The sequence below is a fragment of the Shewanella subflava genome, from assembly GCF_025971955.1.
GTDB lineage: Bacteria > Pseudomonadota > Gammaproteobacteria > Enterobacterales > Shewanellaceae > Shewanella > Shewanella subflava.
Window position 1 is genome coordinate 115,344 of sequence record NZ_JAPDMX010000012.1, and the last position, 57,671, is coordinate 173,014.

Consider the following 57,671-nt stretch of genomic DNA (forward strand, 5'->3'; position numbering starts at 1 on the left):
CCTGCAGCCTGACGGTCTTTAATACTGTTGTTAAGATACACTTGCATCACCACGCCAAATTCTGCCGCAACACCGGCTAGGGCTATCATCCCCACCGACACGGCAACCGAAAAGTTAAAGTCGAGCAAGTATAACAACCATGCACTGCCGACTAATGAAAACGGTAAACTAAGCATGATCACCGAGGCCTGGATAAATGAGCTAAATGTCATCATCAACAACATGAAGATCACCATTAACATCAATGGCACCACCAGCTGCATTTTCGCTTCAACGCGCTGCATATACTCATATTGTCCTGCAAAGGTGTAGCTGTAACGCGGCGGTAAGTTAATTTGCTCATCTAGCGCAGTGCGTGCCATTTTAATGTATTCACCAATTGAAATGTCCTGTAAATCAATAAATACCCAACTGATTAAACGGCCATTTTCACTGGCCAACATAGGTGCGCCATCACTGATGGTAATGTTAGCTAAATTACCCAAAGGTAAATATTTACCTGTTTTGGTTAATACGGGTAAGTCTTTCAGCTTTTCAATGTTGTCACGAAGCTCGCGTGGATAACGAATATTAATCGGATACCGCTCTTGCCCTTGAATGGACTGACCCACTTGCATACCACCAATGGCCATTTGCACCACATCCTGAATGTCTTTCAAGGTCATGCCGTAACGGGCCGCATTTTTAAGGTCGGGGTCAATATCAATATAACGGCCGCCGCTGGTGCGCTGTGCGAAGGCCGACGATGTGCCCGGTAACTTACTGACTACGGCCTCGATTTCCGTGCCGATGCGCTGCAGCTCATTAATATCTGCCCCTGATATTTTTATGCCTACAGGGGTTCTGACCCCTGTCGATAACATATCAATTCGGGTTTTAATTGGTTGTACCCACGCATTGGTAATACCGGGCACTTTAACGGTTTTTTGCAGCTCACTGATAATACCTTCCAGTGTCATGCCCTCACGCCAGGTATCCCGAGGATTAAGCATAATGGTGGTTTCCAGCATAGTCAGTGGCGCAGGGTCGGTGGCGGTAATCGCACGGCCAACCTTACCAAAAACCCGTTTCACTTCAGGAACCGTTTTGATTAATCTGTCGGTTTGCTGCAATATTTCTGCCGCCTTACCTGAGCTGACACCGGGCAAAGTGGTTGGCATGTAGAGTAAATCGCCCTCTTCGAGTGACGGCATAAACTCACTGCCCATTTTTGTCATCGGATATACCGCGCTGCCAAGTGCCATAATGGCCACTAATATGGTCATTTTGGGGAAGCGCAGTACCACGCGTAACAAAGGTTCATACATAGCAATTAATAGGCGACTGAGCGGGTTTTTCTTTTCCGCAGGAATTTTGCCACGCACAAGATAACCCATTAACACCGGAATTAAGGTGATAGCCAAGATTGCCGATGCGGCCATAGCAAAGGTTTTAGTATAGGCTAACGGATGGAATAATCGCCCTTCTTGGGCTTCCAGTGCGAACACAGGCACAAAGCTTAGCGTAATGATTAACAAGCTAAAAAATAGCGCTGGCCCCACTTCAACGGATGCCTGTCGTACAAGCTCCCAATGGGCTTCCCCCGTGGGTGTTGCACCATCATGCTCATCGCGATAATGCTCAAGATGTTTATGGACGTTTTCTACCATCACAATCGCGGCATCGACCACGGCACCAATCGCAATCGCAATTCCGCCTAGGCTCATAATATTGGCATTAACGCCTATCATGTTCATGACGATAAAGCTGGCCAGAATTGAAATGGGTAATGAAATGATCGCCACTAAGGTTGAGCGGGCATGCAGTAAGAAAATCAAGCAAATAAAGCCGACCACCAGCATTTCTTCTAACACTTTGTGCTTGAGGTTATCCACCGAGTTTAAGATGAGTTCAGAGCGATCATAGGTAATCACTAACTCAACACCTTCAGGTAAACCGTTTTCAATTTCGGCGAGTTTGGCCTTAACGTTGTTAATGGTAGCAAGGGCGTTTTCGCCATAACGCATCACCACAATGCCACCCACAACCTCACCCTGACCATCAAGCTCGGCAATCCCTCTTCGAGCCGCTGGGCCTGTGCGCAGTTGTGCCACATCTTTCATTAATACTGGCGTGCCCGACTCAGCCACAATGCCTAAGGGGATTTCTGCAAAGTCTTCTAAGGTTTGACGATAACCCGACGAGCTGATCATATATTCAGCTTCAGCCATTTCAATTACCGAGCCACCGGTAGAACTATTAGAATTATCTAACGCGCTTCTCACCGTCATCAAATCAATTTGATATAGCGCCAACTTGTGAGGGTCAACTATAATTTGGTAAGACTGCTCCATGCCGCCAATGGTGGCGATTTCTGATACTCCCTCGACACTTTGCAATTCTAATTTTAAAAACCAATCTTGTAATGAGCGCAGCTGAGCTAAATCATGTTTACCTTTACGGTCAACAAGGGCGTATTGGAACACCCAACCCACACCTGAGGCATCTGGCCCTAATGAGGGAGTCACATTGGGGGGTAATTGCCCTTGAGTTTGCGATAAATACTCTAAAACCCGTGATCTAGCCCAATAGATATCTGTGCCATCTTCAAAAATGATATACACATAGGAGTCGCCAAACATCGAAAAGCCGCGCACGGTTTTCGCCCCCGGCACGGCTAACATGGCTGTCGACAAGGGGTAGGTAATTTGGTCTTCAACTAATTGTGGCGTTTGCCCTGGATAAGAGGTTTTTACAATCACCTGCACATCAGATAAATCAGGTAAAGCATCTAACGGCGTCATCCGCATGGCTTGATAGCCAATTAACGCAATCACCACGGTCATTAACAGCACCATGGCGCGCTGTTTAATCGACGCACTAATTATTTTGTCTAACATAGCGGGCTCCGATTAATGATTTGCATGGGGATCAGCAGCAGCGCTATTGCTACCACTTAATCGCTGTAAACTGCCTTGAATACTAGCTTCTGAATCGAGCAAAAATTGCCCTGACACAATCACTTTATCGCCCGCTTTTAAGCCCTCGGTAATTTCAGCTTTTCCCTGGGCAATCATGCCAACCTTAACAGGGACAGATGCAAACTGGTTATCGCTGCGTTGCACCACGACACGGTTTTCACGTCCTGTAAGAATTAATGCCTCGGTTGGAATGGCTAACACCCCACGATTTGGCCCGCCAAACAGTTTTACATCCACTAGGGTGCCAGGTTTTAATTGCTGATTAGGGTTATCTAAGCGAATTCTTACCCGCATTGCCCGTGTCACTGGGTCTAACTCTGGGTAGATGTAATCTATGTTAGATTCAATATCAAATAGCCCTTGCGCCGCTGAAGTGACCTCTACTGGCCGCCCTTGTTGCAACCAGCTTTGCTCATTTTCAAATACATCGGCAATCACCCAAACACTACTTAAATCAACGATTTCAAACAAAGTATCACCGGGTTGTACGTACATACCATGACGAACCGTAAGCTGGCTAATTAAGCCATCTTGCTCGGCATAAAATGGTACTCGATATAAGGTTTCGCCAGTCTGTTCTAATTGTTGTATTGAGGCCGCACTCACCCCCAGCAATTCAAGTCGCTGACGGGCTTTTTTCAATAATACCGCCCCACGATTTTTATCCTGTTTAAGGTAATCTCTGGCTTGCATGTAATCATCTTGAGCATTGATCAGTTCAGGTGAATATAACTCATACAATAATTGGCCTTTTTTAACTTGCTGACCCACTGTATGTACCTTGAGGGTTTCTATCCATCCCGTCACGCGCGTATGCACATGACCTATGGCATTTTCATTGTATTCAACTGTGCCTATGGTTTTGACTAGCTTCCACAGCGTGCCCTCGGTCACGGTTTCACTGCGCATGCCTAAAGCTTGCTGCATGCCTCCAGAAACCCCAACAACCACTTCCTCACCCACATCACCCAAGGTGACTTTTTCTAAATTCATGCCACAAATTGGGCAAGTCCCAGGGGCATCTGAGACCACATGGGGATGCATGGGACATACGTATTTAATATTAGAGGCCGCCTGCGCGCTTTTAGCTGGCAGTATGTTATTTAGGGGCTGGCTGAACACCTTGTCAGCTTGGCTAGCTGAAGATGATTGGGTTGCCGTACTCTTCATCGCCGCATGAGCATGCCCAGAATGATCACCTTCAGTATCCTTACTTGAACCCGCTTCTTCCTCTTCTTCTTTAACCACTAAAAACATATTGCACTTAAGGCAGCGGCCCGCTTTATCGCTGGTCACCTCAGGGTGCATAGGACAAATATAGGTTGCAGACTCCGATAACGTATCAACTGGATGTTCACTGTGATCATGATCTGTAGCTAACACCACTGGTGACACCAATAAACTTGTGGAGACCAAAAAACAAAGCGTTAATGCTACGCACTGAAAAGCATAATTTTTTAAAACAGAATTTTTCATATAAACCTCGAACGGTTTAACACAAAAACGTGCTAAGACTCGTTAAAAACACCATAAAATATTGCCGTTTATTCAACAGCAGCAACATTTATTTATGCGATTGGAGGTCTAAATGCAGGAGGAAAGTCAACAGAGAAACTGTTCACCGTCGCGGTAAGTGGCGCAGGATGAGCTGGGGCGTTGGCAATATCTAACTGAATATCACTTAAGTCAGCGGTAAAGGTAATCGTTAAGCAGTGATTGCAATCGATACTGCAACCGCCTAATCCATTACAACAGCTATTGCTGTTATCTACTTGCTGCAATTGTGGATCAGATACCATATTGCCATGGCAATCTGTCATTGCTGAAGCATGCAGCATTGGGGTCATAGGCACATCTGAGCTGTTACTCAATACTTGCGTCATCATATGGGACGATTGATGATCCATTGGCACCATAGAACTACCATTAGCTAACAAACCTTGTCCGACAAGTGCGAACAAAGTGAGTGTAATTAGCCAGTAGTTTTTCAGTGTTTTTTGCATCGCACTCAAAATCCCATAATGCCAGACTGAATAAATCTTGCTGCCAGTGATAATTGGCGTTTATTCAAAATAGGCTGATAAATGTCAACCAATAGAGTTGACCGTGTAAATCATCAAACGCTTTCAATCTAAAACAACTTCAATTGCTAGTGCTTATAGCAAACAAGCCAATCGAAACAGCAATAGCATAACGCTAAACTCATGCTGATGATAACGTTTTTATTGTGGCTGCAGTGTGATAAATGCCTAATTTAGCAAAACTATGACCATTTTATCGCTGAAGTTTTTAACCGATTACGTCGTTTACGGCTTAATTTACCCTTGCGGAGTAAATCAATACACCAATAACATCCGGTCATGGTTAACCACAAACTGAAAAAAGCCATCAACATCATAGGCACATTATTGAAACTGCCTTGGTTATTGTAATCCATAAAATGCAGCATAAAAAAGATATCGGCTAATTTTTTATGCTCATCACTGTGGCCCACTATGCGCCCAGATTGTGCCTCAACATATACCTCGGTACCGATATCGTCAGCAAAATTAACCTGCCATGTGGGATTTTGCTGTTTGGGAAAAGCACTAATGGGTGGCGTAAGTAAAGTGAGTTTCGCGACCTTCCCGCCACCTGTATATGACGCTTGAGCTAACTTTGAAATCCACTTGGCATCAAGAGTGACCACCTCTCCGCTATAGCCATCGACTAAGGTATATTGATGATAAGAATGTGCATACAAGCCTTGTTGATGGCTAAGTAAATAAAACGGTTTGCCCAATAAAAATACTGTGTCCAGTGCCACACTATCACGATGCTGTTCAAGTACCGCTTTAGGCTCTACCCACATCGTCGCATCAAGTGGGTTAGATACCTTACTCTGACTAAAATAGGTTAACCCTGCCGCTTTGGTGTGATCCATCAAATTGAAATACAAGCCGCTAACTAACCATAAAACAACCTGAATCCCCACAATGACCGACACCCATTTGTGCCATTTTCTAATCCAACGCATTAGGCGACTCCTACCCCTTGGGCGCGGCTTTTTTTACGACGCATAAACAGGCCTTTGAACACCCTAAAATACACTAACACCATGCCCGTCAATGCGCCAAAACTGGCTAATAATGCCACCCAAAACAATAACGCATTATCAATATCTTCACCGCTGCTGTAGTCCATAATATGAAACCTAAACATCCAATCAAACCAACGCCAAAACTCATGGCGCTTGCCCACTAAGATGCCAGTTTGTGCCGATACATAAAGCGAAGGTGCGCCAAAATCATCAAAATTAATGCGCCATGCTGGCAAATGGCGTGGGTTTAACTCAAAAGGCGGATTGTCGGTAATCAGCGTCACCTCGGCAACCTCGCCGTTACCCGTATAAAAGGATTGCGCAATCGACACGGCTGTTAATTCTGATAATGGTGTTAACACTTGGCCACTTTGGGCACTAATAACCACTTTATTAGGAGACTCACTCTCTGCTAGTGTCAGCCTATAAACGGTTTCACCTAGCAAGGTATCAACACTGATATTGTTAATCTTGGGGTAAGCGTGCGTTAACTGTTGCAGGGAATAATGCATTTGGGCGGGCTGCACTTTAGCTTGCGGGTCAGTCACCAAATCATCGCCATGGATAAAATCAATATCCATATACACCATATAAGCGCCGGTGACCGACCAGATTGCAAATTGCAGTCCTAAAAATAACATCAACCATTGATGGAGTTTTCTTGCGGTTTTATGCATAACGCTCTCTGTATTTAAGCTAAAACGCTGTTATAGGGTGACTTGAACCATCTTAGCTAGGTACTCGATTCTAATAATATTATTGCTGTAACAACAGCTTAACACCTTGATAGCCCAGCTGTCCTTTTAGCACTTGCTGGCATCCCGCTAATGAACTCGGGTGAACCACAAGCTTAAAGTCATCGATAAGTTTGTTCGATAATCGTCCGTCACGGCAAGCTTGCCCAATCCATTGCTGATCCCCTGATGAATTGGCAGCCATATTAACTGAAACAGCTTGATTAGCTAATTCAAAATTCATCAATCGCCAATGGCTATCATCAATATCAGCTTGGCTACCTGAGGTTAAATAATGCGATACTCCGCTGAAATTTATTTTGCCACGATTATCTTTACTCGCTTGAGTTTGCTCGATAACCCACACACCATGTTCACCAATAACCGATAGATGTTTATCAGCAAGATTAACTAGCAGTGCGGTATTTTCATCCACCCCAAACCCCATTTCACTCTCGGTTGATGCTGTTAACATTAACAATCTAATTTGGCGTGCGCGCTCAGAAAAATGGGTATCCATAATACCAAAAGGAAAGAACCCCAAGCCACCTTCGGCACGATAGGTCACAGCTGTAGCAGGTGTTTTCCCATCACAGTGATTGATTTCACATCGCTCACTTGGCGGTTTTGCACTAAACACACCATGTTGCATAGCGCCTTCGCTGGTGCCGCCAGTGATCATATTTACCGCTGTCATCACAGCCGTTCCCGCACTGGTGCCGCCAATCACTATCTGCTTATTGGCCAAGCGATTTTTAATCAACACTAACGCTTTAGATGGTTTTTTATCCGGCGTTAACCATGCCGATAAGGTTAAACTTTGATCGCCACCATTTAAAAATAAGCCATCAATATGTTCAAGCTGCTGATAGAAATTATCGGGTGACTCACACAGACGTTGTTGTAATTGTGTGTGTTCAAGATAAAGCCTCGCTTTATCAGTATTTCCTTGCAGTTGCTGACGAAGCAATGGCAATTTGTCGCATTGATTATGATGTATACCAGCTTGCAAAGCCGCATCTAAGGGCAACCAAATAACATCAGCGCCAGCTTGTTCAAACGCACTGCTGTAGAAAGAAATGGACTCAAATGGATCTCGGGCTGAAGCGGTTACAATGCCAATTAATGGGCGTGTCGCATCAGGATTTCTTTGCTGTTTTTTTAGTAAAGCCTGTAAGGTAAATAGTCGATAAATAGCCGGTCCATAAGGCTTGGTTGTGGCATCAAGCATGACCTGTTCTTGCAAGGGGCTACCATCAGTAGAGTGTTGTTCTTGTTCTAACAAATCGAGTAACGCATAGTATTGCTGATCAGTTAACTCATCCAATAAATGCTTATCAACCTGATAAACAGCGTCCTTTAACTGATTTAAATTAACGCTGCTTTTTGCTGCTTTTAGACTGGCTTTGCGAAGATTGTTAGTTTGATTTAAAGATAATGTTTGCAAGCTAAAATGATTAAGTGCTCGCTCAAGCCAATCAAGGCTGAAATGATATTGAATTGATAATTTGGCATTTGGTGAAAAAGTGACACCTTCAGTGCAGGAGTTTGATGACAATGAACTGCAGGTTTTTAAGCCTCCCCCGACCAACATTAAATCAAAACCTGGCGATAATGGGCTTGCCGGTTTTGATAAAACGCCTTGTTCAGCCCTGACATTATCAACAAACAACAATTGCTGTATCGAGATAAAAGCTAAGGCACTAAAAAATATAAATAATTTAATTTTAGAAATAATTTTCATGGTTGCACTCAAAAAAAAGTGTCTGCCATGTATTGACTCAAACATCATATTACGGATAGCCTCTTAACATATCAACAACAAAAGATTGTTTTTTATAACATGATATTTTCTGCAACTCTTTTCCAAAGATACCACTTTCGTAATTGGTATCTGTCTGAATGGTGGGACGAATAACCTACTGAACACGTTAGTGTTTGGTGGAGTTTTGTCTAGCCGTCTTACTCCCCTCTCAATCATTTGATTGACGTTGTACTACCTGCAAACATTTATTAATGCCAAGCGTATTGACTCACGCGCAGTGTAGCGACGTCTAAAAATTACAATTAGAGATTTATCGGGAGCTTACCATGAGAAGTTCAGTACTTTTATGCGCCGTGTTTGGCATGGCGTTATGTCCAGTTGCTTTAGCCGTTGCCAACGAATTAGAAACATCAGCACAACAACAAACCGTAGAAAGGGTTGAAGTAACAGGATCTCGCCTTAAAGGTGTAGATATGGAGGGGGCTAATCCTTTACAAAGTTTTAGCCAGGCTGATATAGCCCAAAAAGGTTATGGTTCTGTTAGTGAGTTTTTACGTGATTTACCCCAAGCCTCAAGCGCGGGAACATTTTCTGAGTCTGGCGGAGTAGCTGGGGCAGATGGTGCCCCTGCAGGCGCTTCTGGGGTCAGTTTACGCGGACTAGGTTCAAGCTCTACCCTTGTATTAGTCAATGGTCGTCGTGTGGCCGTTGATTCATTTTCTAACGGTTCAGACTCTTTTGTAAACGTTAATTCTATTCCACTTTCTGCCATTGAACGGATTGATGTTCTAACCGATGGCGCTTCATCGATTTATGGTTCAGACGCAATTGCAGGGGTGATTAACTTTATTTTGCGCAAAGACTTTGTTGGTCATGAACTTACAGCCCAATATGGTGATGATACTTCAGACCACGATGCCAGTCGCACTAACCTGACCTATGCCGGTGGATTCGAGACCACCAATAGCAACACAACACTTGTGGTTGACTATGCAACGCGTAATCCTATTTTTAATAGTGATAGACCCGTGAATGTGACCTATAAGTCTAATACTCGCATGACAATTGACGGAGATGACTACGCCGAGAATTGGTGTGGTGACGATACTCAAAAAAGTGGTAGCCGCTGTAACTATGACTATGTGATCCAGCGCGCGATTCAACCAGACTATGAAAACATCGGCGCGACACTGAATCATATCTATCGACTTGATAGTGGTTTAGAGTTTTTTGCCGAAGGTATGTTTCAACAAAATAATGGCTCATCCTATGAAGCCCCTGCGGGTTATACCGTTGATATTGCAGGTGATTCAATAAATGTTCCTCAATACGTTCAAGATATCGATATGCTCGATGGCAGCGTAAGTGACTTTATCACAATACGAACACGTTTCCCTGAGCGTCGAATTCAACAATATGACACCCAAAGCTACCGTATGTTAGCCGGTATTAGAGGTGATATTGCCGAATGGAGTTTTGAGTCGGCACTGAGCTACGGTAAATCCACTAATGAGATTAAAAACGTATCGGGCTATATGAATGCGACCAGTCTAGATATGGCAGTAGCAAACAATAGCTTCAACCCCTTTAATTTAGGCCAAGATAGCAGCGCAGCTCAAGTTGCTGCGTTGCGCGATCCGGGTGTTCGCCAAGGTGAGTCAGAAGTTTTATCGCTCGATTTTAACTTTGCTGGAGACTTATTTGAGCTACCTGCAGGCACGGTCAGTTCGGTCTTTGGCGGTGAATTCCGAAGCGAAGATATTTTTGATAAACCGTCTGTTAACGCCGTTAATAATGAAATTATTGGTTTAGGCGCAAGTGATGCTGCCGCCGATCGCACTCAATACGCAGCATATGGTGAATTTAACATCCCATTAGCCGATTCACTCGACCTAATAGCGGCCTTACGTTATGACCATTACAGTGATTTTGGTGGTGATGTAAATCCTAAAGTATCATTACGTTACAACCCCATCGATGATCTAGTCTTACGTGCATCTTGGAGCACAGGATTTAGAGCACCATCGTTATCGCAACTGGGGGCAGGCACTTCATTAGGCAGTCAATATATTAATTGCGGTGCAGATGAAGCTTATAACGCATTATGTGGCACTGCGGGAGCAGATTTAGGCGAGCTAGAGTTTGACCAGGAAACCTTAGGCAATAAAGACCTAGAAGCCGAAAAGTCCCAAGCCGTTAATGTGGGCTTGTCGTGGAATGCAACGGATGAGTTGCAATTCACTGTCGATTATTGGCGTTATGAGCATGACGATATTGTTGATATTGATGCCAATACAACGTTAGATTCCTGTATTAAAGACCCTGCTAATGTGGTCGGCAGCATTGCTGAATTAGGTGATAATTTTGGTTGCGTGGTTGATGGTCAGGGTGATATTAGTTTCCTACGAACAGGTTATTTTAACGTAGGTAATCAAAGTACTGACGGCCTGGATTATAACGTTAACTATCGTCTGGATACTGCCACCGCTGGTACATTTAAATTTTATGTAGCCGGTACAGAAACCTTCTCATTTGAACGCCAGATTACTCCTAGTACGCCTGCTGAGGATTTACTCGGCAAGCTCAGTGGTGCATCAGAAACCGCCCGCCCTGAACGCGTGATTGATTTAGGCACAGAATGGCAAGTTGATAGTTGGAATGCCAGTATTTCAGGCCATTACATAAGCTCATTAGGCGATGGTGACTTTAAGTTTGATAATGAAACCGTTGAAGATTGGTTAACCTTTAGCGCCAGTGTGGGATACGAACTTAACGATAATCACAATGTATTGTTATCGGTGCGTAATCTAACCGATGAAGAGCCACCATACGCCTCTTCACCGACTAATGGTTATGCCAGTTCGGTACATGATTGGCTCGGACGTCGCTGGAATGTACGTTATACTTTTAAGTTTTAAATAACTTAAGCCCTGTAGGTCGTGCATAGCACGGCCTACATTTTCTTTCACCAAAATAAAAAGTATAACCATATGAAGTTACAAACAGCTCGAGAAATGCCAGATGCCTTCATCATCTTGTTTTTTGTAGTGTTATTTGCCGCAATTACCACCCACTTTGTGCCTGCTGGCTTTTTTGAAGTTGCCATCAATCCTGACACCAATAAATCTGCCTTAATTGCGGGTAGTTTTCAGTTTGCCAGCGACTATCAAGGTGTGCCCTTATTTGCCGAAAAGGGTGACATTGGTTTTCTTAACTTTGCCTTTGAAGGCATGGTATCGGGTGACAAATGGGGCTCAGCTATTGGCGTGATGATGTTTATCATTATTACTGGCGGCGCCTTTGGTATCATCATGCAAACCAAAGCGGTTGATAATGGTATTTTGGCGTTAATCGCTAAAACCCAAAAGTTTGAACTGGCTTTTATTCCTATTTTATTTGTGCTCTTTTCCGCTGGCGGGGCAATATTTGGTATGGGTGAAGAAGCCATTGCCTTTTGTATTGTGCTGCTACCTTTAATGCGCGCCATAGGTTACGACGGTATTGTGACCGTTTTAGTCACTTATGTTGCCACTCAAATTGGTTTTGCCGCATCTTGGATGAACCCGTTTAGTGTTGCAATCGCTCAGGGGATTGCTGACCTTCCATTGATGTCAGGGTTAGAGTTTAGAGTGATTATGTGGTGTATATTTACCGCTGTCGGAGTCGCATTTACCCTGCACTATGCCCAAAAAATAAAACGAAATCCTGAATTATCTCCCTGCTTTAGCCAAGAAGTGATTGCAACTGAGCCACAGGTAAAAGTTAAGTTCACTTTAGCCGATGGCCTTATTCTGACCACTTTTATGCTGGGTATTGTATGGGTTATTTGGGGCGTGATTGCCAGAGGATATTACATTCCCGAACTGGCAAGTCAGTTTTTTACCTTAGGTTGTGCGATAGGCTTAATCGCTATACTCAGCAAACGCCTAACAGTTAATGATGTGGCCAATGCCTTTAAAAAAGGCGCACAAGAATTATTGCCCGCAGCGATGATTGTCGGCATGGCCAAAGGTATTGTGATTATATTAGGCGGTGATCAGGCGGATACTCCATCAGTATTAAACACCTTGCTACACTATACGGGTCAATTTTTAGGGCAATTACCTGAAACCGCTTCAGCGATTTTCATGTACTTATTTCAATCCATATTTAATTTTTTCATCGCATCGGGTTCAGGTCAGGCGGCATTAACGATGCCGATTATGGCGCCATTGTCTGATATTTTAGGCTTACCTCGCCAAATTGCTGTATTAGCCTTTCAACTCGGCGACGGCCTGACCAATATTATTATTCCAACCTCTGCGGCGCTAATCGGCTGCCTTGGTGTCACGAAAGTAGACTGGTTTGTTTGGGCTAAATTTATATGGCGATTTATGTTGTTGCTGGTCGCAATTTCTATCACGTTTATGATTGTTGCCGTCAGCATCAACTTTAGCTAAGGGTTTTCATGCAATTATTCAAAAATGCACAAGTTTATGCTCCTAGGTATCTAGGTAAAAAAGATGTTCTATTGGGCGGTGGTAAGATCATTGCCATTGAAGATAGTATTGATCTCAGCGCAAATTCATTTATGACTGTCATTGATGCATCAGGACTGATATTAACCCCAGGTTTTGTTGACTCACTGGTACACATTACTGGCGGCGGAGGTGAAGGAGGCTACACAACTCGCACCCCTGAAATGCACATAAACGATGCAATTAAAGGCGGCGTAACCACAGTGGTAGGCGTACTGGGTACAGATGCTCAAACCCGCAGTTTAGAGAATCTTCTCGCCAAAGCCTACGCGTTAGAAGAGCAAGGCTTATCGGTATTTTGCTATACCGGCTCTTATCATTTGCCTATGGTCACCATTACCCAGTCTGTAAAGCATGACATTATGCTGATTGATAAATTTATTGGTGTTGGTGAAGTGGCGATTGCTGATCATCGTAGTTCGCAAATCACCTCACACGAAATGGCCCGACTCACATCAGAAGCAAGAGTAGCTGGCATGCTGGCAGGGAAAGTCGGAATTGTTAGTATTCATGTGGGGGATGAGCCCAGTAAACTCGATTTACTTGAACAGGTGATTAGTCAGTTTGATATCCCAATTACCCAGTATTACCCAACCCATATCAACCGCAGCAAAGCGCTGTTAGAGTCAGGGATTGATTTTGCCCTTAAGGGTGGGTTTATTGATTTTACCACCAGCACCACAGCGCAAATTATTGCACAAGGGGAAGTTCCCGCGGCTAAAGCATTAGCATCGGCGCTAGACAAAAATGTGCCAATAAGCCAACTAACCATGAGCTCTGATGGCAATGCCAGCCTACCTGTATTTGATACTAAAGGTAATTTAATTGATTTACAGATGGGACTAGTCAGCAGCTTGCATCAGGCTATGGTTGATGCGGTTAAACTCTTTAATGTGCCTATTGAACTTGCTTTAGCCTCAATTACTGAGTCACCCGCTAACATTTTAAGGTTGACTCAAAAGGGTCGAATAGCCGTTGATATGGATGCTGATATCAATTTATTACATCCCAACTCACTGGCAATTGAAGCGGTATACAGTAAAGGAAAGCTGGTGTTTTCGGAAGGAAAGCCCCGTATCAATACACCATTTTAATTATAATCAAAATGGCAAATCAGAGCTAGCTCAAGATTAGATGGTTAGCTTTTTAATGATCCTAATGCTGATCGATTTGCCCAACCTCTAAAACAGGTGACGCATCTAAATCTTCTGCATCCATCATGGTTGAAATCCGCTGCATGGTCGCCAACATCTGCGATTGTTCCCACTCTTGCATCGCTTCAAAACGGGCAATAAAGTGATCTTGCAAAGGCTTAGGCGAATCTTTAATTATTTCTTTACCCTCATCAGTTAAGCTAATTCCTACTTTACGTTTATCCGTTGTCGAGCGCTTACGTGTCACTAAACCACGCTTTTCTAAACGATCGACAATACTGGTAATGGTTGCCGAGCTTAAGTTAATGGTCTTAGCCACTTCTTTTACCATAGCGTCATCATGTTCAGCAATCGACAGTAAAACCAATAATTGTGGGCTTGTTAAACCTGTCTCTTTAGATAATTTCTTTGAATACAAATCAATTGCGCGGATCACTTGGCGCAAAGACACTAATAATTCTTCATACTTTTTCATCAACAAAACCCAATACAACACGAATAATGACAATACTAACAAAGCACAGATTGTTCATAAATAGCTTTTATCAGCTAATTATTGTCACTATAGCGCTATTAATCCGCCTAATTTCGCTGTTCTGGTTGATCTTTACGTTTAACCCCGTATCATAATAGTTTGATCACTAATTATTAGCAATGGATCATATGAACTATCAAAAAGCGTTAAAAAAAGTCCTTCCCACTTCAAAAAATATCCGTAAAGTCACCAAAGTATCCATCGAAAAGCTCTGTTTTTGGTTAGTGTTAAGCACTTATGTTTTTAGCCCTTTGTATACAATATATAAATCGAACTCAAACAATCATAGCAGCAAGTAACACTTTGCTTACCTGCTTCAGGGTTTACATCAGGTGATTAATCAATTGCTATAAATCGATAAGACGAAGCACAAAATTGATTAGCAACCTGCACAGAATTGTCATCATCTGTGGCCAGCAAAACGCAAACGATACACCTGAATATTGCATATGCCATTGATAAAGCGGTTTGCGGCTTTATGCATTTGCAGTTAAACATCACCTTTATGACCAAAGAGTATCAACCTAACGGCGAACATTTTGGTTGCCATTGTTAGCATCTAAAGCTGCATTCCTGACTAAATAAAAAATCATTAAAAATAAAAAAGCACCCTAAAAAATATTGTTTATACTTTTATATGATGATTATCTTAAATGGATTTATAGGTGTAATTGACTCTAATGAAACATGAAAATGACGTCAATTAATCGATACTAATTACCTTGCCTGACAATTTCGGTTTCACGCACTAGCCGATGGAAGTCGCCATAACCTATCACTTATAGGCCACAAAAAGATAACCCATCATTGAATGGAAAGCTTTGATGATCAAGTAATCAGCAACCTTAGCGCAGGAAAGCACCGCTGAGGTGAAGTGCTTAAGGTTTATTATGTTTTCTACTCTCAAATTGAAACAGCAATTAGCGCTATCATTTACTTTGTTAATTGTGCTTTTGCTGGTTATTGCTGCTATCGCTAGTATTGCAATTGATAAAGGCCAAGATAATCTGGCTGAATACCGAGCATTCTCACAAGACAATGACCTAACACTGAGAATGTCAACACAACTATTAGAAACCCGCCTAGCTGTAGTGAATTTTTAAAAGATCCTAGCCAAGAGTTAATCACTACATTTACGGAGTCGATGGCTGTATTAGAAGAGTTAATCAGTAAAGCAAAAATCGAAATCCAAAATCCTGCTCGTAAAATCATCGTAAAATCAATTGACGAAGACATACAAAAGTACAATGCAGGTTTTCAGGACGTCGAAAAGCTGTTTGCTAAACGCAGCCAATTAGTAGAAACAATGGATAGATTAGGCCCAGAAGCACGCACCCTACTATCTAACATTATTGATTCAGCCCATGAAGATGAAGATGCTAACGCGGTATTTTACACATCACTAGCCATTGAAAAACTCATGTTGGTGCGTCTTTATGCGGGTAAGTTTTTATTAGCCAATAAACATGCAGATGCTGATCGTACAAGTTCTGAAATGATCTTATTAAAACAAGCATTAGGTACGCTGGATGCAGAGCTTCAAAACCCACAGCGTCGCCAATGGTTAACTCAAGCCACAGATGAAATAAACCAATACAATAGTACCTATATTGAAGTGGTTAATACGATTAATAATCGTAATAGTATTGTCCAAAACACATTAAATACCCTTGGCCCCATTATTCTTAATGACTTAAGTAAGTTGATTACCTCGGTACATGACGAGCAGGTTGCACTTGGCGATACAGCCGTTGAGCAAAGTAATGAAATGGAATTCACATTAATTACTGTGGTTTTAATTTCTTTGGCCACAGCGATAGCATTTACATTTTATGTCACCAAAACCATCATACGTCCCATTGGTGGCGAGCCAAGAGACATTGAGGCTCTGGTAAAAAGAATTGCGGAGGGTGATTTGACCCTCAAGGCCAGTTCTGCCCAACAAGCCACAGGTATTTATGCCGCAATGCTACTAATGACGGATAAAGTCTCCACCTTGATTAAACAAATCAATATAGCCAGTAATAAATTAACGGATGAAGCGGGAGCATTATTAAATGTTACCGATCACACAGCAAATGCCAGTGATAACCAAATGGACATGCTGTCGCAAACCGCCACAGCAATGGAAGAAATGACATCAACGGTACATGAGATAAATCGAAGCGCCCAAAACGCCGCCGACTCAGCCCGCACTGCGCAGCAGGAGGCACAAAAAGGCCAACAAGTTGTACAAGTCAACACGCATAACATCAACCGCTTGGTCGCTAAAATTAATGATGTCAGTAGTATTATTGGCAACCTTGAAAAAGAAACCAATAACGTAGGTAATATTTTAGGTGTGATTGGCAGTATTGCCGAACAAACCAATTTATTGGCATTAAACGCTGCTATTGAGGCGGCAAGAGCTGGTGAACAAGGGCGAGGCTTCGCTGTAGTTGCCGATGAAGTGAGAACCCTAGCTAGCAGAACCCAAGAATCAACTTCACAAATCCAAACCATGTTAGGTACACTGCAGGCTGAAACAAAGCGCTCTGTTGAATCTATGGCAAGTACCACACTAGAAGCCTCCCAAACGGCTGAAGCGTCAGAACAAACCAATAGTGCTTTAGCGTTAATTATTAACTCTGTTGGGACTATCAATGATATGAACCATCAAATTGCCAGTGCCTCAGAGGAGCAAAATGTGGTTGCTGAAGAAATCAACCGCAGTATTGGGGAGGTGCATTTAATCTCTAAAGATACCGCAGCGGGTGCGCGTAGTAGTGTGGCATCTGCCAAAGCGGTGCAGGAGTTAGCCCGTAAATTAAAAGAAAGTAGCTCGCAATTTAAAGTCGATTAGCTGTATTGAGCTAAATGCAAGGTTGGCCGTTACTCTCGACTAACTTTGCATTTCTAAGCTTGATTGCTAAATAATATCGGCCCAATAATCGACCTCAGCCCGCTCGCATCATCCATCAAGCTCACCATGGATAATCTTTGAAAATGTCACTGCCTTATCTCAGTAGCCATACTTATTTTTCGGTCAATTTTTGCAAGGTTGAATATCGATAAGCCATGGCATCTTCAATTGGCATCGCTTTAGCAAATAACCAACCCTGTACACAATGCACGCCAGCATCTCTTACTATCGCCAGCTCGGCCTCTGTTTCAACACCCTCAGCAACCAGACGGTAACCTAATGCGGAACACAGAGCTGACATGTGCTGAAACAACAACAAGCCATCAGTTGTGTTGGCAGCCAATAGCATGGAGCGATCAAGTTTAATATCGTTAGGTGATAACTTAATTAACCTTGAAAGGTTTGAAAAGCCACGACCAAAGTCATCAATCGCCACACTAAAACCACTTTGTTGCAACCTCGCCAAATTAGCCCAAGCTTGCTCGCTTCCGTCATCAAAACTGACTTCCAACACTTCTATTTGCACTTGCGCAGGATGTTTAGCATTCAGCTCCGCTAATGCTTGCATTATGCTCGGTTCGAGTAAGGACATAGGATGAATGTTGATGGAAAAAAATGGAAATTGTTGCCGTGCAGCCAACAACCTCAAATCATGCTTCACTTTATTAATCACCCAAAAATCAATCATGGGTACGAGGTTATTGCGATCAAGAATATCCATAAACCAAGGACCTGACACTTTGCCATTAGGCTCTTCTAAGCGTAAAAGTGCCTCAAACCCGATGACTGTTTTAAGTTCAATGTCTACTTTAGGCTGGTAATGCAACATCAACTGGCCATTATCAATATGATTTAACACTTCATTGAGCTCTTCAGTTCGATTAATCGACACCCGTTGTTTTGAGGTATAACGGGCTTCTGCATCAAGCTGATGAATTTCAGTAAATTTTAACTTGTGACTGAGTTTTTCAATCAAATTAGAATTATTGGCAAACCGGCTGGAAAACTGCACAAACGGTAAATAAATAAACACGTTCAATGTAATTAACAACGCTTGATAAAGTACCGCTTTAACATCGCCGCTAATTAACCAACTGTTGAGTAAAACTGGGGTCATCCATGAAATTTCTTGCGATGAAAACTCAAATATCCCCGTACCCAATACCCAATACGAAATCACAAAATTAACCGAGGGCGCTAAAATGAATGGGATTAAATACACTGGGTTAAACACAATTGGCAGTGCGTAAACAATTAACTCACAAAAATTAAAAATGTTAAAAGGTAAAGACACTTTCATTAAAGCCAGTTCCTGCAATGATCGCCCTTTCCACATAGTGGCTATAATCAACGACAACAAACATCCGGAACCACCCACAATCACAAATTGGTTATAAAAACTATTAAGTGTCAGCCCGGCAATAAAGGGCTCTGTCATAATGTGATCAGAAAACAAACTAAAATAGGTGTTGTCACCATGAATACCGATAAACCAAAAACAATGGATGATTATCATCCTTAAGAAGCCCTGTACTTCAATAGACAAACTAGTGACGAAAGTCACCAAGCCCTGTGCTATGTCGCCGATTAACAAATCCAATATAGGAAGCAATAAGAATAACGTTAAGTACACCAGCACAAAGGGGACGATTAGGTTAATGTGTTTCATTAAAAATGAACTAACAATGGTAGATTTAACTAGTTTTAGCCATGAAAACTGACCAAAAAATCGTACCAAATATGGCACTAGCAGTGGGATAAGGATTGAATAAAAGTTAGGCCAAACAGAGCTAAGCATATAGCCCGCTTCCATTTTTATGAGGTAATTACTGTGGGTAATAAAGCATAAACACGCCAAAATGCTGCCCACTATGGTATTCACGCGTAAGTTTTTTGAGAGGTGATAACTTAATGAAATCACAATGGCTAATGGTGATATCGCCATAATCAAACGATGACTTTGATTTAGCACAGAAAAAATGGTCGACTTACTGTCAAAATCAGGCCAAAAAGGCTGTAAGCCAATCAGCAAAAAGGCCAGAGAAGAGATAACAAAGAAAGGAATTAATGCAATAAACCCCTCACGCATCGACAAGATAAGAGGCGTTTGATTCAAACTAGCCAAATGGTGAAACCAACGGCGGGGGGCAAAGTAAACTTGCGACAAATAAAGCACCTTTTATACATTAAGGCGGTTATTTGATAATAACTCACAAAGCCAACTTATCAACAACAAATTTATAACATCAGCCATCAAAAATAATTGTAAAAAAAGCTCTCTAGCACCATATTGGGTAACAGAGGTTATGAAGCGAAAGAGCATTATTGCAGCACATGCTATCCATGCTCCCCTTTTTACCTAGCCTAACTTGCCACTCTCCAGGGCGTGTTTATCTTCGTTTATTTTTTATGTTGAGAGATAAAATGACTTTAGGCAAGGCGGATAAGTGCGGGCATAGTTGCCCTACGTCAAGAGTATCCAACGTAGTATAAAGTCATTTTTGCCTCAACCCGAAGGGCTGATGGCATCAAATTTTTTAATTTGGGGCTAAATTGGGGCTTTTTAGGGGGGATTTAGGGCTATATTTGCCGTTTTGTGCATATATAGCCCTAAGTGAGGAAGGTTAATTTTTGCTGCTAGTACAGCTTAAATTTATTCTTGCCAATTTAAGATAACTTTACCAGAAGCCCCGCTACGCATGGCGTCGAAGCCTTTTTGGAAGTCGTCGATACCAAAGTGATGGGTGATAATTGGCGATAGATCTAAGCCTGACTGAATAAGGCTTGCCATCTTATACCAGGTTTCAAACATCTCACGGCCATAAATGCCTTTGATGATTAACCCTTTGAAAATCACTTTGCTCCAATCGATAGCCATATCACCACCCGGAATACCTAGCATGGCAATTTTACCGCCGTGATTCATGGTATCTAGCATAGAGTGGAAAGCCGAAGGCACACCTGACATTTCTAATCCGACATCAAAGCCTTCAGTCATGCCCAATTCTTTCATGACATCTTTTAAATTTTCTTTGGCAACATTAACTGCGCGGGTAACGCCCATTTTGAGGGCTAAGTCCAAGCGGTATTCATTAACGTCGGTAATCACCACATGGCGAGCGCCAACATGCTTACATACTGCCGCAGCCATAATGCCGATTGGACCAGCACCAGTGATTAATACATCTTCACCAACTAAATCAAATGATAATGCGGTATGCACCGCGTTGCCAAAGGGATCAAAAATGGCGGCTAATTCATCAGGAATATCAGCAGGAATCTTAAAAGCATTAAACGCTGGGAGTACTAAGTATTCTGCAAAGGCACCATCACGGTTTACCCCCACGCCCGAAGTATTACGGCATAAATGGGTGCGGCCACCACGACAATTACGACAGTAACCACAGGTGATATGCCCTTCACCAGAGACGCGATCGCCAATGCTAAAGCCACGCACCTCTTGCCCCATACCGACAACTTCACCAACATATTCATGCCCAGCAATCATAGGAACAGGAATGGTTTTTTGTGCCCATTCATCCCAATTGTAGATATGTACGTCAGTACCGCAAATTGCCGTTTTACGAATTTTGATTAATAAATCGTTATGACCCACTTCTGGTTTTGGTGCATCCACCATCCAGATACCTTCTTCAGGCTTTAATTTACTTAATGCTTTCATCTTAATAACCTATTGTTCCCGAGCCTAGGTTTACTTGATCTGAGATCAAATAATACCCATTTCTTTACCAATGCGGGTAAAGGCACTGATAGCATGATCAAGTTGCTCACGGGTATGTGCCGCTGACATTTGCGTACGAATACGCGCTTGCCCTTTAGGGACGACAGGGAATGAGAAACCAATCACGTAAATGTTTTCCGCTAATAATTTGTTGGCAAAATCACTGGCCAGCTTCGCATCACCAAGCATGACAGGAATAATAGCGTGATCTGCACCACCTAATGTAAAACCAGCTTGGGTCATTTTTTCTCGGAAGTATCGGCTATTTTCCCATACAGCTTCACGCAACGCCTGACCCGTTTTCAGCATTTCAAGCACTCGAATAGACGCGCTGACAATAGAAGGCGCTAATGAGTTTGAAAACAAGTAAGGGCGCGAGCGCTGACGCAACCATTCAACCACTTCTTTTTTCGCCGCTGTAAATCCACCAGATGCGCCGCCTAATGCTTTGCCTAAGGTACCAGTGATAATGTCAACTCTATCCATCACGTCGCAATATTCGTGGGTACCACGGCCATTTTGACCAATAAAACCGACGGCATGTGAATCATCAACCATCACTAATGCACCGTATTTATCAGCTAAATCGCATACTCCTTTAAGGTTGGCAATAACACCATCCATAGAGAATACGCCATCTGTTGCAATCAAAATATTGCGTGCACCCGCCTCTTTAGCGGCTTGTAACTGTACTTCTAAATCAGCCATGTCGTTATTTGCATAACGGAAGCGCTTCGCTTTACATAAACGCACCCCATCAATAATAGAGGCATGATTTAGTGCATCAGAAACGATAGCGTCTTCAGCATCTAATAAGGTTTCAAATAGCCCCGCATTGGCGTCAAAACAAGAAGAGTACAAAATAGTATCTTCCATACCTAAAAATTCACTAAGACTGGCTTCAAGTTGTTTATGAATATCTTGGGTACCACAAATAAAACGCACAGAGGCCATGCCAAAACCATGACTATTTAAGCCTTCTTGTGCAGCGTTAATTAATTCAGGGTGGTTAGCTAATCCAAGATAGTTGTTGGCGCAAAAGTTGATAACTTTAGCGTGATTAACTTCAATTGCCGTTTGTTGCGCAGAGGCAATAACACGTTCACTTTTATATAAACCGTCAGCTTTAACATCGACGATTTGTTGATTAATGCGGTCGTAGAAAGAGGTTGAGGCCACCTGTTTTCTCCTAGATATTGGTTATTATGCTAATCCAATCCGCACGGTAAAACCTGTCTACACGGGGACTGGTAGTTGGAGTTGATGGCATTCTAACCTGTATTTTTGTTGTCCCACAGTGTTTTTTAAAGTCACAAATGCAACATGAACAAGATTAGGGCAATCGGGGCTTTCAAGTTAGAAAATCTAATGCATTTTATGACGTAATTGTGAAAATAACGCCTCAACCCGCTTACAAGTGTAGCGGGTTAGCGTAAAAAGGTAAGTGGATATTTAAGCAGCAACAGTCCGCTCTTGAGTCGCCCTATCACGATAGTGCTGTTCTAGGCGATCAAAGGTCGCAATTGACGAAGGTGTTGAATAGGCTTTGAAAATCATCATCACACGAAGTAAGCCATCATACAGGGTAGCTTTAGTAATTGTACTGATACTCGTTTGAGTTAACTGATAACTGATCCAAAAACTGACCATCATTTTAATCGTGTCAGCTAAGTCGACTATGCGTGCATCCTCAACCTGTAAAATACCGTCTTTTTTCAGCTTGCGTAACACATCACTCGATCGATTTAAGACTTGTTGTTGTGCATGAAGGTAGCGTTTTTTTAAGGCTTCATCTCGACTAAGAATATCGGCTAAATTGGCATACATAAAACGGAACTGCCATAAGGTGTAAAACATGGCATCAAAGTAACCTATCAGCAAATCAACGGTTATCGGCACATCATCATAGGGTTTAAAACCCGATTCTAAATGACTTTCATATAAGCTAAATATCGAGTTGATGATGTCTTCTTTATTGCGAAAGTGATAGTACAAATTTCCTGGGCTGATACCTAAATGGGCTGCAATATGATTAGTTGTGGTGGCACGTTCGCCATGTTCATTAAACAGCTCAAGGCTTGCAAAAACAATTTTATCGCGGGTTTTCATGCAGTTTCCAAATTTAACTAAAGTCATTTACACGTTCAGCGACATGATAATCGAGCGCCCATATCCCTATGAATTATGATTATGTTAACATTGTGTTTATCTGACAAGTGAAAATCTCAAAAGTAGTCAATTAATGTCTCGAATTCTGTATTCCATTTTTTTATATCTGCTGTTTCCATTGGTTGTGATTTATTTCGGCGTGCGCGCATACAAGAGTCAGGATTATCGTAGCCGCTGGAATGAGCGCTTTGGATTGTGCAAATGGGCTAAAACCGATGTTGTCGTTCATTGTGTATCAATGGGCGAAACCTTAGCCGCAGTGCCTTTAATTAAAAAGTTGATGGCGGCTTACCCTGATTATCGATTTACCATTACCACCACAAGCCCAACAGGTTCTCATGAGGTAATTAAAGCGTTTGGTGATAGCGTACAGCATTGCTATTTACCATTAGATTTTGCCTACGCGGTGAAACGTTTTTTACGTCAAACCCAGCCCAAAATCCTGATAATAATGGAAACGGAGTTGTGGCCAAACTTATTGTATTTTGCCGACAAACAACAAGTAAAATTGGTGCTAGCCAATGCGCGTCTTTCGGCAAAGTCGGCGAAAAAATATCAAGATAAAGCATGGCTAACTAAACCTATGCTGAAACGATTAACGACTCTTGCAGTGCAAACGCAAGCTGAGGCTGACCGTTTTGCCGCGCTAGGTATCGCATCGGAAAAAATACAGGTTTGTGGCAGTGTAAAGTTTGATTTAAGGGTTGATCCGCTAAAACAGCAACAAGCAAAATCACTAAGACAACAATGGCAGCGTGCAGATGCGCCAGTCTGGATAGCGGGCAGTGTGCATCCTGGTGAGTTTGATGCCATGTTGAGTGTACATAAGCAAATTTTAGCACTGTACCCCAATGCATTATTGATTATGGCTCCGCGCCATCCTGAGCAATTTAACTTGGCGGCGATTACTGTGACTCAATCGGGATTGCAGTTAGCGCGTCGCAGCATGAATGACGAAGTGGAGCAGCAAACCGAGGTTTTATTGGCTGACACCATGGGGGAGTTAGTGATGTTGTATGGCACAGCAGATCAAGCTTTTGTGGGTGGCACTTTAGTTGATAATGGGGGACATAATCCACTCGAACCTGCAGCGATGGGGCTAACGGTGACCGTTGGGCCAAACCATTGGGATTTTGCTGAGATTACCACATTACTCGAACAAGCCGGTGGGCTAAAAGTGGTTGCCAATGCAGATGCGTTAGCGGCGACGTTATTGCATTACTTTGCCGATAATGAGGCTTACCAACAAGCAGCGCAAGCCGCAGCTAATGTGGTAGAACAAAACCGCGGCGCGTTAGATAAGCAGTGCCAACTTATTATGCAGCAGTTAAAGGATTAGCCATATTTACAAGTCAATGGGGTTAAGCGTTTGATACCCTTCCAGTAATTGCTGCCAATTTTGACGGTTAAATTGCAAAGCCGGTAGCTTGGTTTGCTCTTTATTAAATGAGCGCAGCAATCTTTGCAAGTTAGCCTGTTGCCATTTAGCGTGCGGTGATTTGAGTTCCCCACGGTCAAAATCAATTAAATAAAATTGCTCACCGGTTATCAGAATATTTTTTGCATTAAGATCGGCATGATACACACCTCTAAGATGAAATTTAGCGATGGTCTCACCTAACTTATGCCATAAGGTGTTGGCCATTGTTTGGTGCGCTAAATGCGCCACCAGATCTTTGGCACCGTCAACGCGTTCAATAATGATATCGGCTCGATACCATAAACCAAAGCGTTCAATTTTGGCTGCGATAGGATTCGGTACGGCAAATCCCTCCTGATAAAGCAGGGCTAATAACGCCAATTCAGCATACGCGCGCGTTTGGTTTAATCCTGTATATAAATAGGCATCACGGCTAAACTTCTCCATCAATCCACCACGCCAATAATGACGTAAAACCCATTGTTGATGTTGATGCTCAGCACCCGTTTGCACAAACCAAGTGGTGTAACGCCCTTTTGATTGCCCCACTACGGCATTCAGGTTTTGCCAATATTCAACTGTAAAGCTGTCAGCAGTTAATTTTTTGGCGGATGGGGAGCACCAAGCGATGACGCCATTGGGGATAGATTTTACCTGCATGAATACTTGATAACCCTGCTAGATCAAAAAGACATTATACCTTAAGATCACAGACTTGCATTCACTGGCAACTTAGCTTGCTTAACCTAATGTTGGATACCGATGACGTTTGACCCTAAGAACATGAAATCTTTATGCCTTTTAAGGTTGTCTGCCATTGGGGACGTATGCCATGCCGTGGCAATGGTTCAGGCTATTCAACGTGAATATCCTCAATTACCCATAACCTGGGTGATAGGTAAAGTTGAATACCAGTTACTCAAACATTTACCTGGCGTCACTTTTGTTATTTTTGATAAGTCAAAAGGTTGGCGTAGTTATGCCGCTTTACGTAACGCATTAGCAGGGCAAAAGTTTGATGTATTATTGCATATGCAGGTCGCCTTAAGAGCAACAATCGCATCATTAATGATCAAGGCTAAGGTGCGTATTGGTTTTGATAAAAAACGCGCCAAAGAAGGTCAATGGCTAGTAACAAATCATGCTATCTCCGCTCAGCAAGCGCCACATGTTTTAGATGGTTTTATGGGTTTTGCCAAAAGCATTGGTGTGAAAGACCTCACTCCACGTTGGCATATTCCGGTTCCACAAGCTGACCAAGATTATGCCAAATTACTGATTGCTGATGATGAAAATGTGTTAGTTATCTGCCCTGCAGCCAGTAAAGCAGAACGTAATTGGCTACCTGAACGATATGCTGCCGTCGCGGATCATGCCGCACAGAAAGGATACCGGGTGATACTGTGTGGTGGACCGAGTGAGCTAGAGCGTAATCTAGCGGCAAGTATTATTGAACATGCTCAATGTGATATAGATAATATCATAGGTAAAACCGCCTTAACCCAGTTACTTGCGGTATTAAAACGAGCTAAAATTGTTGTTGCCCCAGATACAGGCCCCTTGCATATGGCCGTTACCCAGGGCACGGCGGTGATTGGCTTGTATGCGCACTCTAATCCTGGCAGAACCGGCCCTTATTTGTATCGTGAAAACACGGTAAGTGTTTACCCACAAGCAATTGCTATGCAAGTTAAGGGCGATATCCCTTGGGGAAAACGGGCCAAAGGGGAGAATTTAATGCAAATGATAACCCTAGATAGCGTGATTCAAGTGTTCGATCGCATTTCATCTTAAGCATATAAATGGTATAAATAGCCCCCTTCGTTCGTTGTTTGTGTAAGTGCATTAATACTCGCTTTATGGATGAGTATCGAGTTGTGCTAATTATGGAAAATTATTATTGTCGACCTTATGTCGCAATGGGAAAAGCTTAATGCCAAAAGCGCCTGTGATTTTGTTTGTTCCGGTTTCCTCTGAAGAGGGAATTGGTGAGTACATGCGCTCAAAAATTGTGGCTGACGCAATTATGGCACGCTGGCCAGATGCGCATATCGAATTTGTATTAAACAGTTTTGCACCGTATGCCAACGCCTGTCCTTATCCTGCTCATCTAGTCAATGACACCCCGACAAAGCGAATTAAAGAAGTTAACCAATTGGTTACTCGCCTCAAGCCCGATTTAGTTATTTTTGATGCTGCAGGAAGAAAATCACAATTAAAACATGCATATAAATGTGGTGCCAAAGTGGTTTTCATCAGTCAACATAGACGCAAGCGGGCTCGCGGAATGAAAATTGAGCGAGCTTTAGTGACCCATAGCCACTGGGTTGTTCAGCCTGAATTTGTTATCGGTGACATTACTGCCCTCGACAAATTTAAACTCAATCTAATCAAGCGACCATTACCCATTTTTACTGGCTCTATTTTTGCCAAGCCAGATCCGCAAAGGTTACAGCAATTACAAGCACAATATGGCATAAAGCCTGGGCAATATTTAGTGTATAGCTCAGGGTCGGGAGGCCATAAAGTGGCGACCGATTTTGCCGCTGATATTTTTGCTCAAACTGCTGCCAATGTATTTAAACAAACCGGCATCCCCAGTTTAATGGTCTTTGGGCCTAACTACCCCAAAGCGTTACCAGAAATGGAAGGCGTGATCGCTATTTCGGCATTAACAAGCCTCGACTTTATCAGCTTACTGAGCCAGGCTCAGGCTGCTGTGCTGAGTGGCGGTGATACGCTATTACAAGCAATTGCATTACACATCCCCACACTTGCGGTTGCGGTATCAAAGGATCAGCCCAGCCGAATTAAACAATGTGTCCAGCATGAATTAGTGCTGGGTTGCGATATCAATGCGAACGACATGAGCCATACAGCAAGCTTGTTAGTTGATGCCCAAACAAGACAAAAACTAATTGATAAAATGCGGCTACAGGGCGATGCAGAGGGGTTAGATATTTGCATGGCTGAGGTCACTCGTTTATTGGGCGAGACAACTAATCATGCCTAAAAGTAGGCCTAAACAGTAGTTGTTAAGTAATAGCCTCTCGGTAAATAGATTTTCCATAATTTTCCCTATGATTATAAAATCAGTTTTCATCATGCAGATTTTCTGTTGTTAATCGCTAATTTGTAAGCCAAAAGTAGATTGTATGCATTAATCATTCTTGTGCTCACATCAAAATAGATTGTGCATCAAGGGTATTTCGCGGTAAGTAAAATGAGCTAGTTAAACGTTAACCATTATTCAAAATATGCTATGTTACGCATATCAAAATGGCAGGTGCTATTGCTATATTTTAATACTTATTGCCCCAAAGCTGAGGACTTATGCACAGAAGAGCGATTTATCCGGGAACGTTTGATCCGGTCACCAATGGACACGCTGATTTAATTGAACGCGCAGCGCGTTTGTTTAAGCATGTGATTATTGGCATTGCATCTAATCCTTCAAAGCAGCCGAGATTCACCCTTGAAGAACGAGTCGAACAAGTTAATTTAGTCACCTCACACTTAGATAATGTTGAAGTAGTGGGCTTTACTGGATTACTGGTTGATTTCGCCAAGGAGCAAAAAGCCAGTGTTTTAGTGCGGGGGTTAAGAGCTGTGTCTGACTTTGAGTATGAATTTCAACTAGCCAATATGAATCGTCGTCTCAGCCCAAATTTAGAAAGTGTTTTTTTAACTCCTGCGGAAGAAAATTCTTTTATTTCTTCGACGCTGGTAAAAGAAGTGGCTTTGCATGGCGGCGATGTATCTCAATTTGTTCATCCACAGGTGGCAACTGCGCTTGCGGCTAAAATTGCGCAAATCAAAGCGCAGCAACAAGGTAAATAATGTGATGTTAAATGGATTTAAACCCTCTATATTGGCGATGACGTTGGCAATGGTAACCGTCAGTCAAAGCGATCAACTACAAGCCGCCCCTTGGGTTGATACGTCAGATATTTATTTAAGAGCCGATATTCAAGCGCTGGCAGATGCAGGCGTGATCACCGTGCCTGTGAACACTTACCCGCTTATGTGGTCTGGCATTGGTGTCGACTTAAACAAAGCAGAACCCTCATTGATGTCAGCTGATCTTGTTGATGCTTTTGCGCGAGTGAATTTTTATTACCAAAATGCCATGAATAACCGTGGTAATACCAAGGTGAAAGCCACTGCTGCGACCGATCCTGCACGTTTTCAGCATTTTGGTTCTGATTATCGTGAACAAGGTGAGCTAATCGGTAGCCATGAATATATGGGTGAGCGCTTCGCTTATAAGGTCAGTGCCTCAGCGAATTATGATCCATTAGATGATAAAGAAGTCCGTTTAGACGACGCTTATTTTTCAATGATTGTGGGCAACTGGAGTATAACAGCAGGAACGTTGAGTCAATGGTGGGGACCAGGATTTGATTCATCATTACATAAGTCAAACAATGCTCGCCCAATGCCATCGTTAATGTTTAGTCGTAATAATGCTCAGGCATTTGAAACACCATGGCTATCTTGGCTCGGAACTTGGACCTTAACTGGTGGTTTGAGTATGTTTGAAAAAGAACGTTATGCACCACATGCTTTGTTATGGAATTTGCGTAGCTCTATTAAGCCATTAAAACAGATTGAAATGGGGCTGTCTTGGACGGTGCAATTTTGTGGTGAAGGGCAGGAATGTGATTTTGAGAGTGCCTGGAAGTCCATAACGGGTCAACGCGATTGTCGCGAGGAAAATGGCTTTGGTTGCAGTAATTATGGCAATCAAATGGCTGGCTTTGATATGCGTTTTAGCGAAAAAATTTATGATGTGCCAGTGGGATTATATCTTGAGCGTACCTGTGAGGACTCGAAAGGTAAGCCTTGGCAGATTGTCGACTGCGGTATGATGATAGGTGCAGATACCCGCTTTGCTTTTGACAGCCAACAATACAAATTATTTTTTGAATATACCGACACCATGGTCGCGTGTGGAACAGATGACAACGTATTTAATTGTTTTTACGAGCACAGCACATATCTAAGTGGTTCACGTTATCATGGTCGTGCGTTAGGCAGCACCTATGACAGTGATGCTAAAGTGTATGCTTTAGGATTAGTGGGCCAATTTAAAGATAGCCACGGTTTGACCTCTATTTTACGTTATGCCCAGTTAAATAAAGATGGGGAAAATAGAGGGGGTGAGTGGGCGCCACAACCGCCAAAAGAAGATATATTAATGCTTGAAGTGTCTTATCGTATGCCGATGCTGTCGGGCATGGTGACCTTTGGTGGCACCATCTCTAATTCGAAGTTTGAAGTAGAAGATAATGACACCGACGGGACGGTATTTGGCAGTTATGAATATCGTTTTTAGAAGTCAGGTAGTTTAATCTTTGATAAAAGGGAGCTTCGGCTCCCTTTTAAATATTGGTCAAATCCGAGGGACTATTCGTGCATCTGGAGCGTATTTTATACCACGGAATTAACTTAACGAGCTTGGCATAGACCACAAAAAACCGTGGTCCGTTGGCCTAATTTTATCTCAGATAACAAGTTGCCACAGCTTGTGCAAGTTTCGCCACCACGGCCATACACATGCAGTTTTTGGGCAAAATAACCCGGTTTACCATCCGCGTTAGTAAAATCTTTTAGCGTAGTACCGCCTTGATTAATTGCGTTTGCTAAAATGGTTTTTACCTCAGTTACCAACACAGTTAATCTTGCTATATCAATGCTACCTGCGGCAGCCTGCGGATGGATACTCGCCGCAAATAGTGCTTCATTGGCATAAATATTACCCACTCCGACCACAATATGATTATCCATCAAGCATAGCTTTATGGCCTTTTTTTTACCCACTAATGCTGCCAGTAATTGATTTGGGTTAAAGGCATGGGTTAGTGGTTCAGGCCCTAACTTTGATAGTAATGGATGCGCCTCTTCAGGCAGTTCATACCATAACCAAGCGCCAAATCGACGTGGGTCGTTAAAACGAAGCATACGACCATTTTGCAGCACTAAATCAATATGGTCGTGTTTTTCTGCTGGTGTATCTCGCGGTAAAATACGCAAACTTCCTGACATGCCTAAGTGCACGATAGTGATACCTGCATCAGTATCTATGAGTAAATATTTTGCCCTACGCCGGACACTTTTAATTGTTTGCCCAACTATGTTTTGCGCAACATCAGGTACCGGCCAGCGCAGTGATGCATTGCGGACTATCAACTGCTCAACCGTTTGATCAACAAGGTAAGGGGCAACGCCTTGGCGGGTGACTTCAACTTCTGGCAATTCAGGCATGGTTTATTATTTCACTTTTGAGTGGATGACTTTTGATGGACTGTTGATATTTTATGTTTATCAAAGCCCCCCTAAGATTGTACGTTCACGATAGGTAATAGATCAGTGCGTAAACTTGGGGGAATTTGATACCAATTAAAACCAGGTGATTGTAATAAACCTTCTTCGGCAAACAATAACCATACCTGAGCTTCATCGATATTTTCGATGAATAGGATGATTTTTATTGCTGCAGAAGTATGTACTGGCTCTGTTTTCAAAGCCGAGATGGCGATATTTTCCCAAGCTGCAGCCCATTGCTTACAGTTAAGTACATCATCTGAACATTGCCACTGACCTTGGTTATTGACAAAGGATTGGCCATTAATTTGCAATTGCTTTAATGGTAATTCGCTATCAAATAATGGCATAGCATCAGCTGGCAGTTGGGTGGTTTTACTGTCTATAAAGGTTAATACTGCAATCATCATTGCGCTGGCAAGAATAATAATCGTATTCCATTTTTTGCGTGATAAAGCCATAAACTCAACTAGGTGATGGATGAAAAAGTAAAGTTTATCATCTATCTCAAAAAATACGAATTAGCCCCCTGTTGCATTCATAAAGCGTAGAATTTGCACGCCTTGCTGATCGAAATGATGCGACTGAGGTTTAAATTTAATGCCTGATAAAATAGCGGCTTTTAAGCGTGCTATATCAGCAGGAAATTCTCTGACTATGGCTTTTAAATCAATTGAGTTCTCATTGCCTAAACATAACAATAGTCGACCTTCTACCGTCACCCTGACACGATTACACTCATGGCAAAAATTATTACTGTGTGGCGAAATAAAGCCAATGTGAATGTGACTATCAGCCATTTTAAAATATTTTGCCGGTCCACCGGTACGTTTGCTGGAGGGCACTAAAGCATAATGTTGCTCGATAAGTTGGCGCACTTCAGCGCTTGAACAATGCCTGCTACGTTTACGCTCATCCATCACACCCAGTGGCATTTCTTCAATAAAGGCGATGTCTAAATGCCGTTCTCGGCAGAAGTTGACTAAATCAATGACCTCATGATCATTTTGACCACGCAAGATAACCGCATTGATTTTTATTTTATTAAACCCAGCAGCAATAGCGGCATCGATACCCGCAATCACTCGGTCTAACTTGCCATTTCGTGTCAGTTGGGTAAATAACGTCGGGTTTAAGGTGTCCAAGCTAATGTTTAAACGAGATAAGCCATTGTCATATAATGGTTTTGCTAGTTTTGACAAGCGAGAGCCGTTGGTGGTCATCGACAAGTCTTCCAAACCGGGCAATTTCCCTAGTAATTTCACCAGCTGGTCGCAGTCGGTTCGCACTAACGGCTCGCCACCCGTTAAACGGATTTTTTTCACGCCTAGCTCTGTAAATGCTTGTGCCACCCATGACAATTCTTCTAAAGACAGAACTTGCTCACGCGCTAAAAACTCGGGGTCTTCACTCATGCAATACACACAGCGAAAATCACAGCGATCGGTTACCGATAATCGCAGGTACTCTACCTGCCGATTAAACCCATCTACAATTTGGCTCATATTTGACCTACTTCGTTTGCCTATCTGTTTGGCTGTGTTAACACAATTTAAGCATTTTCACGTTGGCTTAAATCATATTAAAGCACAGCGGCAAAGGGTTGAATGAACACTGACTGACCTTGAGCGATATGATCATCCTTTTCACCGATCACGATGAGGCAATTTCCCGTTACCATAGAGCTCAACATGCCAGAGCCCTGCGCCCCCGTTGACCTCACATGCACTTGGCCATCGGCTGCAATATGGTAAATACCCCGTAAAAATTCGCTACGGCCAGTTTTGCTGCGCAAAAACTCATCCGCTATTGCAGGTATGTAATGGGGTTGCCATGGTTGCGTGCCAGTTGATGATTGCTCGCCTGCCATTTTTCGTACGGCAGGTTGCACAAATTGTAAAAAAGACACCATAACAGCGACAGGATTTCCAGGTAATCCAAAAAACAGGCTGTTATTAATTTGCCCTACAGCAAGAGGTCTGCCTGGGCGCATGTTAATTCGCCAAAAGTTAATCTGACCAATCTTAGCTAACACCGTTTTGATGTAATCAGCGTTGCCAACAGACACGCCACCAGAGCTAATGACAATATCGGCCTTGGCAGAAGCTTGAAGTAAAGCGGCGGTTAAGGCTGTTTCATTATCTTCAATGATGCCTAAATCAATAATATTACAACCCAATTTACGTGCCATGGCTTTGATGGTGTAGCGGTTTGAATCGTAAATACAGTTAGGTTTTAACGTCTCGCCAGGCTGGCTGACCTCATCACCGGTAGAGAACACCGCAACGGTTGGCGCATGAACAACTTCAGCCTGATAACAGCCCAATGAAGCCAATAAGCCTAACTCTGCCGCACCTAAACGTGTCCCTTTACTCAAAGCAACATCATTTACGGCTATGTCTTCACCGGCTAAACGCACATGCTGCCCTTGTTTAATGTTGGCAGTGTCTAATAGGGTAACCTGATTATCTTGGGTGTCGCATAGCTCACGAGGCTGAATGGTATCAACACCTTGAGGTACTGGCGCGCCCGTCATAATGCGAACGGCTTCACCGGGTTGCACGACTTTGTCATAACCATGCCCTGCTAGCACCTCTGCAACCACATGTAATGGCGCGGCCCCAACATCGCTATACGCAAAACCGTAACCATCCATAGCGGAGTTGGTGTGCTGCGGAACATTCACCGGAGAAATACAATCACGGGCTAATACGCGATTATCTAACAGGTCTAAATCAACCATTTCCGTTGTTGTGATTGCAGAAACTTGATTAAGAATATGATTGATGCCCTGGGCCACTGAAAGACCTTGTTGGCCGCGCTGTGGCACTTCCGCTGACGCTAAATCAATGGGTAATGCCACCTTAGGTGCTTGCCAACTTTGTTGATATTGCACCACGAAATCTGCAATTTGACCGACATTGTTGAGGTCTAATCGAATGAGATCCGCAGGTGTTTGGGTTTCATCACAGCAGGCGATTGCCACAATATTGTCATCATGGGTATGAATAAAGGGTTTACCGTGTGAGGCACGATGAAGTTCAATTTTGGGTAATGCTAACTTTTTGAAACCTTCCACTAATACAATATCAACCTTGTCGGCTTCAATTTGTTTGAGTAAATGTGGCAAGCTGGGATCTGAATCTAATGCATCTTCAGTCATTAATGCCCAACGAACATGTGAGGCAACCAACATTTGTTTGGCACCGGCTTTGCGCATTTCATAGCTATCTTTACCGGGAATATCGACATCAAAATTATGGTGAGCATGTTTAATCACCGCCAGACGAAGGCCGCGACGATTGAGCTCTGGGATCAGTTGTTTTAATAATGTGGTTTTTCCCGTGCCACTGTATGCACAAAAGCCAAGAACGGGGATCGGCAGTGGATTGTTAAACACACAAGACATAATTACCTCTATTTTTAATTACTGCGCTATTTGCTCGGCGAGTTGTTGTTTTTGTTCTGGTGTATTGACGTTAATAAATGCCTGGGGCTGATCGGCAAAACCGGTCACCTCGTAGTGATGCTTCGCATACCAAAAATCGATTTTACGCTCGCCTGCATCTAAAAATGCTTTCATCGAGTCACGTAAACTCGGTTTAAGCAATAACACCACAGGTTGCTCACGTTTACCGTCGCTTGCTACCACCAGTTCAGCACCTGTTTGCTGCATAGTGGCAAGCATTCTGCTGGCTAAGTCATGGGGCAGCAATGGGCAGTCGCAAGGTACCACAAGCAAAAGATCTGCTTGAGTGCGTCCCATGGCGGTGATCATGCCTGCTAGGGGACCTAAATAACCAGAATCAATATCACTCATAACCTCATAACCAAACTCGCCATAACGCTGTTGATTTCGGTTAGCGTTGATCATGATGCGCTGCACTTGAGGTGCTAAGCGGTTAATGGTGTAGCTGATCATAGGTTGGTTATTTAATTCAACTAAACCTTTATCATCTCCGCCCATACGTCTGGCCATGCCACCCGCAAGAATGACGGCTTCAATGGTAGGTGAATTTTTATTTGGCGATGACATAGTGAGATCCCATAACGGAGTTATCTTGTTGAGTATCTAAATTAGGCACATGTTGGCTGGTATGAATAATCTGATCTTTGATATGCCAATGTTGTTGACATAAGGCGGTTAGACCACAGGTTTGATGGCTACTGATCAATAAACCCGTTCCTTCCATTTTAAGTTGATTGATCATCGCAAGCACCAGTTTTTGCGAATGCTTATCCATGTTAGAAATGGGTTCATCCAACATCAGCAGCTTGGGCTGACAAATCCACGCCCTTGCTATAGCAAGGCGTTGGCGTTCACCGCCGGATAAGTCACTGGCTGAATGCTGAAGTAAATCTGCCAATTGTGCCATATTAATCGCTTGCTCAAGACGTTGTTGTAGCGCCTTGGTGCGGCTTTTTCTTGTCGATAATCCATAGGTAAGATTGTATTTTACCGTACCATCAAAAAGATAAGGATGTTGATGTAAATAGACGGCTTTCCCCAATAACGACGCAGCCTGCCACCACGCTGGTTGGCTAAAACCTTGGCAAATTACACGACCATGCGACGGGGAGATTAATCCGGCCAATAGTTTCATCAGGGTGGATTTACCCGAGCCATTATCGCCCTGCAAATAGATAACATCGCCTTCCACAAAACGAAGTTTTTGAGCACTAAACAACCTGCGATCGTCAAATTGCATCACTAAATCAGTGGCCTCTACTGCGGCCTTCATCTGGGGAGCTACTGATAAACTCATTAGTGGCTCCTTGGCAGGGCTTTACCCCGTAATGAACCCAGTGCGAAATTAAGCACCAATGCCAAAATCAACAATACCAGCCCCAGTGCAATCGCTTGAGCAAAATCGCCCTTGGAGGTTTCTAATGCGATAGCCGTTGGAATATTACGGGTCACATTCATGATATTTCCCCCGACCATCATAGAACACCCCACTTCCGTTAAAATACGGCTGAATGCGGCAACAATAGCAAGCAATAAAGCCACTCGTAACTCACGACAGACGGTCCAAATTGCCATTAACCAGTTAGCACCTAAGGTGCGTGATGTTTCCCATGCACGACGATCAACACTGGCAAATGCCGCTTGCGATAAAGCCACCAGCACAGGTGCGCAAATGAGCATTTGGCCAAATATCATCCCATTTTGGCTAAATAACCACTTTAAGTCGCCCATAGCACCATTGCGAGTGAGTAATAAATACACCAGCAAGCCAATGACCACAGTGGGAATGGATTGTAAGGTTTGAATTAAATTAGTGACAATCCAGCGGCCGGGGAAATGCGTAAATGCGAGAAAAAATCCCAGCATAATAGAAGGAATTAAGGTGATAAAAAGTGCCGCAAACGAAACGGAAAAAGACACATTAATGATTGACCATACATCGGGGTCAAAAGATAGCAGCAAGCGAAATGCTTGCTGCAAAAGGGCTAACCAGCCTTCACTCATTTTTGATAAGTTGCCTTAAACAATTGCTCTCCTTGCACTGTGAATTCGTTAATCATTTTTTGTGCTGCAGGACTGACTAACCAGTCACTTAATGCTTGAGCACCTTGATGATTAAGTTCTGGGTATTTTGTAGGATTGATTAGCATCACTTGGTAAGGATTGGCTAACTCTTTGCCACCTTCAAAACGAATGGATAAATCCAGTTTAGCCTTAAATGCTACAAAAGTACCACGGTCTGTTAATGTGTAAGCTTGTAACTCGTTAGCCATTAACAAGGTTTTACCCATGCCTTGGCCAACTGAAGTATAGCCCGCAAAATCAGTTTTTACATGAGCTTGCTGCCAAATCTCTAACTCTTTCATGTGAGTGCCAGAGTTATCGCCACGGGAGATAAAGGTGCTTGGCTTCGCAGCAATACGTTCAAATGCTTCAAGCACACTTTTAGCATCATGGGCGCCTGCGGGATCATCTTTGGGTCCAAGTAACACAAAATCATTTTCCATTAAACCACGAGGTTGCACGCCATAGCCATCAGCAACAAATTTTGCCTCAGCCGCTGGAGCATGTGTCATAACGATATCGACATCACCTTGGCTAGCAAGTTTAATGGCTTGACCAGTACCGGTGGCAATCACTTGTACCGAATAGCCTGATTCTTTCTCAAACGTAGGTAATAATGCGCTTAATAAGCCTGAGTTTTCAGTGCTGGTAGTGGTGGCTAGTTTGATCACGCTATGCGCTTCGTGCTCGTGCGCTTGTAAAAACGGGCTAAAAGCCAAACTACTCATTATGCTAAATGAGGCCGTAAAACTGGCTATTTTTTTAAACATGAATCTATCCTTTTATACAGTGGTGATAAGGCATTATTTAATGAAAACAACATTAACACTAAGGTCAATAACAGCTAATGCAGCCCTAGGGTAAGCAAGTTAAATGCCAACAGCTTTAAGTGCAAATTCAGTTCACGACAAAACCTTAATTTGTGAAGCAGATCCCACGGTGATGAAAAACACATCAGACAAATTGTCCCAAGATCACTTTTCGGTGGTTCATACTGACCTAACTTGTATTATTAGGTGCTAAAGTGAGTTCAAATTGAGTCAAAATGTCCAACTGGAGCGGTAATGAGTATGTCTAGCAGTGTTAATACCAGTATGTCAGTGCTAATTGTTGATGATGAACCCGGCATGCGCAGTTTCTTATCTAAAGCGATGTTAAAAAAATTTGCGTTTGTTGAAACCGCATCAACAATTGCCGAAGCTGAGCAGGTTCGAAGCCAAGGACATTTTGATGTATTAATTGTTGATATTCGTTTGCCCGATCGCTCTGGTATAGAGTGGCATGAAGCGCTCGATGATACCGACCGTCAATCCGATATTATTTTCATGACCGGTTATGCTGATATGGATGTGGCCATCAAAGCCTTACGAGCAGGTGCATCTGACTTCATTATGAAGCCATTTCATCTTGAGCAAATGATGTCAGCGGTTGATCGCTGTATTGAAAAACGCTTACTCAAACGTGAAAACTTTATGTTAAAACGTGAGCTTTCCCACGGGCAGTCATCAACCATTATTGGCAGCAGCGATGCGATTAACGAAGTCAAACAAGTAATTGAACGTGTTGCACCTACCAATGCAGTGGTGTTGATTGAGGGCGAGTCAGGTACGGGTAAAGAGCTTGTAGCGAGGCAATTACATCAATTAAGTGACCGCACAGGTCCATTTGTGCCAGTAAATTGTGGTGCCATTGCACCTGAACTATTAGCCAGTGAATTGTTTGGCCATGTTGCAGGCTCATTTACTGGCGCGAAAACCTCAAGGGAAGGATTATTCAATTTTGCCTCAGGCGGCACCATCTTTTTAGATGAAATTGGTGAAATGCCAATGAATATGCAAACCGCTTTATTACGGGTATTAGAGCAGCGGGCAATTAGGCCTGTAGGCAGTGAAAAAGAGGTCAATATCGATGTTCGAGTGGTGGCGGCAACTAACCGCTTACTGGTGGAAGAAGTCGAAAAAGGACACTTTCGACGCGACCTCTACTATCGTTTAAATGTATTAAATATTTTGATCCCGCCTTTACGTGCTAGGCCTGAAGATGTTGTTGAGTTAACCCATCATTTTACGGTACAAATCTCTAAAGAATTAGGCATTAAGCCTGTGCTATGGAGCCATGAAGATTTACAAGTGTTAAAGCAACATGAGTGGCCAGGTAATATTCGTGAATTGAAAAACATGATTGAGCGTTGCATTTTACTGGGCAAGCCGCCTGCGGAATATTGGAAAAAAACCGCTACAACAGAAGCCATTGAAAACTTCGGCTACCCTCTAGATTGGACCTTGAAAGCCGTTGAAAAAGAGCATGTCACTAAGGTAGTTGATGCCCATGAAGGCAATAAATCTGCAGCCGCCAGAGAGCTAGGCGTGTCACGCAAAACATTGGACAGAAAGTACAAAGAGTGGTTAGGACAGATTTCTGATGAGCAAGAGGAATCGTAACCGTGTCTTTTTTTAAGCGAATTTTTGATATCAGCTGGCAGCAAATGCAAGCCAAAGTGCGTTACAGGTTATTAATTTTAACTTTGCTCCCCATCCTGTTGACGCTTGTCAGCTTGGTTTTTATTACCATTTATTGGAATATCAGTTACACCAGCCAACAATTATTTATGAAGGTGAAGGCGGATTTAACTGTTGCCGAAAACACCCTAGAGCAAGTGCAAAATCGCCAAGAACAGCAATTAATGCATGTGGCAAATTCATGGGCTTTTCAAACCGCTTTTAAACAACTACTTCAAGATAAGCATAACCAACAGGCTCGCAATACTATTTCCGAGGTACTTAATCAAACTAAGCAACAGCTTAGTTTGGATTTTTTGCGAGTGGTCAGCGTTGAACAGGTTAGTGGCGATACTGATTTAAGTGCTTTATTGCGAAAAAAACCTAAGTCACCGACTTCGGGCATGATGGTATTGTCGTCCAAACGCTTAAAAGAGATTGACCCACAATTAGCGCAATATGCCATTATCGATTTAAAAACAACCCAAAGGGCACTAGAACCTACAAAAGCACAGGAAAAACGCGGCTTAATTAGCCGCAGTGTGTTGCCCATTATTAATCCAGATTCATCGGTGTCTTGGTACCTTGATGGTGGCAATTTGCTGAATCGGGATACCGCTATCGTCGATCACATTCGCAATTTGGTTTATGACAAAGGCACTTTACCTGAACTATCTATTGGCTCCGTGACCGTGTTTTTAGACAATGTGAGAGTGAGCACCAATGTACCGATAAATGCCTCTTCTTCACAATATTCAGATCAAAATCGCGCTCTGGGCACATTGGTGTCAGAAGAGGTAAGAGAAAAAGTGTTAATCGAAGGTCAACCTTGGGTAGACAGAGCGTTTGTATTTAACGATTGGTATATTTCAGCATATGCCCCACTACTTGATATCTACGGCAAGCGCATTGGGATGGTGTACACCGGCTTTTCAGAAGGCCCTTTCATTAATAATTACCTGTTAAATATCATCGAACTGGGCAGCATTTTAATGTTGGTACTGTTTATTTCAGGATTATTGGTTTACCGCGGTGCGTACAGCTTATTAAAGCCGATAGAGCGAATTCATCACGTTGTTAAAGCGGTACAATCTGGTGGCAATGTCCGCATTGGTGAGTTGGGGTTAGATCGTGACAACGAACTTGCAAATTTGGCCGAGCAATTTGATAGCATGTTGGACTTGTTGCAGCGCCGTAATCTGCAAATCCAAGCCGCGGCAGAGCAACTCGAAGTCAAAGTCGAACAAAGAACCAAAAGCCTTCAGGATAAAACAGAAGAGTTGCAACGCAACGTGGCACTGCTCAATGAAACCCGTCAGCAATTGGTTACCAATGAAAAACTCACCGCACTCGGTGAACTGACCGCAGGTATCGCACACGAGATTAATAATCCTACCGCGGTGATCTTGGGCAACATGGAATTATTAAAGTACGAGTTGGGTGACCAAGCTGAGCAGGTATCGGAAGAAATTGAATTGGTTATTCAGCAAGTTGGACGGATCAGCACCATTATTCGCAGTTTATTGCAGTACAGTCGTCCCGGTGAGTTTAATGCCCCGATTGAAATGCATCAGGTCACGCCGATTGTTGAAGAGGTATTAGTGCTGGTGCGCCATTCCATTCAAAAGCAACAGGTGGTGCTGATCAAAGAGCTCAACGCCAGTTGTCCCGTTGAGGTGAATCGTCCACAGCTTCAGCAGGTATTAATTAACCTTGTTGTGAATGCCGCCCATGCCATTGAAGCCAAAAAAGAGCCCACTTCAGAGCGCATCTGGATCCGAACGCATGACTGGCTGCAAAATGATGAACCCATAGGGGTCAAAATTGAAGTGGAAGATGAAGGCGTAGGGATCAGTGCAGAGCAGCTGAGCCGTATTTTTGATCCTTTTTATACCACGCGTAAAGATGGTACAGGTTTAGGATTATCATTAAGTTACGGTATTATCAAACGCCTAGGTGGCACGATTGAAGTGAAATCAACCGAAGGTAAAGGCACAGTATTTATTATTGGGCTGTACTACAAAGCCAAAGATGAGCACACCAATAATCCTTATGATGGCTTACATTTTAGTTAATTTCGGTCATTTTTAGGCAAAAAAAAGCCGGATGATTAATCCGGCCACAAAGAGTGTGTGAGCAATGTCGTGCTTGCGAACTCAGCCTAACAATAAAGGTGATGAAGCTTTAAAATTGCAACTGAGCTTTGGAACGCACACAAATAGTAATCATTCTCATTATCGTTTGCAAGCTTTATTAATAAAACTGATTGCAGCTTTACATTATCACCAGCCGAAGCCAGCTAGATTACTGACTTACAGTAAAATTAAGCTGTTTTTGTAAATGCAGCTTATGCTGACTAATGTTGCTTTGATCCGCTTCAACAGCCGTAATTTGATACTGACGACTGACCAGCATATTCAACATGGCATTAAATTGGTTACGTGTTTTGACTGATAGGGTAACGTACCCTTTATGTGCAACCCACTTTTCTTGGTATTCCAACATCGACTTAGCTAATCCTAACTGACGAAAATCGGGTAATACACCACCTAACCAACTATAAAACTCAGTGTCATGCTTGGCATAGCCTAATTTAAATCCAGCAACCTCACCTTCAACGTAAGCAATTAAGATTAAACAGGGTGCTGAATTTAATCGCTGTTGAATATCCGCTTGGGTTTGTGGGCTATCTAATTCCGGGACTTGTTGCGTCAATTGGGCGATGAGTTGGCAAACAGTGTCAGTTGCATCGGTAAATTCACGAATTTCTAAAGTGTACATCTAAGCTCTCCACAAGCGGTATTTCAGGTATTTGAAGGCCACTATTATAACAGGTCTGTCCAGTTGAGTTTATGATTAGTTTAAGCCTATAAACGAACGAAAACTCTGTTTAAACTTCAGATGCTTATCGATATATTGAGCTTTAAAGATGTACAGGTGTAGGCTGGCTTTACAATTTTAAGGAATAAAAAAAGCGCGATAATGCTCACTATCACGCTTGATCGAGTATTTTGAATCAATCTGTTTCAAATAAGAAAGCGATTTTTCGGTTTAATCACGCCCTCAAAATAGCAATATTGTGCTAAAGAATGCGCACTGAGTGTTGGTGTGTACTGAGCAATTTATCTTGTAATACGCGCAGCAATACCCCGTAAGCCGGTAAGAATAATCCCAAGCTAACAATCAATTTAAAACCATAGTCAATGGTGGCGATTTCCGGCCAGTGCGTAGACATAAAAGCATCTGTTGAAGCGTAAAAGGCCACACTGAAAAATACCAATGTATCGACTAAATTACCTATCAAGGTTGATGCTGCCGGCGCAATCCACCATGCACGCACTCTTCTTAATTGCGCAAATACCGTGATATCCATTAATTGGCCTACAAGATAGGCAATAAAGCTGGCAAATGCGATGCGAAAAACAAAAGTGTTCACCTCTAATAAGGCACTAAACTGTTGAAATTGCCCTTGATGGAACAAAACACCAATTAAATACGACACAACTAAAGCGGGCAGCATAGCTTTAAAAATAATTTGTCTAGCGGCTTGTTGGCCAAAAATACGGACGGTGAGATCGGTGGCTAAATACACAAATGGAAAGCTAAAGGCGCCCCAAGTGGTGTGGTAACCAAAGACTTGAAAAGGTAATTGAACCAGATAATTACTGGCACAAATAATCAGTATATGAAAGCTGACTAAAAATAGCAGCGCACGACGCGTTTGCGTCTGAGTAAGTTTTAACATCTTGTGGCCTTTTTATTTGGGTTAGGCGGGGTGAGGGAACCCGCAATTTTATTGACTGCAAGTGCATTGACACTCAAAGTCTGTACAGAGATTTTTTATGATTATGTCTTGTGTATTAAACGCTATCATTATTTAAATGATAGTAGGTTTCGACAAGGGGGCGGGATAATACCACCGCCAATAAAAAAAGCCCAGCACAAGCTGGGCTAATTTTTACTCAACTCACAAGGTCTTAGTGGTCAGACTTATGTGATGTTTCAACAGGTGTATCAGTTGCTGGTACTGCGTCAGTTTTATTCTGCTTACGACTGAAGATCCTTTCTACCACCACGAAGAATAATGGAATAAGGAAGATACCTAAGAAGGTTGAACTCATCATACCGCCAAGTACACCGGTACCGATGGCATTTTTACTGCCCGAACCCACACCGGTACTTATAGCAAGCGGTACAACACCAAAGCCGAATGCTAATGATGTCATTAAGATTGGACGTAAACGCACACGTACTGCATGTAATGTCGCCTCAATAAGCCCAGCGCCTTTGTCGTAGAAGTCCTTAGCAAATTCCACAATCAAAATCGCGTTCTTCGTGGCTAGCCCTACAGTGGTTAGCAAGCCAACCTGGAAGAATACGTCGTTAGGTAAACCGCGACCATTCATCGCAATTAACGCACCAATCACGCCTAATGGCACAACTAACACAACGGCAAATGGCACTGACCAGCTTTCATATAGTGCGGCGAGTACAAGGAAAACCACCAAAATTGATAATGCATACAATGCTGGAGCTTGGTTACCTGATAAACGTTCTTCAAAAGAAAGACCATTCCATTCAATACCAAATCCAGGTGGTAATTGCTTAACCATTGCCTCCATGTCAGCCATGGCAGCACCGGTACTATAGCCTGGCACAGTTGCGCCTTGAATGTTCACCGCTGGCAAACCATTAAAGCGTTGTAACTGTGGCGAACCAAAGTTCCACTTACCGGTTGCAAAAGCGGAAAACGGCACCATCTCACCTGCACTATTACGTACATACCAGGTGTCTAAATCACTTGGCTGCATACGATATTGCGCATCACCTTGCAGATAGACTTTTTTCACACGGCCACGGTCGATAAAGTCATTCACATATGACCCTCCCCAAGCCGTACCCAGTACGCTATTTACATTATCAATATCAATACCTAATGCACGAAGCTTTGCTTGATCAATGTCAATTTCGTACATTGGCGCATCTTCTTGACCATTTGGACGCACCGCCACCAGATTAGGGTTTTGTGCAGCCATACCCAGTAACTGATTACGTGCTGCAATTAACGCATCATGACCTTGTCCACTTCGGTCTTGAAGATACAAATCAAAACCATTGGCAGTACCTAATTCAATAACGGCTGGTGGAACAAAGGCAAATACCATGGCTTCTTTGATTTGTGAGAACTTCGCCATCGCACGGTCTGAAATCGATTTAACATCTTGACCAGGTTCAGTACGCTCAGCCCAATCATGCAGGCCAACGAATGACATCCCCATGTTTTGTCCCATACCAGCAAAACTGAAGCCTGCAACGCTAAATACTGATTTAACATTGTCACCTTCAGTGCCAAGATAATAATCGTTGACCTGATTTAGAACCTTAACAGTGCTTTCTTGGGTCGAGTTAGTTGGCAAAATAGCTTGAGTAAACAAGATACCCTGATCTTCATCTGGTAAGAAAGCCGTTGGCATCCGCATGAAAATCCATGCAGTAGCAATGACAATGACTAAGTAAACCCCCATCATACGTACACTGCGTTTTAAAATGTTGGCTACCGACTTTTCATAGCGCGATGTTAACTTATCAAAGCTGCGGTTGAACCAGCCAAAGAACCCAGTGTTAATATGGGTGTGACCTTTGGGGATTGGCTTTAACATTGTGGCACATAATGCGGGGGTTAAAACCATTGCCACAAATACAGATAATGCCATCGCAGACACAATCGTAATGGAGAACTGACGGTAAATGACACCCGTTGAGCCCGACATAAAGGCCATAGGTACAAATACTGCTGACAGAGTCAAGCCAATACCGACCAATGCACCTGTGATTTGATCCATAGATTTACGGGTGGCTTCAAGCGGGCTTAAGCCTTCTTCCGACATGACCCGTTCTACGTTTTCTACCACAACAATGGCATCATCCACCAACAGACCAATTGCCAGCACCATAGCAAACATGGTGAGCGAGTTAATCGAGAACCCAGTAGCAGATAAAATCGCAAAGGTACCTAGCAATACCACAGGTACCGCAATGGTCGGAATTAATGTTGCTCTAAAGTTCTGCAAAAACAGATACATGATCAAGAACACTAATACGATTGCTTCAATTAAGGTATGGACTACGCCTTCAATGGATTTTTCCACGAATGGTGTAGTGTCGTAAGGGTAGTAAATCTCTAAACCTTCTGGGAAATAGACCTTTAACTCTTCAAGTTTTTCTCGAATAAGTTTGGCAGTATCTAAGGCGTTGGCCCCAGTTGCTAATTTGAACGCGAGACCCGATGCGGGTTTGCCGTTATATAGCGACTCAGTAGTATAACTTTCAGCACCCAGTTCAACCCGTGCCACATCTTCAAGATAAACATTTGCACCTGAAGAGTCTGACTTAATGATAATTCGTTTGAATTGAGCTGTAGTTTGTAATCGACTTTGAGATGTGACTGTGGCATTTAATTCTTGCCCAGCCATAGCTGGAGCGCCACCTAACTGACCCGCTGATACTTGAGCGTTTTGCTCTCGAATCGCAGCCATAACATCAACACTGGTTAAGTTATATTGCGTCAGTTTTAACGGGTCAAGCCAAATACGCATTGCATATTGCGCACCAAATAGTTGCAACTCACCTACACCCGGTACACGACTCATCGGGTCTTGAACGTTAGCAGCAACATAATCTGAGATATCGTTTTTAGCTAAAGAGCCATCTTCGGATACAAACGCAGCAACCATCAAGAATCCCGCACTGGATTTGTTAACATTAACCCCTTGCGACTGCACCTCTTGAGGCAATAAAGTCATTGCCGCTTGTAGCTTGTTTTGCACTTGAACCTGTGCAATATCTGGATCGGCTTCCGCATTAAAGGTTAGAGTAATTGTTGCGTTACCAAAACTGTCGCTGCTTGAGTTGATATAACGAAGGTGATCAAGCCCTGTCATACGCTGCTCAATAACTTGAGTAACAGTATCTTCCATCGTTTTTGCCGAAGCACCAGGATAGGAAGCTTTAATCACAACCGAGGGCGGTGCAATACTTGGGTATTGTGCCACAGGTAGGCCTTTAATTGCTAAGACCCCTGCAAGCATTATTAAAATGGAGATCACCCAGGCAAAAATAGGGCGATCGATAAAAAAGCGAGCCATAATGATTTCCTATTATTTTGCTGAGTCAGTACTTAACACTTGTGGTGATACCACAGCACCCGCGCGGATTTTTTGTAAACCTTCAACGATTAACTTATCTCCGGCGACTAATCCATCAACAATACGCCATTGATTATTTATAACCTCTGCCGTTTTCACAACACGTGCTTCAACGGTATTTTCCGCATTCACAACCATAGCAACCGCCTCACCTTTGGTATTACGTGTAATCGCTTTTTGCGGCACCATAATAGCGTGCGGATCTGTGCCTGTTGATAACCTAGAGCGAACATACATCCCAGGTAATAAAATACCGTCTGGGTTAGGGAATTCTGCACGAATAATAACTGAGCCAGTGGTCTCATCAACACTCACTTCTGAAAACTTCAAAACACCTGGTTGATCATAGATTGAGCCATCCTCAAGCACTAAGGTCACCTGCGCATTTTTAGCTTCCAGTAATTTCCCTGCTTTTAATTGTGTTTGCAGGCGTAACATTTGCGCACTTGATTGTGAGATATCCACATTAATTGGATCAAGTTGTTGAATGGTCGCTAAAGTATTAGCTTGGTTGGCCGTCACTAAGGCGCCAGCAGTCACCGATGACTTACCGATACGGCCAGAAATGGGTGCCTTTACTTCAGTGTATTCGAGGTTAATTTTTGCGGTATTGATTGCCGCTTGCGCCACGGTCACAGAGGCTAATGCTTCTTTATAAGCTGCTTTCGCTTCATCAAAATCCTGTACACTAACCGCATTAGTTTTTACTAAGGTTTGATAACGAGCCGCTTTCGCCTTTGCTGATTCTAAGGCGGCATTAGCACGAGCTAAATCTGCTTCTGCGCTAATTAAAGCCGCTTTGTAGGTTGCCGAATCAATTTGGTAAAGAGACTGGCCTTTAGTCACTTCTTTACCTTCAATAAACCCACGTTCAGTGATAATACCCGAGACTTGAGGGCGCACTTCAGCTTCTAAAAACGATTTACTACGACCAGGTAATTCAACTTGAATCTCTTGAGATTGGGCTTCTACAATCATGACACCAACCGGAGTAGGTGGACGCTCTTGTTGAGCTTGCGCTCCACCGTCCTGCTTGCCACAGGCTGTTAACCACAACGACGCAGTAATGACTGCGGCAATTTTCAATGCTTTGTGCATGAGAGCTCCTACTCCTAATGTTTCTCACCTAAATTCAATTCAGTGTGAGAAGTTGTGCAATTAAATTCTAACTGTCTATTTTGCTTCGTAATAGCCATTCCGCATAGCGGCTATGCTTAAAGCCGAAGCACTAAATTGTAAATAAATACGTTAACTAGCTTGATTGATACGAGGTTGTTAACAATTTTGGTTGCAATTATCGATTTATCGGTAATTTCAGTAAAAAGTGTCTATAGATTGTAGTTAACTTAACGACGATTTATTGTAGATTCATGCGTCAATTGAGCCAACTAGCTGAAATTTTTTATAGTATTTCATTTTTTGAGCAATTTGTCAGTGATATGTTTTACTGACTTTTCATTATAAAACAGGTGGTTGTTATTATGCTGTCATTTAGTTAGCACATGAACATCTCAAGGCAGTAAGCCATCAGGATTGTTCATAAGTTAAGCTACTTATATCACTTACTGTCCTCAAGTTGCCAAGAAAAATACGACAAAATGCTAATATGCATATTGTTTACTAAAAAAGTAAACTATACGGTGTAGTTTATGGATTTCAGGTTGAAAAGTAAACTGGTCAGTGTAAAATAGTTCATTAACTTTTATGAATATATTGCTTGATGACGACTGAAATGAAAAACCGCAGCCAGCTAAAACGACAAGCCATTATTGACACAGCTAAACGCATGTTTAAAGAGAGCGGTGTCACGGCAAGTAGTATGGATAAATTGGCCGAAGAGGCACAGGTTTCAAAGCGCACTGTGTATAATCATTTTGCCACCAAAGAAGCCTTGGTGATGTATCTTGTCAGTGAGTTATGGCAAGAGGCTATGACTAAAAACCAGGGGTGTTATCAGTCAGATGTCTCATTAAGCAGTCAATTTGCAGCCATTATTTTAACTGAGATTGAGTTAATTAATTCACAGGAACATATCGATTTAGCTCGGGTAGCCATTGGTCACTTGTTTTATAGCAGTGATGAGATGAGTCGAGAGATTGAAAAAATGAAACAGCATGAATCTGCGCTGATCCGATGGATAAAAGCGGCTGAGGCTGATAACAAACTGCAACTCAATGATGCCAACTTTGCCAATGATCAATTAATGTCATTACTGAAAGGCCGATGTTTTTGGCCACAGGTGCTCACTTGCCAACCCTTATTAACCGATGTAGAGCGTCAGCATCTGGCTAACGAAACGGCACAAATGTTTTTAAGCCGTTATCAAGTGGCACGTGAATAATCAACCTCTGCTTATTGAGCCCATCTGTTAACCCGAATTGAAGTCGATCAAATTTATTAAAGATGATTATCGCCCACACCCAAAGCAATAATGCGACTAATTTCAGCTAAACTCAGCCCGCTCTCCTGTTGCCATTCATTAAATGCTGCCTGTGTTTGTTTCAATCCCGTTTGTGAACTGAAGCCAGCATCAACGACTTTTTTAGCCTTTAAATAACCTTGAACATCATTCGACAGCAAAAAAGTATCCTTACCAATCGAGCGTAAAAAATAAGGCCCTGTATTTCCGCCTAAGCGGGCACCTTGTTTTTTCAATAATTGCCATAAACCAATAATGTCAGCAGTTGGCCAGTGAGCGATAAGCTTTGCAAAACTGCCGTGTTTTGCTGATAAAACTTGCACCATATAAGCATTATCAACAATGGCCTGGGTTTTCTTTTGATGACGAATAAGCGTGGCATCAGTGGCACGCTGTTGTATTTGCTCGGGTGATAACATCAATACTTTTGTCGGCTCAAAATCAAAGAAAGCTTTTTCATAGGCAGGCCATTTATTGTCCACTACGCGCCATACAAATCCACTTTGAAATACCCGCTTTGACATAGCAGATAATAATTGTGCATCGCTATATTGGGCTATTTCATGGCTTGGTAAAGTATCAGGTAATAACGCCTTAACATTCGCTAAACCACCTTTACGCTCACAAGCTCGCGATAGAATATCGGCAAATTTTTCAAGTTTAGCCACGTTATACTCCTTACTTTTCGCATTTATTCTTTTGAGCCCATGTGGTGAGGTATCAAGCTGCAGTTATTAAGGCTTAGGTATTACGCTCTTTTTTGAGCTGTAAAAACTGTTTCCACTTGACAACTTCTGCTGGTAATTCAGGTTTTTCACCAAAGTAACCCGCTTCCGAAACTAATGTTTCAATTGGCACTTGTTGGCGATTACACACAAACACACCGCGAACATGAACGATACAATGTAAACCTCTTGCCGTGATAAAGCGTTGTTCAATATAAAAGTATTTCTCATCCCAACCGACCACTTTGGTTTCAATTTCAAACTTTTCGAACGGTTTAATGTCGCGGATATAGGTAAACTCAGAAGCATTAACAATTGGCATCCACTTCATTTTTAGGAATTTCTTCATCAATCCCATATCGGCAATCATATAGGTACGCGCTAAATCCATAAACGCAGGATAGCGCGAGTTGGTGAGATGTAAATTCACATCACAATCAAATGGCAAAGCACGATAACTAATTCGGCTAGTATCCAAAAAACCAATACCTGGGCATTGGCGAATGCGCCATAAAAATAACCACACTAATCGAAAATACAAATTCATTGCTACCACTCCTTTGTGAGCGCAACAGGCTAGCAGAGGTCATACCAGCTATCAAGTAGAGTTTATGTGATTTATACACACGTTTGTTTCACCACTTGATTGAACTTAGCTTGCTTGGGCTTTACTATAGCCAAGCTGAATTTCCAGCATGAATTCTCAGGGCGGGGCGAAATTCCCCACCGGCGGTAAGTTGTTTACCTATATTGCTTTTTAGTGATAGCTAACAACAAAGCCCGCGAGCGCTCGATTCGTCGAGGTCAGCAGATTTGGTGACTTAGTGCATTATTTTTAATGTAATGACTGACATTCCAAAGCCGACGGTTACAGTCCGGATGAGAGAGAATAGCAACATCACCAGTAGATACTTTCAACTGGTGCGATTCTATTTGGCGTAAAACCCCTCTTCAAAGCCCTGATTCTGGTCAATTTTTAGGAGTAACCATGAATCAGTTATCTTTACTTTCACCTTTTGGTGAACCACTTGTCCGCGTAGAAAAAGCCATTGAAGCACTTAAACAAGGTAAGGGGATCTTATTACTTGATGATGAAGATCGTGAAAACGAAGGCGACTTAATCTATTCAGTTGAGCATCTAACCGCAGCACAAATGGCATTAATGATCCGTGAATGCAGTGGCATTGTGTGTCTGTGTTTAACCGATGCACAAGCAAATAAACTCGAGTTACCGCCGATGGTGGCAAACAATAACAGTGCCAATCAGACTGCCTTTACCGTGTCGATTGAAGCTAAGGTTGGCGTAACAACCGGTGTATCGGCACAGGACAGAGTCACCACGGTCAAAACCGCAACGGCTGCCAATGCCAAAGCCAGTGATTTAGCAAGACCCGGCCACGTATTTCCCCTTCGCGCTCGCGCTGGCGGGGTATTAACACGTCGCGGCCACACTGAAGGTACGGTTGATTTAATGCAAATGGCTGGCTTAGGCGAGTCTGGGGTATTGTGTGAAGTGACCAATGAAGATGGCACAATGGCAAAAACGCCTGAAATTGTCGCCTTTGCTTTAAAGCACAATATGCCAGTATTAACCATTGAAGACATGGTAATGTATCGTCAGCATCACGCATTGAAATTAGCTTAAATCCAGATAATACATTTGCAATGCACCTACATTGCAGCCTTTAAGATGCAACAAGCCTAAAACAGATCGCTGTTTTAGGCTTTTATTTTTGCATTACAGATCAATAAATAATTGATTGAGTAATGTTTTAATTTGTTCGTCATCTTCTTCAAATTGTATACCTACGTTGACCTTGCCATGTTCAAAACGGCTATTACACACTTTTGCTGGAATAGACATTTCAACATCATTAGGGGTTCGGATCACGACAAAAATATTTTTTTGATTCACTTTAATATTGGCTTTGTCACTTTTAAAAACAAAGCCACAGCCCTTGGCGGAAATATCTGAAATAATCCCCTTAAGTTGTGCCGCTTTTCTACCTTCACGCTCTTCCTTTGCTTGAATAAATGCAGGTAAATGAGTCGTAAATCGCTGATGGGTACGTAATTGCCTGTTTTCAATTTTTTCAGGGTAGGTTAAAAAAATAAACTTTTCAGGCAATTTAGTGACATTTCTGATGGTCGATTTAAAAGCGTAGCACTCGCCTTGTTGACCTTCTAATAGGTAACGCACTACCACCACATTCCCCTCAACAAGCACATCGTTGTAATTGCTCATATTCTGCGGAGCGGGGTGTTTTAAGATAATATATTGCCCTAAATCATACCCGACTAAAATGGCTTTAATGCGTAACTTCACGGGATGTTCTATCTGTAAGTCCACCGTCTTACCTGGCGTTAACTCAAAGAAAATCTTTTTAACATGGCTGCTCAACGTGTAGACCTATTGTTATTGTTTATTCACTATTGACGCTCCAATGTAGGGCGAGCAAACATCTAAGGCAACTGTTTTGCTAGATTTTGATAAAAAACCTACGAATTAAAAATGGCACTGATTTCTGGCGGTATCTTTAGCTGTGTTATTGGGGATGTCTATGACAGATTATAGGTAACTATTTTGGAACGTATTTTTAATTTTTTGGGTGCAGTTACTCCTCACCTACCCGCTTTATTTTAGCGACTTATTTATCAGTTCAGTTATTTAAATTCAATTTAAGCCCTCTTATAAAAAAGTATGATGTTTTTTGGGCTGACGAATAAGAAAGGCGCTAAATAGCGCCTTTGGATTAAAATATAAACTAATCTTTTATTTCAGATAAATTAAGCCGCAATACCGCTGTGGCGTAATAATGCATCGGTGTTTGGCTCACGACCCATAAAGCGTTTAAAAAGCACCATAGGTTCTTCGCTGCCGCCCATTTCCAATATATTGTTTAAGAAGCTTTTGCCCGTTTCAGGGTTGAAAATGCCCTCTTCTTCAAAACGTGAGAACGCATCGGCAGACAGCACTTCGGCCCATTTATAACTGTAATAACCCGCAGCATACCCACCGGCAAATATGTGGGCGAATCCATGTTGAAAACGGTTAAAGCTAGGGGGTGTTAATACAGCAATTTTACTACGTACTTCATCAAGAATACCCTGAATATTCGCCCCTTTAGCTGGGTCAAATTCATGGTGCATTCTGAAGTCGAACAGTGAAAACTCCAGTTGGCGCAGCATCATCATGCCTGACTGAAAATTCTTTGCAGCAAGCATTTTATCTAGCAACTTTTTGGGTAAGGGTTCACCCGTTTCAAAATGACCAGAAATTTCAGCTAAGGCCTCTTCCTGCCAGCACCAGTTTTCTAAAAACTGACTCGGTAGTTCAACCGCATCCCAAGGTACACCATTAATGCCCGACACTCCGCCGACATCTACCTTAGTCAACATGTGGTGAATGCCATGACCGAACTCATGGAATAACGTCACCACCTCATCGTGGGTAAATAATGCCGGTTTGCCATTGACTGGGCCATTAAAGTTACAGGTTAAATACGCAACCGGCTTTTGCAAGCCTGTCGAAGTAATCCGTCGGCCACGACAATCATCCATCCACGCGCCGCCACGCTTACCTGTGCGAGCATATAAATCGAGATAAAAGCTGCCTCTGTGGATGTTTTCTGCATCAAAAATATGGAAGAAACGTACATCTTTATGCCATGAATCAAACGTTGTCTCTTCTTTAATCGTTAAACCAAATAGTTTGTTAACGGTGAAGAATAAGCCCGATAGCACTTTGTTTTCAGGAAAGTATGGGCGTAGCAATTCTTGAGACACTTCATATTTGTGTTGTTGAAGTTTTTCAGCGTAAAAACTTAAATCCCACGATGCCATTTCAGTGACATTGTAATGTTCTTTGGCAAAGGCACGCAGTTCAGCAAGCTCACTGGCGGCTTGATGCTTTGAGCGCTCACCCAGTTCGTTTAAGAAGCCAAGCACCTGTTCAGGCGTTTCTGCCATTTTGGTTGCCAGAGACTCATGGGCATAACTCTCAAACCCTAAGAGATTGGCAATTTCATGACGTAACGCCACAATTTCGTTCATGTTGTTGGTGTTATCAAATTCACCCGCATTAGGGCCTTGATCAGATGCGCGAGTGACAAAGGCGCGATAACACTCTTCACGTAGCGAGCGGTTTTCACTGTACGTCATAACAGGTAAATACGATGGGAAATCTAAGGTAAATAGCCAGCCGGTCTGCTCTTTTGCTTCTGCCATCGCTTTGGCGGCGGCAAGTGCCGATTCTGGTAAGCCAGCAAGCTCTGCTTCATCAGTAATCAGTTTTGTCCATGCTTGAGTCGCATCCAATAATTGGTTCGAAAAATGGCTGGTCAGTTCAGAAAGACGTTTAACAATCTCTCCATAACGCACTTTATCAGCATCACTCAACCCAATACCTGATAGCTCAAAGTCTCGCAAGCTATGTTCGATAACGGTTTTCTGCGCTTGGGTCAGTTGCGCAAAATCGACTGATTGATGAATAGACTTATAGGCTTCATACAGTCCCTGATGCTGGCCAACGTAAGTGCCATAATCAGACAACAGAGGTAAACAATCGTCATGGGCTTCTCGAAGTGCATCGCTGCTGATCACTGAGTTCATGTGTGATACTGGTGACCATATTTTGCTAAGTTCGTCATCAACCTCTTCAAGTGGGGCAATTAAATTATCCCAAGTGTAAACACTATTCTTAGCAAGGAGGGCGTCAATGCAACTACGACAGTTTTCAATGGCTTGTTCCACTGCTGGCTTAATGTGTTCTGGCTTGATTTGTGAAAAAAGCGGTAATTCTGTTCCACTTTGCAATGGGTTGCTCATGATGTGTCCTCGAAGATAAGCGTATGATTACTTTATGAGGGCTTAAAAGCTGAAAATCAAGTCAAGAAGGATTATCCCTCGGTCACTTCTGGATGAGTAGGCCCAGTTTTGAGCTGCCTAACTTAAAAATTGTCATAAAAAAGTGATGATGATCTCGATTTTTATTTACACGCTATTTACACTTCCAATATTGACAATTAGATCGCAAATGCAACTCGTTATCATTCACCTTTAGTATTTTGTTGTTTAATATGTTCAAAAATCGTCAACCGCTGCTAACCCAATAGAGTTATCACTATGATCAAACCCGCTTTTTTACCAGCACGTTTACCTCAATCTCTTATGACATTGATTATAAGCTGTGCAGTGCTTTCTTTTGGTGGCATACCAACAAAGGGACTCGCTCAAACCGCCCCTGAATTTGCAGTTGACCTCGCATGGGACAGCCAATATATCTCCGAAGGGCGGGATAATTTAGACAAAGGCGGTATTGTTTGGGGAGTCGCCAGTGTCACTGATGGTGATCTCGTCACTTTTGTGGCTTTAGGTCGCGGCGATCAAACGCATTATATCGAGTGGAATTTGGGTCTTGAATATACGATTCATTTAACTGAGCAATTTGAAGCCACTATAGGCTACCAACGTTTAGAATTTTATGGTGATGATCGCGCCTCCGACAATGAAGTATTTAGTTCGTTAACTTACACAGGGATTGATTGGCTCATACCCGCGATTAATTACACCTATGCCACAGAAGCCGGCGGCTATTTTGTTGAAGTGAGCTTACATAGCCCATGGAATATCACGGACAAATTAAGCATCACACCTTATGTGCTGCAGGGCTTTGATTTTCAATACGTTACTGAAGAGCATGATGGTGCAAATCATCTACAGTTTGGTGTCGAAGCCGCTTATGCCATTTCCCAAAACATTGAATTGAGTACGCATATTAGCGTCACTGAAGCCTTGGGCGATATTAAACGTGAGGCCGCTGATAATCAGGTAGCAGGCAATTTAAATGAAGCCTACGGTGGCGTGCATTTAAACTGGGTATTCTGAATGCTTTAGCCGGTTTGTGTCTGGTATAAATTAGGCTACACTTTAAAAGCGCAACAGGATGATTGCGCTTTTTATCGTTTACATTGGCAAGGATGCACTATGAAACCTATTCAATTGATTTTCTCCCCTCTATTTTTTATGGCTGGTATCTGTATTCAACATAGCGCTATTGCGAGCGATAAATTGATTACACTTACCCATAAATCAGAATCAACATCTAACACATTAAGTAATGAAAATATTACTCAGCTTGGTGCTGATGGTGTTTTTGATAGTGAAGGCAAGCCAATTAACATTAACCCGCCTTCCTTGGCATTAGAATATTACGCTGATGAAGCCTTAGTTGAGCGATCATGGGGCTCCAAAACCAAAGTTAATCCATCCTATAAATCAAAAACCAAAGTTTCCTCAGCCCTTAAAGCCCCTAAAGTGGCAAATGATCCCAGCTGTCGTTGGTTAGATAACCGCATTAGTTATCTGCAACGCAAACTCAGGCCCGGTACGCAAAACCAACAGCATTTTGAGCGCGAAATGACCGCCAGATTAGGTGAGTGGAAATGCTTAAAATGTGAAACCAAAGGGCCATCACAAGGTGATCATGCCCTTTGCCAATACAAGCGCTAGCAAGAGTTTGTGAACACGCCCTAGCATCGAAGCCGATTCCTCCCTACAATGGCTGCATCAATTGTAGCGGAGATTATCATGGCTCAACATTTTGACTATATTGCTTTGGGTGCCGGCAGTGGCGGTATCGCATCAGCAAATCGTGCAGCAATGCGCGGCGCAAAAGTATTAATTATAGAAGCAAAGCATGTGGGTGGTACCTGTGTAAATGTAGGCTGTGTCCCCAAAAAAGTGATGTGGTATGGCGCGCACGTTGCTGAAGCCATGAACCTATATGCGAAAGACTATGGTTTTGACGTTACCGTCAATAAATTTGATTGGAATACTTTAGTCGATAATCGCGAAGCGTATATTGGCCGCATTCATGAAGCCTACGGTCGTGGTTTTGCCAGCAATAAAGTGACCTTAGTAAACGGTTATGGCAAGTTTGTGAATAACAACACGATTGAAGTGAATGGCGAGCATTACACGGCTGATCATATTTTGATCGCCACAGGCGGTGCACCGACTATTCCCAATATTCCCGGCGCGCAATACGGTATCGATTCTAATGGGTTCTTTGAATTACGTGAACAACCAAAACGTGTTGCCGTCATTGGTGCTGGTTATATTGCTGTTGAGCTAGCGGGGGTGTTACATGCACTGGGTAGTGAAACCCATTTACTAGTGCGTAAACACGCACCGTTGCGAAATTTTGATCCTATTTTAGTAGATGCCCTAGTTGATGCTATGGCAACAGATGGCCCAACCTTACATACCAATAGTGTGCCTAAGCAAGTGGTTAAAAATACCGACGGTAGCTTAACGCTTGAGCTTGAAAACGGTAACAACTTAACAGTCGACACCCTTATTTGGGCAATTGGACGTTCGCCAGCAACAGGTAACATCGGCCTTGAAAATACCGATGTCACCCTGAACCCGAACGGTTATGTAGTAACTGATGCCCAGCAAAATACCACAGCTAAAGGCATTTATTGTGTTGGCGATATCATGGAAGGCGGCGTAGAGCTGACTCCCGTTGCCGTTAAAGCGGGTCGCTTGTTGTCGGAGCGCTTATTTGGTCAAATGCCTGATGCCAAAATGGATTACTCGTTAATTCCCACTGTGGTATTTAGTCATCCACCCATTGGCACAATGGGGTTAACTGAACCTGAAGCCGCTGAACAATATGGTGCAGATAACATTAAGGTATACACATCGGGCTTTACCTCTATGTACACAGCTGTTACTGCTCACCGCCAAGCCTGTAAAATGAAATTAGTGTGTGCAGGCGAAAATGAAGTGGTTGTGGGGATTCATGGTATCGGTTTTGGAATGGATGAAATTCTCCAAGGTTTTGGTGTTGCTATGAAAATGGGGGCAACCAAAGCAGATTTTGATGCGGTCGTCGCCATTCACCCTACTGGCGCAGAAGAGTTTGTTACTATGAGATAACGCCATTGAGATAGTAGGCTAGAGGTCATTATGCTTAGCCTGC

At 42.7% G+C, this 57,671-nt stretch carries 45 protein-coding genes and 1 riboswitch (1 of these 46 only partly in view); of the genes, 17 read left to right on the forward strand and 28 right to left on the reverse strand.

Annotated features, from left to right (window positions below):
* From OHT75_RS06605 to OHT75_RS06630, 6 genes are all read right to left on the reverse strand, one after another.
* Positions 1-2,879: the 5' portion of an efflux RND transporter permease subunit gene (locus OHT75_RS06605; protein WP_264725700.1), read on the reverse strand. 256 nt of this gene lie to the left of the window's left edge; only the first 2,879 of its 3,135 coding nucleotides appear in the window; the start codon lies at positions 2,877-2,879; the stop codon falls past the left edge of the window.
* A 12-nt stretch (positions 2,880-2,891) separates the two neighbouring features.
* On the reverse strand, positions 2,892-4,436 hold the full coding sequence (locus OHT75_RS06610) for an efflux RND transporter periplasmic adaptor subunit (RefSeq protein WP_264725701.1): 1,545 nt from the start codon (positions 4,434-4,436) through the stop codon (positions 2,892-2,894).
* A 92-nt stretch (positions 4,437-4,528) separates the two neighbouring features.
* A complete protein-coding gene (locus OHT75_RS06615) occupies positions 4,529-4,963 on the reverse strand; it encodes a hypothetical protein (RefSeq protein WP_264725702.1) in 435 nt (144 codons plus the stop codon).
* 260 nt (positions 4,964-5,223) lie between these two features.
* Positions 5,224-5,976, reverse strand: coding sequence for a PepSY domain-containing protein (locus OHT75_RS06620; RefSeq protein WP_264725703.1), 753 nt, complete (start codon positions 5,974-5,976; stop codon positions 5,224-5,226).
* Positions 5,976-6,716, reverse strand: coding sequence for a PepSY domain-containing protein (locus OHT75_RS06625; protein ID WP_264725704.1), 741 nt, complete (start codon positions 6,714-6,716; stop codon positions 5,976-5,978). The genes OHT75_RS06620 and OHT75_RS06625 overlap by 1 nt, the downstream gene beginning before the upstream one ends.
* 79 nt (positions 6,717-6,795) lie before the next feature.
* Positions 6,796-8,517, reverse strand: a complete 1,722-nt coding sequence (locus OHT75_RS06630; RefSeq protein WP_264725705.1) for a cyanophycinase — start codon at positions 8,515-8,517, stop codon at positions 6,796-6,798.
* Between the two features lie 347 nt (positions 8,518-8,864).
* Here OHT75_RS06630 and OHT75_RS06635 point away from each other — a divergent pair, with 347 nt between their 5' ends.
* The 3 genes from OHT75_RS06635 (at position 8,865) to iadA (ending at position 14,149) form a co-directional block, all read left to right on the forward strand.
* Entirely contained in the window at positions 8,865-11,456 is a 2,592-nt protein-coding gene (locus tag OHT75_RS06635) for a TonB-dependent receptor (RefSeq protein ID WP_264725706.1), read from the forward strand.
* A 72-nt stretch (positions 11,457-11,528) separates the two neighbouring features.
* Positions 11,529-12,977, forward strand: coding sequence for a putative basic amino acid antiporter YfcC (yfcC, locus tag OHT75_RS06640; protein WP_264725707.1), 1,449 nt, complete (start codon positions 11,529-11,531; stop codon positions 12,975-12,977).
* 8 nt (positions 12,978-12,985) lie between these two features.
* Entirely contained in the window at positions 12,986-14,149 is a 1,164-nt protein-coding gene (gene iadA, locus OHT75_RS06645) for a beta-aspartyl-peptidase (RefSeq protein WP_264725708.1), read from the forward strand.
* Between the two features lie 61 nt (positions 14,150-14,210).
* Here iadA and OHT75_RS06650 read toward each other — a convergent pair whose 3' ends face one another.
* Positions 14,211-14,684, reverse strand: a complete 474-nt coding sequence (locus tag OHT75_RS06650) for a MarR family winged helix-turn-helix transcriptional regulator (protein WP_264725709.1) — start codon at positions 14,682-14,684, stop codon at positions 14,211-14,213.
* Between the two features lie 950 nt (positions 14,685-15,634).
* Here OHT75_RS06650 and OHT75_RS06655 point away from each other — a divergent pair.
* Positions 15,635-15,847: a hypothetical protein gene (locus OHT75_RS06655; RefSeq protein ID WP_264725710.1), complete on the forward strand. Its 213-nt coding sequence runs from the start codon at positions 15,635-15,637 to the stop codon at positions 15,845-15,847.
* Between the two features lie 41 nt (positions 15,848-15,888).
* Positions 15,889-17,586, forward strand: coding sequence for a methyl-accepting chemotaxis protein (locus tag OHT75_RS06660; protein WP_264725711.1), 1,698 nt, complete (start codon positions 15,889-15,891; stop codon positions 17,584-17,586).
* A gap of 172 nt (positions 17,587-17,758) precedes the next feature.
* Here OHT75_RS06660 and OHT75_RS06665 read toward each other — a convergent pair whose 3' ends face one another.
* The 4 genes from OHT75_RS06665 to OHT75_RS06680 form a co-directional block, all read right to left on the reverse strand.
* Complete coding sequence (locus OHT75_RS06665; protein WP_264725712.1) at positions 17,759-19,813, reverse strand: EAL domain-containing protein; 2,055 nt, start codon at positions 19,811-19,813, stop codon at positions 17,759-17,761.
* A 486-nt stretch (positions 19,814-20,299) separates the two neighbouring features.
* Entirely contained in the window at positions 20,300-21,328 is a 1,029-nt protein-coding gene (gene tdh / locus OHT75_RS06670) for an L-threonine 3-dehydrogenase (RefSeq protein ID WP_264725713.1), read from the reverse strand.
* 45 nt (positions 21,329-21,373) lie between these two features.
* Entirely contained in the window at positions 21,374-22,567 is a 1,194-nt protein-coding gene (locus tag OHT75_RS06675; protein ID WP_264725714.1) for a glycine C-acetyltransferase, read from the reverse strand.
* A 273-nt stretch (positions 22,568-22,840) separates the two neighbouring features.
* Positions 22,841-23,497 (reverse strand): TetR/AcrR family transcriptional regulator, encoded by a 657-nt coding sequence (locus tag OHT75_RS06680; protein ID WP_264725715.1) that lies wholly within the window; start codon positions 23,495-23,497, stop codon positions 22,841-22,843.
* 133 nt (positions 23,498-23,630) lie between these two features.
* Between OHT75_RS06680 and waaA the strand changes: the two genes are divergently transcribed.
* The gene (waaA, locus tag OHT75_RS06685) at positions 23,631-24,896 is read left to right on the forward strand and encodes a lipid IV(A) 3-deoxy-D-manno-octulosonic acid transferase (protein WP_264725716.1); all 1,266 of its coding nucleotides are present in this window, start codon (positions 23,631-23,633) and stop codon (positions 24,894-24,896) included.
* A 6-nt stretch (positions 24,897-24,902) separates the two neighbouring features.
* Here the strand turns inward: waaA and OHT75_RS06690 are convergent, their stop codons facing one another.
* The gene (locus tag OHT75_RS06690; protein ID WP_264725717.1) at positions 24,903-25,637 is read right to left on the reverse strand and encodes a 3-deoxy-D-manno-octulosonic acid kinase; all 735 of its coding nucleotides are present in this window, start codon (positions 25,635-25,637) and stop codon (positions 24,903-24,905) included.
* Positions 25,638-25,739: 102 nt separating this feature from the next.
* Between OHT75_RS06690 and OHT75_RS06695 the strand changes: the two genes are divergently transcribed.
* The 4 genes from OHT75_RS06695 to OHT75_RS06710 all read left to right on the forward strand — a co-directional run bounded on the left by OHT75_RS06695 (position 25,740) and on the right by OHT75_RS06710 (position 30,315).
* The gene (locus OHT75_RS06695; protein ID WP_264725718.1) at positions 25,740-26,771 is read left to right on the forward strand and encodes a glycosyltransferase family 9 protein; all 1,032 of its coding nucleotides are present in this window, start codon (positions 25,740-25,742) and stop codon (positions 26,769-26,771) included.
* A gap of 139 nt (positions 26,772-26,910) precedes the next feature.
* Positions 26,911-27,990 (forward strand): glycosyltransferase family 9 protein, encoded by a 1,080-nt coding sequence (locus OHT75_RS06700; protein ID WP_264725719.1) that lies wholly within the window; start codon positions 26,911-26,913, stop codon positions 27,988-27,990.
* Positions 27,991-28,310: 320 nt separating this feature from the next.
* Complete coding sequence (gene coaD / locus OHT75_RS06705) at positions 28,311-28,817, forward strand: pantetheine-phosphate adenylyltransferase (RefSeq protein ID WP_264725720.1); 507 nt, start codon at positions 28,311-28,313, stop codon at positions 28,815-28,817.
* A 4-nt stretch (positions 28,818-28,821) separates the two neighbouring features.
* A complete protein-coding gene (locus OHT75_RS06710) occupies positions 28,822-30,315 on the forward strand; it encodes a capsule assembly Wzi family protein (RefSeq protein WP_264725721.1) in 1,494 nt (497 codons plus the stop codon).
* Positions 30,316-30,428: 113 nt separating this feature from the next.
* On the opposite strand, the gene mutM is transcribed toward OHT75_RS06710, so the two are convergent.
* The 8 genes from mutM to OHT75_RS06750 form a co-directional block, all read right to left on the reverse strand.
* A complete protein-coding gene (mutM, locus tag OHT75_RS06715) occupies positions 30,429-31,244 on the reverse strand; it encodes a bifunctional DNA-formamidopyrimidine glycosylase/DNA-(apurinic or apyrimidinic site) lyase (RefSeq protein ID WP_264725722.1) in 816 nt (271 codons plus the stop codon).
* A gap of 71 nt (positions 31,245-31,315) precedes the next feature.
* Complete coding sequence (locus tag OHT75_RS06720) at positions 31,316-31,765, reverse strand: hypothetical protein (protein WP_264725723.1); 450 nt, start codon at positions 31,763-31,765, stop codon at positions 31,316-31,318.
* 60 nt (positions 31,766-31,825) lie between these two features.
* Complete coding sequence (moaA, locus tag OHT75_RS06725) at positions 31,826-32,809, reverse strand: GTP 3',8-cyclase MoaA (RefSeq protein WP_264725724.1); 984 nt, start codon at positions 32,807-32,809, stop codon at positions 31,826-31,828.
* A gap of 77 nt (positions 32,810-32,886) precedes the next feature.
* Positions 32,887-34,713, reverse strand: coding sequence for a bifunctional molybdopterin-guanine dinucleotide biosynthesis adaptor protein MobB/molybdopterin molybdotransferase MoeA (locus OHT75_RS06730; RefSeq protein WP_264725725.1), 1,827 nt, complete (start codon positions 34,711-34,713; stop codon positions 32,887-32,889).
* Between the two features lie 18 nt (positions 34,714-34,731).
* The gene (gene mobA / locus OHT75_RS06735; RefSeq protein ID WP_264725726.1) at positions 34,732-35,340 is read right to left on the reverse strand and encodes a molybdenum cofactor guanylyltransferase MobA; all 609 of its coding nucleotides are present in this window, start codon (positions 35,338-35,340) and stop codon (positions 34,732-34,734) included.
* Positions 35,324-36,070 (reverse strand): ABC transporter ATP-binding protein, encoded by a 747-nt coding sequence (locus tag OHT75_RS06740; protein WP_406681983.1) that lies wholly within the window; start codon positions 36,068-36,070, stop codon positions 35,324-35,326. The genes mobA and OHT75_RS06740 overlap by 17 nt, the downstream gene beginning before the upstream one ends.
* Entirely contained in the window at positions 36,070-36,777 is a 708-nt protein-coding gene (locus OHT75_RS06745; RefSeq protein WP_261298330.1) for an ABC transporter permease, read from the reverse strand. Before OHT75_RS06745 ends, OHT75_RS06740 begins: the two co-directional genes overlap by 1 nt.
* Positions 36,774-37,565, reverse strand: coding sequence for a substrate-binding domain-containing protein (locus tag OHT75_RS06750; RefSeq protein WP_264725816.1), 792 nt, complete (start codon positions 37,563-37,565; stop codon positions 36,774-36,776). Before OHT75_RS06750 ends, OHT75_RS06745 begins: the two co-directional genes overlap by 4 nt.
* A gap of 336 nt (positions 37,566-37,901) precedes the next feature.
* Here OHT75_RS06750 and OHT75_RS06755 point away from each other — a divergent pair, with 336 nt between their 5' ends.
* Together OHT75_RS06755 and OHT75_RS06760 are read left to right on the forward strand one after the other, a co-directional pair.
* Positions 37,902-39,278 (forward strand): sigma-54-dependent transcriptional regulator, encoded by a 1,377-nt coding sequence (locus OHT75_RS06755; RefSeq protein WP_264725727.1) that lies wholly within the window; start codon positions 37,902-37,904, stop codon positions 39,276-39,278.
* Positions 39,279-39,322: 44 nt separating this feature from the next.
* Complete coding sequence (locus OHT75_RS06760) at positions 39,323-41,410, forward strand: sensor histidine kinase (protein ID WP_406681987.1); 2,088 nt, start codon at positions 39,323-39,325, stop codon at positions 41,408-41,410.
* A 229-nt stretch (positions 41,411-41,639) separates the two neighbouring features.
* On the opposite strand, the gene OHT75_RS06765 is transcribed toward OHT75_RS06760, so the two are convergent.
* The 4 genes from OHT75_RS06765 to OHT75_RS06780 all read right to left on the reverse strand — a co-directional run bounded on the left by OHT75_RS06765 (position 41,640) and on the right by OHT75_RS06780 (position 47,638).
* Positions 41,640-42,116: a GNAT family N-acetyltransferase gene (locus OHT75_RS06765; protein ID WP_264725729.1), complete on the reverse strand. Its 477-nt coding sequence runs from the start codon at positions 42,114-42,116 to the stop codon at positions 41,640-41,642.
* Between the two features lie 301 nt (positions 42,117-42,417).
* The gene (locus tag OHT75_RS06770; RefSeq protein WP_264725730.1) at positions 42,418-43,080 is read right to left on the reverse strand and encodes a 7-cyano-7-deazaguanine/7-aminomethyl-7-deazaguanine transporter; all 663 of its coding nucleotides are present in this window, start codon (positions 43,078-43,080) and stop codon (positions 42,418-42,420) included.
* Positions 43,081-43,312: 232 nt separating this feature from the next.
* Positions 43,313-46,480 carry an efflux RND transporter permease subunit gene (locus tag OHT75_RS06775; protein WP_264725731.1) on the reverse strand — a complete coding sequence of 1,056 codons (3,168 nt, stop codon included), beginning with the start codon at positions 46,478-46,480 and terminating at the stop codon, positions 43,313-43,315.
* 12 nt (positions 46,481-46,492) lie between these two features.
* On the reverse strand, positions 46,493-47,638 hold the full coding sequence (locus tag OHT75_RS06780) for an efflux RND transporter periplasmic adaptor subunit (RefSeq protein WP_264725732.1): 1,146 nt from the start codon (positions 47,636-47,638) through the stop codon (positions 46,493-46,495).
* A gap of 634 nt (positions 47,639-48,272) precedes the next feature.
* On the opposite strand from OHT75_RS06780, the gene OHT75_RS06785 reads away from it, so the two are divergent.
* Positions 48,273-48,881: a TetR/AcrR family transcriptional regulator gene (locus OHT75_RS06785; RefSeq protein WP_264725733.1), complete on the forward strand. Its 609-nt coding sequence runs from the start codon at positions 48,273-48,275 to the stop codon at positions 48,879-48,881.
* A gap of 56 nt (positions 48,882-48,937) precedes the next feature.
* Here the strand turns inward: OHT75_RS06785 and OHT75_RS06790 are convergent, their stop codons facing one another.
* Complete coding sequence (locus OHT75_RS06790; RefSeq protein ID WP_264725734.1) at positions 48,938-49,627, reverse strand: DNA-3-methyladenine glycosylase I; 690 nt, start codon at positions 49,625-49,627, stop codon at positions 48,938-48,940.
* Positions 49,628-49,700: 73 nt separating this feature from the next.
* A complete protein-coding gene (locus tag OHT75_RS06795; protein WP_264725735.1) occupies positions 49,701-50,231 on the reverse strand; it encodes a thioesterase family protein in 531 nt (176 codons plus the stop codon).
* Positions 50,232-50,379: 148 nt separating this feature from the next.
* A riboswitch (FMN riboswitch) is annotated at positions 50,380-50,579 on the forward strand.
* A 93-nt stretch (positions 50,580-50,672) separates the two neighbouring features.
* On the opposite strand from OHT75_RS06795, the gene ribB reads away from it, so the two are divergent.
* Complete coding sequence (gene ribB, locus OHT75_RS06800) at positions 50,673-51,329, forward strand: 3,4-dihydroxy-2-butanone-4-phosphate synthase (protein ID WP_264725736.1); 657 nt, start codon at positions 50,673-50,675, stop codon at positions 51,327-51,329.
* Between the two features lie 93 nt (positions 51,330-51,422).
* Here ribB and OHT75_RS06805 read toward each other — a convergent pair whose 3' ends face one another.
* Both OHT75_RS06805 and prlC read right to left on the reverse strand, forming a co-directional pair.
* Positions 51,423-52,085 carry a PilZ domain-containing protein gene (locus tag OHT75_RS06805; RefSeq protein WP_264725737.1) on the reverse strand — a complete coding sequence of 221 codons (663 nt, stop codon included), beginning with the start codon at positions 52,083-52,085 and terminating at the stop codon, positions 51,423-51,425.
* A gap of 386 nt (positions 52,086-52,471) precedes the next feature.
* Entirely contained in the window at positions 52,472-54,511 is a 2,040-nt protein-coding gene (gene prlC, locus OHT75_RS06810) for an oligopeptidase A (RefSeq protein WP_264725738.1), read from the reverse strand.
* Positions 54,512-54,808: 297 nt separating this feature from the next.
* Between prlC and OHT75_RS06815 the strand changes: the two genes are divergently transcribed.
* From OHT75_RS06815 to gorA, 3 genes are all read left to right on the forward strand, one after another.
* Positions 54,809-55,570: a hypothetical protein gene (locus tag OHT75_RS06815; protein WP_264725739.1), complete on the forward strand. Its 762-nt coding sequence runs from the start codon at positions 54,809-54,811 to the stop codon at positions 55,568-55,570.
* A 99-nt stretch (positions 55,571-55,669) separates the two neighbouring features.
* Positions 55,670-56,194, forward strand: a complete 525-nt coding sequence (locus tag OHT75_RS06820; RefSeq protein ID WP_264725740.1) for a hypothetical protein — start codon at positions 55,670-55,672, stop codon at positions 56,192-56,194.
* Between the two features lie 78 nt (positions 56,195-56,272).
* Positions 56,273-57,628 carry a glutathione-disulfide reductase gene (gene gorA / locus OHT75_RS06825; protein ID WP_264725741.1) on the forward strand — a complete coding sequence of 452 codons (1,356 nt, stop codon included), beginning with the start codon at positions 56,273-56,275 and terminating at the stop codon, positions 57,626-57,628.
* Positions 57,629-57,671: the final 43 nt, after the last annotated feature.

Bases quoted from the DNA above. Each gene is read 5' to 3' on its own strand.
- OHT75_RS06610 (WP_264725701.1), bottom strand. From the start codon at position 4,436: ATGAAAAATTCTGTTTTAAAAAATTATGCTTTTCAGTGCGTAGCATTA.
- OHT75_RS06615 (WP_264725702.1), bottom strand. From the start codon at position 4,963: ATGCAAAAAACACTGAAAAACTACTGGCTAATTACACTCACTTTGTTC.
- OHT75_RS06620 (WP_264725703.1), bottom strand. From the start codon at position 5,976: ATGCGTTGGATTAGAAAATGGCACAAATGGGTGTCGGTCATTGTGGGG.
- OHT75_RS06625 (WP_264725704.1), bottom strand. From the start codon at position 6,716: ATGCATAAAACCGCAAGAAAACTCCATCAATGGTTGATGTTATTTTTA.
- OHT75_RS06630 (WP_264725705.1), bottom strand. From the start codon at position 8,517: ATGAAAATTATTTCTAAAATTAAATTATTTATATTTTTTAGTGCCTTA.
- OHT75_RS06635 (WP_264725706.1), top strand. From the start codon at position 8,865: ATGAGAAGTTCAGTACTTTTATGCGCCGTGTTTGGCATGGCGTTATGT.
- yfcC (WP_264725707.1), top strand. From the start codon at position 11,529: ATGAAGTTACAAACAGCTCGAGAAATGCCAGATGCCTTCATCATCTTG.
- iadA (WP_264725708.1), top strand. From the start codon at position 12,986: ATGCAATTATTCAAAAATGCACAAGTTTATGCTCCTAGGTATCTAGGT.
- OHT75_RS06650 (WP_264725709.1), bottom strand. From the start codon at position 14,684: ATGAAAAAGTATGAAGAATTATTAGTGTCTTTGCGCCAAGTGATCCGC.
- OHT75_RS06655 (WP_264725710.1), top strand. From the start codon at position 15,635: ATGTTTTCTACTCTCAAATTGAAACAGCAATTAGCGCTATCATTTACT.
- OHT75_RS06660 (WP_264725711.1), top strand. From the start codon at position 15,889: ATGGCTGTATTAGAAGAGTTAATCAGTAAAGCAAAAATCGAAATCCAA.
- tdh (WP_264725713.1), bottom strand. From the start codon at position 21,328: ATGAAAGCATTAAGTAAATTAAAGCCTGAAGAAGGTATCTGGATGGTG.
- OHT75_RS06680 (WP_264725715.1), bottom strand. From the start codon at position 23,497: ATGAAAACCCGCGATAAAATTGTTTTTGCAAGCCTTGAGCTGTTTAAT.
- waaA (WP_264725716.1), top strand. From the start codon at position 23,631: ATGTCTCGAATTCTGTATTCCATTTTTTTATATCTGCTGTTTCCATTG.
- OHT75_RS06690 (WP_264725717.1), bottom strand. From the start codon at position 25,637: ATGCAGGTAAAATCTATCCCCAATGGCGTCATCGCTTGGTGCTCCCCA.
- OHT75_RS06695 (WP_264725718.1), top strand. From the start codon at position 25,740: ATGACGTTTGACCCTAAGAACATGAAATCTTTATGCCTTTTAAGGTTG.
- OHT75_RS06700 (WP_264725719.1), top strand. From the start codon at position 26,911: ATGCCAAAAGCGCCTGTGATTTTGTTTGTTCCGGTTTCCTCTGAAGAG.
- coaD (WP_264725720.1), top strand. From the start codon at position 28,311: ATGCACAGAAGAGCGATTTATCCGGGAACGTTTGATCCGGTCACCAAT.
- OHT75_RS06710 (WP_264725721.1), top strand. From the start codon at position 28,822: ATGTTAAATGGATTTAAACCCTCTATATTGGCGATGACGTTGGCAATG.
- mutM (WP_264725722.1), bottom strand. From the start codon at position 31,244: ATGCCTGAATTGCCAGAAGTTGAAGTCACCCGCCAAGGCGTTGCCCCT.
- OHT75_RS06720 (WP_264725723.1), bottom strand. From the start codon at position 31,765: ATGGCTTTATCACGCAAAAAATGGAATACGATTATTATTCTTGCCAGC.
- moaA (WP_264725724.1), bottom strand. From the start codon at position 32,809: ATGAGCCAAATTGTAGATGGGTTTAATCGGCAGGTAGAGTACCTGCGA.
- OHT75_RS06730 (WP_264725725.1), bottom strand. From the start codon at position 34,713: ATGTCTTGTGTGTTTAACAATCCACTGCCGATCCCCGTTCTTGGCTTT.
- mobA (WP_264725726.1), bottom strand. From the start codon at position 35,340: ATGTCATCGCCAAATAAAAATTCACCTACCATTGAAGCCGTCATTCTT.
- OHT75_RS06740 (WP_406681983.1), bottom strand. From the start codon at position 36,070: ATGAGTTTATCAGTAGCTCCCCAGATGAAGGCCGCAGTAGAGGCCACT.
- OHT75_RS06745 (WP_261298330.1), bottom strand. From the start codon at position 36,777: ATGAGTGAAGGCTGGTTAGCCCTTTTGCAGCAAGCATTTCGCTTGCTG.
- OHT75_RS06750 (WP_264725816.1), bottom strand. From the start codon at position 37,565: ATGAGTAGTTTGGCTTTTAGCCCGTTTTTACAAGCGCACGAGCACGAA.
- OHT75_RS06755 (WP_264725727.1), top strand. From the start codon at position 37,902: ATGAGTATGTCTAGCAGTGTTAATACCAGTATGTCAGTGCTAATTGTT.
- OHT75_RS06760 (WP_406681987.1), top strand. From the start codon at position 39,323: ATGCAAGCCAAAGTGCGTTACAGGTTATTAATTTTAACTTTGCTCCCC.
- OHT75_RS06765 (WP_264725729.1), bottom strand. From the start codon at position 42,116: ATGTACACTTTAGAAATTCGTGAATTTACCGATGCAACTGACACTGTT.
- OHT75_RS06770 (WP_264725730.1), bottom strand. From the start codon at position 43,080: ATGTTAAAACTTACTCAGACGCAAACGCGTCGTGCGCTGCTATTTTTA.
- OHT75_RS06775 (WP_264725731.1), bottom strand. From the start codon at position 46,480: ATGGCTCGCTTTTTTATCGATCGCCCTATTTTTGCCTGGGTGATCTCC.
- OHT75_RS06780 (WP_264725732.1), bottom strand. From the start codon at position 47,638: ATGCACAAAGCATTGAAAATTGCCGCAGTCATTACTGCGTCGTTGTGG.
- OHT75_RS06785 (WP_264725733.1), top strand. From the start codon at position 48,273: ATGAAAAACCGCAGCCAGCTAAAACGACAAGCCATTATTGACACAGCT.
- OHT75_RS06795 (WP_264725735.1), bottom strand. From the start codon at position 50,231: ATGAATTTGTATTTTCGATTAGTGTGGTTATTTTTATGGCGCATTCGC.
- ribB (WP_264725736.1), top strand. From the start codon at position 50,673: ATGAATCAGTTATCTTTACTTTCACCTTTTGGTGAACCACTTGTCCGC.
- prlC (WP_264725738.1), bottom strand. From the start codon at position 54,511: ATGAGCAACCCATTGCAAAGTGGAACAGAATTACCGCTTTTTTCACAA.
- OHT75_RS06815 (WP_264725739.1), top strand. From the start codon at position 54,809: ATGATCAAACCCGCTTTTTTACCAGCACGTTTACCTCAATCTCTTATG.
- OHT75_RS06820 (WP_264725740.1), top strand. From the start codon at position 55,670: ATGAAACCTATTCAATTGATTTTCTCCCCTCTATTTTTTATGGCTGGT.
- gorA (WP_264725741.1), top strand. From the start codon at position 56,273: ATGGCTCAACATTTTGACTATATTGCTTTGGGTGCCGGCAGTGGCGGT.